The sequence below is a fragment of the Methylobacterium sp. W2 genome (assembly GCF_020662345.1).
In the GTDB taxonomy this organism is placed as follows: domain Bacteria; phylum Pseudomonadota; class Alphaproteobacteria; order Rhizobiales; family Beijerinckiaceae; genus Methylobacterium.
Map to the genome: position 1 here is coordinate 1 of NZ_VMOA01000030.1, position 57,671 is coordinate 57,671.

The window sequence follows — 57,671 nt, forward strand, 5'->3', positions numbered from 1 at the left end:
CCCCCACCCCGGAGGCGACCCGCTTCACCGAGCCCGCGCGGACATCGCCGACGGCGTAGAGACCCGGAACCACCGTGGCGTAGGGCGACAGGGCAGGCGTCCCGTCGCTCCGCAGGCCGGTCGGCACGAACCCCTTCGGATCGAGGCCGAGGCAGTCGGCGAGCCATCCGGTATTCGGCACGGCGCCGATCATGACGAAGACGTTGCCGATCGCCTGCGTTTCGCTGACCCCGCTCGCCCGGTCGGTCCAGGTCACCGATGTCAGGGTGTCGTCGCCCAGCAGCGCCGTGATCTCGGTCTGTGTATGCAGGGTGATGCGCGGCGACGACGCGATCCGCTGCACGAGGTAGTCGGACATCGTCGCGGCGAGGCCGGTGGCCCGCACGAGGAGGTGGACATGCGCCACCGTGCGGGACAGGAACATCGCCGCCTGGCCGGCCGAGTTGCCGCCCCCCACCACGATCACCCCCTCGCCGGCGCAGAGCTGCGCTTCCATGGCGGTGGCGGCGTAATGGATGCCCTGCCCCTCGAAATGCGCGTAGCGCGGCAGGTCGAGGCGACGATAGCGGGCGCCGGTGGCGGCGATCACGGCGCGCGCCGGGACGGCGGTGCCATCCTCGAGGATCACCCGGAACGGCGACCCGCCGCAATCGAGCCCCGTCGCCATGCGGGAGATCGCGAGCCGCGCCCCGAACTTCTGGGCCTGGACCTGCGCGCGGCCGGCCAGGGCCTGGCCGGAGATCCCTGTCGGAAAGCCGAGATAGTTCTCGATCTTCGAGGAGGTGCCGGCCTGGCCGCCGGGCGCGAGCCCTTCGATGACGATGGTGTCGAGCCCCTCCGAGGCGGCATAGACGGCGGCCGCCAGGCCCGCCGGTCCGGCGCCGATCACCACCACGTCGTAGACGCGGCCGGGGTCGATCGCCTCCGTGAGACCAAGGGCGTCCGCCAGCGCCGCGTTGGTGGGATTGCGCATCACCGCCGCGCCCGGTGCGATCACCACCGGCAGGTCGGCCTCGGTCAGGCCGAACCCGTCGAGGGCGTGGCGGGACGCGGGGTCGCTCGCGGTGTCGAGGATGCGGTGCGGGTAGGCGTTGCGGACGAGGAAGCGCTCCAGGCGCAGGGTCTCCCGCTGATGGCCGGGTCCGATCAGGACGACGCCGCCCCGCCCGTGGCGGATCAGGCCGACCCGGCGCAGGATGAAGGCCCGCATGATGACCTCGCCGATATCGGGCTCGGCGGTGACCAGGCGGCGAAAGGCGACGCGGTCGATCCGCACCACCCGCGTCTCCACGACGGTGCGGCCCGAGACCAGGATCTCCCGGTCGTTGAACAGGTCGAGCTCGCCCGTGAACTGCCCCTCGGTGTGGACGACGAAAACCCTGGCGGCCCCGTCATGGTCGGTCTCGAACATCTCGATCCGGCCGGCGAGGACGAGGAAGAAATCCACCCGCCGCTGGCCTCTGGCGAAGATGAGGGTGCCCGCCGGCAGGGTCTCCGCCCTGCCGTAGCCGGCCACGCGGCGCTCCATCTCCGCGCCGAGGCGGGGAAAGGTCTGCGCCGCCCGGTCGTCGCCGTCGGAGTCCACCGGGAGGAGGGTGTCGGTCATCTCGGATCACTCCGTCTCGTCGAATGCGACGTGCCACCCCTGCCCCGGATGGCGTCCCGTCCCGCAACCACCACTGTCACTGCTAAGGATAGGATAGCGCCTGGCTTGTCCGATCACGCGATGTTTTGCACGGTCCGGCGCCAATTCCCGGCCGGTGCTCGATCGGGGTGACGCGCTCGAGAAGAGCGATGCTCCTCCGGTGGACGCGGATCGTTCAAATCATGGATCGTCCGTGCAAGACGGGCGGTCCGGCCTATGATGTTCCATGGCGACCGGAGCGGCTGTGCAGCCCGGTCCCGTCATCATCCCCGCGAACGCCGCGCCCCCACGCCAATAAACGACAGTATAGTTCACAGGCATCCGGCCACGCTTCATGGTTCGCTCGAACGGCCGAGGCATTCATCCGCCGACCAGGCCGCCGGAAATGGGGAGATGGCGATGCGTCAGGCCGTTCATGCACAGGGTCCGGCGGGACGGGCGGAGGCCGGCATGAGCGCCGAGACCGCCTGCGCCGCCATGTCCCGTCTCCTCGCCGTCGCAGGGCACGACCTGAAGCAGCCGCTCCAGGTCGCGGTGATGGCGATCGAACGCGCGCTGCAGCGCAGCTCCGACCCGGAGGTCGCCGCCCGCCTCGGCATCGCCACGGGCGCCCTTCACCGGCTCGGCCACGACCTCGACGACCTCGCGCGCTCCTCGCAGCTCCGCGACGGCCCGGTGATTCATCGCGAGGCCGTCTGCCTGCGCCGCGTATTCCAACAGCTGCAGGCGGAGTGGAGCGGCCATGCCCGCGCCTGCGGGATCACGCTACGCTTCCGGCCATCGGCGAGGAGGGTCGAGACCGATCCAACCATGCTCATGGCGATCCTGCGCAACCTCATCGGCAACGCGATCAAGTATTCCCGCCGCGACGGGACCGTCCTGATCGGATGTCGCCGGCGCGGGCGGAACCTGGAGATCGCGGTCCACGACCGGGGGGACGGCATCCCGGCCTCGCGGTTCGCGACCCTCTTCGATGCTTTCGATCGCGGCGGGCGCGCGCACACCCAGCCGGGCCTCGGTCTCGGTCTGGCGATCGTGCGCCAGACGGCGCAGGCCCTGGATCACAGGATCACGGTCCGGTCGGTGGAGGGCGTCGGCTCCCGGTTCTCCGTCACGGTGCCGTGTGCCGACTGGCCGGACGACGGGGTGCCTCGGCGCCGTGTCGAGGCCAGGGAGGGACGATGGACGCGCCTGTCGTAGCGGCCCCCTCGCCTCTCCGTTCCGGGATCGTCCCGGACACCCGCCGGACGGGCCGGCTCCTGGGTGGCCTCGCCCTCGGCCTCGCCCTGGCGATCTTCCTCGTCGACGGGTTCACGCCCCTCGAAGGCGCGGTCGCCGTGCTCTACGTGGTCGTCGTGCTCATCGCCGCGCGGGCGTTCCGGCGGAACGGGGTGATCCTGACCGCTGCCGGCTGCCTGTTCCTCACGGCCGTGGCCTATTTCCTGTCGCATCGCTTCTTCGACAGCGATTCGGCGCTGCTGCGCGCCCTGGTCAGCCTCGCCGCCATCGCGATCAGCGCGCTCCTGGTGCTGCGCAACCAAGCGGCGGCCCGCATCCTCGCAGAGCAGGCCGAACTGCTCGAACTCACCCACGATCCGATCTTCGTGCGTACGCCCACCGACACGGTGACGTTCTGGAACCGCGCCGCGGAGGATCTCTACGGCTGGCGCCGGGACGAGGTCCGGGGGCGCAACGTGCACGTCCTCCTGCGCACGGCCTTCCCCGATGGCGAGGCGGCGATCCGGGCCGCGCTGATGCGGAACGGGCGGTGGGAGGGCGAACTCGTCCAGACGGTGCGGTCGGGCGCCAGGGTCGTCGTCGAGAGCCGCTGGTCGCTCCAGCGCGACGCCGGCGGCCAGCCCCTCGCAGTCCTCGAGACGAACACCGACATCACCGAGCGCAAGCGCGCCCATGCCGCCCTGGCGGAGAGCGAGCGGCGCTACCGCACCATCTTCGACACGGCGCGCGTCGCGATCCTGCAGCAGGATTGGCGCGGGGTGAAAGCGGTCCTCGACGCGGTCCCGCGCCATGCGGCCACGACCCTTCGTGCCCATCTCCACGCCCATCCGGAGGTCGTCCGCGATCTCCGCCGCAGCGTCACCATCGTCGACGCCAATGCCGAATTGCGGCGGCTGATCGGCGCCGATGCGGGCGCTTCGCCGCCACAATCCCTCGACGCGTTCCTGTTCGAGGACGAGCCGACCTTCATCGAGTCCCTGCTGGCGCTCGCGCGGGGGGAGACCTTCTTCGAGGGCGAGACCACGATCCGCTCGCTCTCGGGCGATCCGGTGCCGATCCTCTTCGGCATCACCTTCCCGTCTCACGCGGACGGGTTCGAGGGCGTGCTGGTCTTTGCCGTCGACATCACCGAGCGCAAGCAGGCGCAGGAGGCGCTGCTGGCGGTCCAGGCCGAGCTCGCCCACACCGCGCGGGTGACGACGCTCGGCGAACTCACCGCCTCCATCGCCCATGAGGTGAACCAGCCCCTCGCGGCCATCGTCACCAATGGCGAGGCGGCCCTTCGCTGGCTGAAGCGGACCCCGCCGGACCTCGGCGAGGTCTCGGCCGCGGTGACCCGGGTGGTGGCGAGCGGCACCCGGGCGGGTGAGATCGTGTCGCGGATCCGGACCTTTCTCGCCAAGACGCCGCCCCCGCGCGACTGGCTCGACCTGCGGGAGATGATCGGCGAATCCGTGCTCCTGGTGGAGCGCGAGATGGTCCGCGGCGGCGTGCGCCTGATTCGCGACGTCGCCTCCGACGTGACCCTGGTCCACGGCGACCGGGTGCAGCTGCAGCAGGTGCTCATCAACCTGATGGTGAATGCGATCCAGGCCATGGCGACGGTCACGGATCGGCCCCGCCTTCTCACCGTCCGCGTCGCGCCGGACGGGGCGGAGCATGTCCGCCTCACCGTCGCCGATAGCGGCGGGGGGATCGCGGCGGAGGCGGTCGAGCGGGTCTTCCAGCCGTTCTTCACCACCAAGGCGGACGGGATGGGCATGGGGCTGGCGATCTGCCGCTCGATCGTCGAGGCGCATGGCGGGCGCCTCTGGATCAGCGGTCATGACGATCCGGGCGCCGCCTTCCACTTCACCATACCGACGACGGCCGAGAGGGCACCATGATCCGAGGCAATGCGGCGGGGCCGGCACGCGCATCGGCCGCGAGGCAGACCGTCTTCGTCGTGGACGACGACCCGGATATCCGGGAGGCCCTGTCCGGCCTGCTCCGCTCCATCGATCTCGCCTGCGCCGCTTTCGCGTCGGTGACGGAGTTTCTGGCCGCGCCGCGCCCCCTGGGCGCCGGCTGCCTCGTGGTCGACGTCCGCCTGCCGGGGGTGAGCGGCCTCGAGTTCCAGGGCCAGCTCAGCGCCCTCGGAATCGACCTGCCGATGATCCTGATGACAGGGCACGGCGATATTCCGATGACGGTGAGGGCGATGAAGGCCGGGGCGGTCGATTTCCTCGCCAAGCCGTTCCGCGAGCAGGACCTCCTCGATGCCATCGGCACCGCCCTGGCGCGCGACGCGATTCAGCGTAGCGCGCATGCGGCCCTCGACGATCTCAGGGCCGATTACGAGACCCTCACCGCGCGGGAGCGCGAGGTGATGGCGCAGGTCACCGCCGGCCTGATGAACAAGCAGGTCGCCGGCAATCTCGGGCTCAGCGAGATCACGGTGAAGATCCACCGGGGCCACGTCATGCGCAAGATGAAGGCGCGCTCCCTGGCCGATCTCGTTCGCAGCGCCGAGGCCCTCGGCATCTCGCATGCCGGCGGCGCGCCGTCGCGGTGACCGATCCGCCGGCCTTCGCCGAAAGGGGGAGGCCGGCAAACCTCCGTATGATTTCAACCCGCGGTGCGAGGGACCATATCTCGGCTTGGGCCAACGCTCCCTGGTCCAAGAATTCCCGGTCCAAGAATTCCCGGTCCAAGAATTCCCGGTCCGACGGACCGGAAGGTGAACCCCGTAGGTCAATCGAATGCCAGCACTGCCTGTGATCGCGATCGTCGACGACGACGAGGACGTGCGCGTGGCGACCGGAAGCCTCGTCCGCTCCCTCGGCTACACGGCCCGTATCTACGCCTCGGCTCGGGATTTCCTGGAGACCTGTCCGGTGGACGCGCCCGACTGCGTCATCACCGACGTGCAGATGCCCGGCATGACCGGCGTGGAGATGCACCAGGGCTTGCTCGCCCTGGGATCGCGGGTGCCGGTGATCTTCGTGACGGCATTCCCCACCGAGGCCCTGCGCAACACCGTCCTGGCGGCGGGCGCCAGCGACTTTCTGGGCAAGCCCTGCGACGGCGCGACGATTATCCGCTCCCTGGAGCACGCTCTGACGGGCGGGTCGGCGAGGGACGCGACCGCGTGACCGCCGTCGCGAAAGAGCCCGCTCAGCCCTTCACGAAGGCCAGGAGGTCGGGGTTGATGACGTCGTGGTGGGTGGTGAGCATCCCGTGCGGAAAGCCCGGATAGGTCTTGAGCGTGCCATTGGCCAAAAGCGTGACCGATTTCAGCGCGGCATCCGCGATCGGGACGATCTGGTCGTCCTCGCCGTGCAGGACCAGGGTCGGCACGGTGATGGCTTTGAGGTCGTCGGTCTGGTCGGTTTCGGAGAACGCTTTGATACCGTCGTAATGGGCCTTCGTGCTGCCCATCATGCCCTGGCGCCACCAATTCCGGATCACGCCCTGCTGCACGGTCGCGCCGTCGCGGTTGAAGCCGTAGAAGGGGCCGCTCGCCACATCGAGGAAGAACTGCGCGCGGTTCGCGGCGGTGGCCGCGCGGAACCCGTCGAACACCGTGATCGGCAGACCCTCGGGATTGGCCTCCGTCTTGAGCATCAGCGGCGGCACCGCCGAGACCAGCACGGCCTTGGCCACGCGGCCGGCCGGCTCTCCGTGCCTCGCCACGTAGCGGGCGACCTCGCCGCCGCCGGTGGAATGACCGATATGCACGGCGTCGCGCAAGTCCAGCGCCTCGCTCACCGCGAAGGCGTCGGCGGCGTAGTGATCCATGTCGTGGCCGCCATCGACCTGGGCCGAGCGGCCATGGCCGCGCCGGTCATGCGCCACGACCCGGTAGCCGTGATGCAGGAAGAACAGCATCTGCGTGTCCCAATCGTCCGACGAGAGCGGCCAGCCGTGGTGGAACACGATCGGCTGGGCGCTCTTGGGACCCCAATCCTTGAAGAAGATCTCGACGCCGTCCTGGGTGGTGACGAAGGGCATGGGAGGATGTCCGATTCGGGAGGGAGCTGGTCCGAGCTTAGGAAGCCCGGCGCCGCGCCGGCTTGACGATTCGCGTCACCGCTTGGACGAATGCGCCATTGCCGCTGCCGCCGGTCGGACGTCCCGGCCCGGCACAGACCGGATACCGGAACGATGCCGCCCTGATCGGCCCCGGCGCGGGGCGGCTTTGCGGGAGGGGCCGCTTCCATTCGATCGGCTTCTGGATGCGATCGGAACTCTACGATGTTCGTTTCTCCGGAATGCGGTCATTGTCGTCGTGAGGCCGCTCGCCTCGGGCGCGGGCCCGCGGGATGGCGAGGGGACCGGCGCGAACCAGACTGGACATCGACGGAACGATGCGCTCTCCCGATCTCGAACTCGACCTGCTGAGGGCCTTCGTCGCCGTGGCCGAGACCGGCAGCTTCACGGCCGCCGCCGACGTGGTGCACCGCTCGCAATCGGCCGTGAGCCAGAAGGTCCTCCGGCTCGAGGAGATCCTGGGACGGCGCGTCTTCGACAGGACGAGCCGCACGCTCGGCCTCACCCTCGACGGCGAGCGGCTGCTCGTGGCGGCGCGCCAGATGCTCGAGCTCAACGATCGGCTCATGCGCACGTGGCGCGATCCGCCCGCCAGCGGCACCCTGCGCCTCGGGGTCGCCGAGGATTTCATTCCCGGCCAGCTGCCCAAGCTCCTCGCCCGGTTCGGGCGCCTCTATCCGGACGTGCATATCGACCTGATGACGGGGCTCAGCTGCAACCTGCTGGCGGCCTACAACGCGGATCAGCTGGACGCGGTCATCGCCAAGCGCAGCGGCGCGCAGGCCAGGGGGCGCGTGATCTGGCGCGAGCCGCTGGTCTGGCTGGCCTCCGTCGACTACAGGCTCGACTTCGACAAGCCGGCCCGCCTGGTGATGCTGTCGCCGCCTTGCACCTACCGCGAGTCGATGATCGCCGCCCTCGATTCCGTGCGCCGGGACTGGATCGCCGCCTGCACGGCGAGCAGCCTCATGGGGGTGCAGGCCGCCGTCGCGGGCGGCCTCGGGGTGACGTTGCTGGGGCGTTCCTTCATGCAGGAGGGCATGCAGATCCTGCGCGCGCCGGACCTGTGGCCGGCCCTGCCGATGACCGACGTCACCGTGCTGGGGGAGGACCGCGCGCCGGACCTCGTCGCCCCGCTGATCACCTTCCTGACCCAGAGCTTGGCCAGCCACGACGCGCTCACCCTCGCGGCCTGACCCGGCTTTCGCGGCCTCTCATGCCCGGCCTCTCACGCCCAGCCCTCCAGGACGATCTTGCCCTTGGCCCGGCCGCTCTCGATCAGGGCATGGGCGCGCCTCAGGTTGGCGGCCGAGATCGGGCCGAAGCTTTCGGCGACAGTGGTCTTCAGCGTGCCCGCATCCACGAGGCGCGAGACCTCGCCGAGGAGACGACCCTGCGCGGCCATGTCGGCGGTCTCGAACATCGAGCGCGTGAACATGAATTCCCAATGCGTCGACACGCTCTTGCGCTTGAACGGCATCACATCGAGGACCGCCGGGTCGTCGATGAGGGCGAAGCGGCCCTGTGGGGCGATCAATTCGGCGATCTCCGCCACGTGCTGGTCGGTGTTGGTGGTCGAGAAGACGAAGGCCGGCGCCCCGAGCCCGAGCGCGGTGAACTCGGCGCCGAGCGGCCTTGTATGGTCGATCACGTGGTGAGCGCCGAGGTCGCGGCTCCAGGCGGCGGTCTCGGGACGGGAGGCGGTGGTGACCACGGTGAGGTCGGTGAGCCGCCGGGCGAGCTGCGTCGCGATGGATCCGACGCCTCCCGCCCCGCCGACGATCAGCACGGCGTTGCCGGCCCCTGGAACGGGCGTCGTCACGTTGAGCCGGTCGAACAGGGCTTCCCAGGCGGTGATCGCGGTGAGCGGCAGGGCCGCGGCTTCGGCGAAGGAGAGCGTGGCCGGCTTGGCGCCGACGATCCGTTCGTCGACGCAATGCAACTCGGCGTTCGTGCCCTGTCTCCCGAGGGCTCCGGCATAGAACACGGCGTCGCCAGGTTTGAACAAGCCGGCCTCCGCACCCACCGCCTCGACGATTCCGGCGGCGTCGTAGCCGAGCACGTGCGGCTGTCCGTCGGCGGGCACGGCCCGGGCGCGGACCTTGGTATCGACCGGGTTGACCGAGACCGCCCTCACCCGGACGAGGAGATCGCGCGGACCCGGTATCGGGGCGGGGAGATCGAGGTCGAGGAGGGCCTTGTCGTCCTCGATGGGCAGAGAGGTGTAGAAACCGACGGCTTTCATCCGGGTGGTCCTCGTGTGCGGAAGGTCAGGAGCGAGAGTTGCGTGACGGGACGGCGCTCGCCGCGACGCCGAGGACGATCGCGAGGGAGCCGAGGATCAGGTCGGGGCCGGGCGCTTCGTGCAGGATGGCGACAGAGGTCAGGAGGCCGGTCACCGGCACCGCCAGCATGGTGGTCGACATCGTGCTCGCCGACAGCCGCGCGCTCGCGGCGTTGACGGCGCAGAAACAGAAGGCGGTGGCGACGGGTCCGACGAAGACGAGGCAGGCCCAGAACGCCCCCGTGCCGTCTCCGCTGAAGGGCCCCTCGACCACGAGCGCCACCGGAGCCAGGACGGAGGCGGCGAGCAGCATCTGCCAGGGGGCGAGCTGGATGGCCGAGGACGGTCCGCGCCCGTAGCGCAGGTGCAGGAGACACGCGGCCCAGGCGGCGGAGGCGGCGAGCAGCATCGCGTTGGCGCCGACCACGTCCCGGTCGTGCCAGTCGATGGCGTAGGGATTGACCAGGATGAGGACACCGATGCCCGCGAGGCCGAGTCCGATCCAGCGCCGCCGCTCGATGCGCTCGCCGAAGACGAGGAGCGCCGCCGGGATGACCCAGATCGGAGTCGTGTAGCTCAGGATCGCCGAGCGGCCGGCGGGAAGCCGCGTCATCGCCAGGGCGCCCAGCGCCGTGAACAGCATCATCTGCAGGAGGCCGATGGAGGCGACGACGGGCAGATCCCCGCGCCGGGGCAGGCGGATCTCGCCACGGGCGGCCTGCCAGGCGAACAGGCAGATCGCGCCGGTGGCAAACCGCAGGGCCGAGAACCAGAGCGGCGAGACGTGGCCCAGGCCGAGTTTCATCACCGGCCAGTTCGCGCCCCAGAGCAGGATCGCGCCGCCGAGAAGAAGGGTGGAGGAGCCCCATGTCTTCGCATCCCACTGCTCCTTGGCATCCCATTGCTCCTTGGCATCCCGCCGCTCCTCGGCGAGACCGACGAGGCGGCGCGCGGGAGCGAGCCCCGTCGGGGTTCGGGGGACCACATGGGCGGGGGCGATCGCTGAGGCGGACATGGCTGGTCTCGTCGGTGTCACGCGCTGAGAGGGTGCCCGTAGTCCGAAGCGGAGCGTCCGTGGAGCGCGCCGTGATCGCCCGAGCCCAGGCAGCATGCTGCGGGGCGAGCGATCCGATAAGCGCATAGTTCTGATCGGAGGGATCGGTTTTTCTTCTGGACGATTCTGATCAGCTCGCGAGCTCACGCAACTCGCCCCGCGCGATGCCGAGGACCGTACGCAGCGCGAGACCGGCGATGGTCACCGTGGCGAGGCCGAGGAGGAGCACGGCCAGGATATCGGCCGCGATGGTCCCGGCATGCCCGGCATAGCGCAAGGCCGCCACCGCCATCGCGGCCATGGGAAAGCTCACGGCCCACCACGAGACCCGGAACGGGCAGCATCGCGGCAGGTCCCGCAGGCGTCCGACCAGGATGGCAAAGACGAAGAGGGCAACGAAGAACAGGGCCTCCGCGAACGCATCGACCCGGCCGACCGTCGCGACGTAGCTGGAGAAGCCGACGGCGAAGGGCGCCACCAGGATCATCAAGGTCGGCCGTTGCGCCGGGGCGAGCGGCTCCTCGAAGACGAGGCGGGCGAAGATCAGGGTGAAGAGCGGGACGGCGAAGAACAGCCCGACGCTGAGGGAGAACATGGCCAGCGCCTGCGTATGGGGCAGACCCAGCGACGGTGCGGCCAGGGGCACGTCGAGGAGTCCGACGACCGGCACGATCCAGGCCGGCGTCGCATGGGCGAGCTGGTGCCGGCTGCCCATCCACCGGCTCACGATGAGAAAGGCGAAGACCAGCATGCCGGCCGCACCGAGGATCCAGGCCGTGGCGGCAAGACGCGGGCTGAGCCCCTGAAGCACGAACGGCAGCAGCAGCAGGCTGATCGGTACCGTGCCGAACAGGTTGCCGGCGATCGGGTGCCGGAACTCGGAGAGCACGGCCGGCCGGGCCGTCACCGCCTTCGCGCCGTAGGCCAGCGCCAGCACGACGAAGGCGGCGAGCGCCGTCCAGCCGATCGTGTCGGCGATCAGGGTGGTGAAGCCATGGCGTGCGCCCGCGAGCCGCCACCCGACGCCGAGCCCCATCAGCCCCATCACCGAGCCGAACAGGCCCACCGGCAGGTAGTCGAACAGCGGTCTGCGCAGGGGGGCAACCTGCGCCGTGCCGTCCGCGACGACCGGTGTCGTCATCGCCAGGGTTTCTCCGTCGGGGGGCATTGAACATCCTCTCCTAACGGCCAGCGGAAAAGGGCCCTATCCGCCCCGGCCATGGGGGCATCGCGGGGATACCGTCGGGCTCAGGCGTCGGAGAGCCGGGTGTTCGCGAGCGGCAGGCTGCGCACGCGACGGCCCGTGAGGGCGGCGACCGCGTTGACCACGGCCGGGGGCACTCCGGGCAGGCCCGGCTCGCCGATGCCGCCCATGGGCGCCCCGCTCTCGACGATGGTCACATGGACCCGCGGCATGCGCTCCCGGTCGAGGATCGGATAGGTGTCGAAGTTCCGCGCCTGCCGCTGCCCGCCCTCGTAGACGACCTGTTCCAGCAGCGTCGAGGACAGGCCGAGGGCGGCCGCGCTCTCCACCTGCCGCTTGACGATGGCCGGGTTGACCACGCTGCCCGGATCGATCGCAATCCAGAGATCGTGCACCCGCGCCTCGCCGTCCTTTAGGGAGACCTCCGCAATGGTTGCCGTCTCCGAGCCGAAGGGCGAGGCCATCGAGACGCCGCGCGCACGGCGCGTGCCGTCGGCCGCCTCGAACGGCCCGCGCTTCCAGCCTCCGGAGAGATCGGCCACCGCCTGCAGCAGCGTCCGATGCCGCGGGCTGTCCTTCAGGAGCGTCATGCGCAGGGCGAACGGGTCCTTCGCTCCGGCCTGAGCGATCTCGTCGAGGAAGCTCTCGTAGAAGAAGTCGTTCATCGAGTGCCCGACCGAGCGCCAGAAGCGATCGTCACCGGATGGGGCACCTTCACGTAGTCGAGCATGCGGTTCGGGATCGCGTAGGGCTTCTTGTCGAGGCCTTCCACCACGGAGGAATCTACAGGCGACTTGAACAGGGCGCCGAACCAGCGTCCGATCGGGCCTTCGCCCACTGCCGTGGTCTGCAGGGCGACCGGCATCCCGTCGCTCCCGAGGGCGGCGCGGAACCGGGCGAAGCTCAGGGGACGCACCGCGTCCATGCCGAACTCCTCCTCGCGCGACCACAGCACCCGCACCGGCCGACCGGTCGCCTTGGCGAGCAGGATCGCCTGCGGGAACGGGTTGGCGGGACCATAGTAGAAGTGCCGCCCGAAGAAGCCGCCGAGCAGCGGCGAGTGGATGCGCACCTGCATCGGCTGGAGCCCGGCGACGCCGGCGGCGACCTGCTGGAACAGCTCCGGCATCTGGTTGGGCAGCCACAGGTCGAGGGTGCCGTCCGCCGCGAACCGAGCCACCGCCGAGGGCGGTTCGAGCTGCGCATGGGCGAGGTAGGGCGCGTCGTATTCCGCCTCCACGATCTTGGCCGCACCCGCGAAGGCGCCCGCGACGTCGCCCTCTTGCTCGGCCGAGAGGCCGGGTTCCGTCGACCCCTTCAGGGCCGCGAGCATCGCCGCCGCCGAGAAGGTTTTGGAGACTGTGGCGACCCCGTCCGCTGCGGGGTTCGTCCAACTCACCTGCAGGGCTTCCGCGCCCTTGCGCGCACGCCACCAGCTGTCCGCGACCACCGCCACGGCGCCCGGCAGCCGATGCACCGAATGGATGCCCGGCATGGCGCGGATGTCGCTCTCATTGGCGACGGCCTGCGGCTCGGTGCCGAGATGCGGCGCATGCAGCACCGCCGCGTGCAGCATGCCGTCGACCGTGATGTCGATGGCGTAGACGGCCCGGCCCGTCGACTTGTCACGCATGTCCAGCCGCGCGACGGGCTTGCCGATCCAGCGGAACGTCTTCGGGTCCTTCAGCGGCACGTCGTCCCGCGGCGGGAGCGCGAGGGCGGCGGCGGCGAGCTCGCCATAGCCGAGGGAGCGACCGGAGGCGGCGTGGATCACCCGGCCGTCATCGGTGGTCAGCTGGTCCTGCGCGACACCGAGCTTGGCGGCGGCGGCGCGCAGCATCATCTCGCGGGCCGTGGCGCCGAGACGCCGCATGGCGGCGTAGCTGGAGCGGGTCGAGAAGCTTCCGCCGGTCATGCGCAGGCCGTTGACCACGGCGTAGTCGGGGCCGGGCGGCGCGCATTCGACGGCGAAACGCGCGGGGTCGAGGTCGAATTCCTCGCCGATGGTCTGGGCGAGGCCGGTATTGATGCCCTGCCCTCCCTCGACGAAGGGGCTGAGCAGCCGCACCGTGCCGTCGGGCCTCATCTCCAGGAAGGCCGCGACGCGGGTTCCGGGCTTGGGCGCAATGGCGGCCGCGCCCTCGGCCCGCTCCTGGGCCCCGGCGGGACCGAGATGGACGCCGAGCACGAGGGCGCCGGTGGCGGCGCCGAGAAAGCCGCGGCGCGACAGGTTGCGGATCGGCTCGCGGCCGCCGGCGAGCGGCAGCGGGGGAGTGAGGTCGTTCATGGCGCCGTTCCCCTCAGGCCGCGGCCTGCCGCACGGCGGCGGCAATGGCGTTGTAGGTACCGCAGCGGCAGAGATTGGTCATCGCGGCGGCGATGTCGTCTTCGGTCGGCTTCGGGGTGTTCTTGAGGAGGCCGGTGGCGGCCATGACCTGGCCCGACTGACAATAGCCGCATTGCGGAACCTCGCTGCCGATCCAGGCGGCCACGACCCTGGCTCCCACCGAATCCCGCTCGATCGCCTCGATGGTGGTGACGGCCTGGGTGCCGACGCTCTCCAGCGGGACCTGACAGGACCGCGTCGCCTGCCCGTCGAGCAGGATGGTACAGGCGCCGCATTGACCGATGCCGCAGCCATACTTGGTGCCGCTCAGGCCCAGCGTATCGCGCAGAACGAACAGGAGCGGAGTATCCGGTTCGGCATCGACAGCATATTGGCGGCTATTGACCGTCAGATCGACCATGACCGTCTCCTCGATACCCTTCGCAAAGCGCAGTATTATGAATAAGGACGATGTCGGCCATCGCAAATGCCATAAACGCAGCGTTTTCGGACATGCCTCCGTTCAGGCGGCGCGCCTGTCACGCAGGGCGCCGTGCCGGATCTCCTGCGGGGTCCGGCCGTAGATCCGCATGAAGGCGCGGCGCATCCGTTCCCTGTCGGTGAAGCCGGATTCGGCGGCGACGATGTCCAGGGAGTGCCGGCTCCGCAGCAGCAGGACGCGAGCGGCATCGGCGCGAAGACGTTCGATCACCTTGGCGGGTGACAGGCCGAACTCCGCCTGGACCGCCCGGCTGAACTGTCTGGGGGACAGGCGGGCGACATCGGCGAGGCGCGCCACGCTCAACGTCTCCCGTAGATTGGCGCGCACGAACTCGAAGGCCCGCTGGATGCGGTCGGATTTCGGCTGCAGGTCGAGCAGGGTCGAGGCCTGCTGCTGTCCGCCGAACCGCCGGCGTTCCAGCAGCATCCGGCGGGCCACATCCCGGGCCACCGTCGGCCCGAGATCGTCCTCCACGAGCGCCAGGGCCATATCGATCGAGGCGGTCATGCCGGCCGAGGTCCAGACCGATCCGTCCCTGACGTAGAGCTGGTCGGTCTCCACGCGCAGGTCGGGAAAGCGGGATCCGAGTTCGGCGTTGTCGCCCCAATGGGCGGTCACCTGACGGCCCGCGAGAAGGCCCGCTTCCGCCAGGACGAAGCTCCCCCTGCAGAAGGAGGCGACCCGCCGGGCCTGTCCCGCCGCCCGGCGCACGAATGCGAGGAGCGCGGGCGAGGCCGCGCTCGCGCCGGTGAAGGCGCTCACGATCAGGGTATCGAACGCCGCCTCGCCGGGCGGCTCGGTCATGACGGAGAAGCCCGCATTCGTCTGAACGAGACCGCCGGATTCCGAGATCAGGCGCAGGTCGTAGACGGGCTCGCCGGCCGCGTTGTTCGCCACCTGGAACACGGCCATGGCCGAGAGCGACATCAGCTTGAGATCGGGAATCGCCAGAACGCCGATCGTCAGCATGGCTTTCTCCCTGCACCCGAAGTCATGGAAGGATGCAGCGAGCTTAGCGCAGAACCGGGAAGTTCGAACTACTCGCCCGTCTCGTGCCTACGCGGCCCGATACCGCTCGGCCGCCACGGCGCTCGACAGATGCGGCAGCATGGTCTGGCGCGCCGTCTCCCAGGCCTCCCATTCGCCGAGATCCATCAGGGACGGGATGGTGGCGAACTCGCCCCGGTCGAGGCCGACCAGGGCGGCATCGACGAGGTCGGCGGCGGACATGACCCATCCCTCCGGCAGGTTGCTCGCGGGCAGGCCGGCAATGTCCCAGAACTCCGTGCCCGTCGCGCCGGGCAGCACGACCTGCACCGACACGCCGGTGCCGGCGAGTTCCTTGGCGAGCGAATGGCTGAACGCCAGGATGAACGACTTCGAGCCGCCATAGACGCCGTTGAGCACCTCCGGCCCGATGGCGACGATGGAGGCGATGTTGATGATCGTGCCCGTGCCGCGCGCCGTGAAGGACGGCACGGCGGCGTAGGTCAGCCGCGTCGGCGCGGTTACGTTGATCGCGATCATCCGTTCCATCTCGTCCACCGAAGCGGAGGCCAGCGGCGCGGCGCTGCCGAACCCGGCATTGTTGACGAGATGCGTGATGCGCGCGTCGGTCTTCAGGATGTCTTCGACCTCGGCGAGGCCCGTGCGGTCGGTCAGATCGGCCTCGACCGCGCGAACCGTGACGCCGTGGCGACGGGCGAGCGTGTCGGCGACCGCATCGAGCCTGTCCTTGGTGCGGGCCACCAGGATGAGATCGTGGCCGCGTTGGGCGAAGCGGTCGGCGTAGACGGCGCCGATGCCCGAGGAGGCCCCTGTGATGAGTACGGTTCCCTTTGCTGCGGTCATGGTCTTCGTCCTTTCGAGAAGCGTGGGCAGCCAGTGCCGATGTCACGACGCTAGCGCTGGACGGCGATGTCCGAAATGACGTAAAAGCGTCAAATCAGGACACCGCCAGGAGAGTGACCATGCGCCATGTCGGTTTCATCCTGGAGGACGGGTTCCAGGTCATGGGATTGGCCGCGTTGTCGGCCTTCGAATTCGCCAATATGGAACTCGGAGCGGAGGCCTACCGTCTCACGGTGATGTCCGAGCACGGGGCGACGATCCGGTCCTCGCTGGGAATCCGGATCGAGACCGTTCCGCTCACCCTCGCGCCGGACACCCTGATGGTCGTGGGGGAATTGGTGCCCCGTCCGCTCACGCCCGCCTTGCGCAGCTACATCGCCGAGGCCGGCCGGACCTCGCGCCGGGTGGCGGGCCTCTGCACGGGGGCCTTCGCCCTGGCCGAGGCCGGTCTGCTCGACGGCCGCACCGCCACCACCCATTGGGCCCATGCCCGCGACCTGCAGGAGCGGTTTCCCCTCATTCGCGTCGACGACGATCGCATCTTCGTCGCCGACGGACATATCTGGACGTCGGCGGGGATGAGCGCGGCCATCGACCTGACGCTGGCCCTGATCGAGGACGATCACGGGGTGGAGCTGTCGCGGAGGATCGCGCGCAAGCTCGTGGTCTATCACCGCCGGCCGGGCGGCCAGTCCCAGTTCTCGGCGCTCCTCGAACTGGAGCCCCGGTCGGACCGCGTCCGCCGCGCCCTGGTCTATGCCAGGGAGCACCTGCGCAATCCCCTCACCGTCGAGGAACTGGCCGATGCCGCGAGCGTGAGCCCGCGCCAGTTCAGCCGGATCTTCCGGGAGGAAACCGGACAATCCCCGGCGAAGGCGGTCGAGCGTCTCCGGCTGGAAGCCGCCCAGCTCATGCTCGAGGACGGCCGCCATTCGATGGATGTGGTCGCCCGCGACACCGGCTTTGCCGATCGCAACCGGATGCGGCGCGCCTTCCATCGCACGTTCGGCCAGGGGCCGCAGAGCCTGCGTCGCGGCTTGCGCCTGGTGGATCAGTCCGCCGCGTAACGTCCGCGGGGCCGCGTCTGCGAAACCGGCTTTGGAGAATCCGCCGCGGAAAGGGCTGCCTAACGCTGAGGCCCGCCGCCATCCTCGTCCTCACCGGCCCCCCCATTCGCGCGGCGCGGTGCGATCAGCTGATCGAAGATCACGCGCTTGCCCGTCTTCCTGTAGCGCACGCCCATCGCCCGGCGGCCGATGTTCCGGGCCTTGCCGGCCTCCACCAGGGCCATCAGCGTCTGCGGCACGGCCGCGGCCGCCGTCATCACCCAGGCCACATCGGCGCCGTCGGGCCGGTCGAGGGGCGGGGGCTTTCCCGTCCGGGCGAAGTCACGGGCCTCCGCGTGGCTGTAGAGATGCCATCCGAGATAGCCGACGACCCGCCTGTCGTCGAAGGCGAAGAGCGCATGGCCGCGGCGGATCTGGTCGTCCACGGTTTGGGTCAGGTCGCCGAACCGGAAACCGGAGAAGGGCGCGCGGCGGGCGAGGAAGTGGAGGGCGATCCCCAGCGTCGTATAGGAAGGGTCCAGGGCACGGATCGTCACAGCCATGAGTGTGCTCCTCGTCTTGCGCGCGCGAACGCGGCGCGGGTCATGCTCTTGCTCGCGGCGCGGGTCATGGGTCCGCCATCCCGGGCGAGTGGGCGCGGAGGAAAGCCGTCACCTCGCCCGGATCGGGCAAGCCGTCGAGGATGCCGGCTCGGGTCACCATGAGGGCGCCGCAGGCCGCCGCCATCCGGCAGCTCGCATCCCAGGGAATGCCCGCCACGAGCCCGGCCGCGAGGCCGGCGGTGAAGGCGTCGCCGGCGCCCATCGTGTCGATGGCGGCCACCGGGTAGGCCGGCTGATCGAGGATCGTCGAACCGCCGAGGACGATCCGCGCCCCGGCCGCGCCGAAGGTGATCGCCAACGCCTCGACGCCGCGCGCGTGCAACGCCCGCCCGAGCCCCTCCGCCGCCGCGCGCAAAGGACCGGTGCCGGCCTGTCCGGGGCACAGCAATCCGAGAAGGGCCTCCGCCTCGGTCTCGTTCACCACGAGGATTGAGGTGGAGGCCAGAATGGTGGCCAAGGTCTCGGACGCCGGCATCCGGAACGGCGAGGGGTTGAGCAGGGTCGGCACGCCGGCGCCGCGGGCGATCGCGAAGGCTTCGGCGATGGGGCCGTCGCCGATCTCGAACTGCGCGAGCACCATCGCGGCGGAGGCGATGCGCGTCGCCGCCGCGCGCACGGTCTCCCGCGACAGGAGCCGGTTGGCGCCGGGATGGACCGCGAGGCAGTTCTCGCCATCGGCCCCGACGAAGCCGACGCCGATGCCGGTGGAGCCGGGATGGACCCGTATCATCGAGGCCGGCAGGCCCATCCGCAAAAGCGCGGGCTCGGCCAGCCCCGCGAGATGGTCGGTGCCGACGGGGATCAGGCCGTCCACTGTCACGCCGAGGCGGCGGAGACCGGCGGCGACGTTGAATCCCTTGCCGCCCGGTTCCCAGGCGACGGCGGAGGCCAGCAGCGATTCGCCGGGACGGGGAAGCCGGTCGACCCGGAACGTGCCCGCCGCGACGAAACTGCCGAGCACAAAGGCGCTTCCCATGTGGCTAGTCCGCCGCGAGGTCATATAAGGGAGGGAGTGTGACGCGCCGCCCCGACGCCCTTCTTACGATGCCGCCGCATTGACCAGAACACCAAACGTTTTCGCGACCCTCCGCATCCAGAACGACACGGCTCTCCCGATGTATCGGCAACTGGAGCACCAGTTCCGGGCCATGATCACGGATGGTCTTCTTCCCCCCGGAGCGACCCTGCCCGCCGAGCGAAAGCTGGCCCTCGACCTCGGCATCAGCCGGAAGACCGTCCAGCAATCCTACGATGCCCTGCGCCAGCAGGGGCTGGTGAGCGCGCATGGCCGCAACGGTTACATCGTCGAGGACGGCTTCCGCCGCATCAAGCCCGGCATGGAGCGCCTCAAGGGCTTCACGCAGGAGATGCACGAATTGGGGCGCGTCCCCTCCTCCCGCATCCTCGAACGGACGGTGGGCGAGGATCGCTCCATCGCCTCGATCTTCGGTCTGTCGTCCACGGCCCGGTTCCTCCGGCTCGTGCGGGTACGCATGGGCGATGGCATCCCCCTGTCGGTGGAGAAGGCCTGGTACGATCTCGGCCTCGCCCCCGGCCTCGCCGATGCCGACCTGTCGGGCTCGATCTATGCCCGCCTCGCCGAGTGCGGCGTCCCCCTGGTGGATTGCGAGCAGACCATCGAGGCGGCCTCTCCCGAGCCGCAGGAATGCGCGATCTTCGGCTTCTCCGAACCGCTTCCCTGCCTGCTGATCAAGCGCCGCTCCTACGGCGCTGATGCCCGTCTGATCGAGTATGTCGAAGGGCTCTTCCGCGGTGACGCCTACGCCTACCGCCTGCGCCTGCGGGCATAGGGACCCGTCCCGGATCATCGGGGCCCTCTCGCGGACAAGATGATGCGCCGCCGACATCTCAACGCATCGCCACAGTTGCGCTGTCCATGAGGATGTCGTGGCGGCGGCGTTTCGACAACGGCCCGCCATTGCGGGAGCCGCACCAGCATTTCCCGATTTTGGTATCATAGAAGGATACCATTTGCTGGAACTTGCCATCGAATACTGTCGCGACCACTATTTTGGTTCTGTTTTGGTAGCATCCATTACTGCTGCATGGTAGCGCTTGAGTCGGTCGGACGAACCGATTCGAGGGCGATGCTTCCAGGGCATCGACGCAAAAGTCTTCCCTCCGCGAGCCGTTGGATCGGTTCGCGAGGCGGGCGACACACGGGGGAAATCGGGCGATGTGCATCCTGTGTAGCGATGGGCCGGGCTTCGTGTCCCGGCATTGGATGTCCGGACCGTCGGCGGGGAGCACCTCCTTCGCGGCGCTGGCGGTCTCCGCCCCTCCCCCCGGCGATCTCGCCAGGGTCATCGACCAGCTCACGACCTCGTGGACCGTCGCCGCCGGACAGCCGGCCGAGAACGACGCCCGGACCTGGGCGGGGACGCAGTTGACCTACGCGATCCCCTCGACTTCGCCGCCGAGCAGCAATGCCAGCGAAGCGACCGGGTTCAGGGCGATGACCACGCTGATGGTCGACCGGGCCCGCGAAGCCTTCGAGCTCTGGGACGACCTGATCGCGATCAACCTCGTCGAGACCACGTCCGCGACCAATCACGACATCAGCTTCGCCTATACCTCCGTCACCCGGGGAGGCGGAACCTATGCCTCGCCCACTCTGACCCAGGGCAATAACGGCGTCGATACGATCACCAAGCAGCGGATCTGGATGAATTCGAGCTGGACGAGCCACGATGCCGATGCCGACATGTTCTATGGCGGCTACGGGGTCGAAACCTACGTCCACGAGATCGGCCACACCCTCGGCCTCTCGCATCCCGGTAAGTACAATGCCGGGTCCGGCGGCGCGATCACGTATGACGGCAACGCCGAATACGCGCAGGACACGCGGAAATACACCGTCATGTCCTATTTCGATGCGGATGAAGACGGGTCGGGTGTCGATCATTTCGGCCGCCGCGACGACAATCGTGACGGGGTTCTGGACCGAACCTACGGCGCGACGCCGCTCCTCGACGACATCTCGGCGATCCAGGCCAAGTACGGGGCCGATCCGAATACGCGGGTGGGCAACACGACCTACGGGTTCAACTCCAATGCGGGCCGTGGCGCCTTCGATTTCACCCAGAACACCGACCCCGTCATCGCGATCTACGATGCCGGGGGATACGACACCCTGGACGTGTCGGGCTTCACGACGAACCAGTTGATCGATCTCGGCGCGGGCACATTCTCCGACATCGGCAGCATGACCGACAACGTCGCCATCGCCCGGAACACGGTGATCGAGGCGGCGGTCGGCGGATCGGGCCACGACACGATCTACGGCAATGCCAGCGGCAATTCCCTGACGGGGAACGGGGGCAACGACCGGATCTACGGCTTCGGCGGCAACGATACCCTCTCCGGGGGCGCCGGCAACGATGTCCTCGATGGCGGGGTCGGGTTCGACTATGCCAGCTATGCCGGTTCGACGGCGGCCGTCACGGTGGACCTGTCGGTCGGCAAGGTGCTCGGCGGCCATGCCCAAGGCGATACGATCACGGGGATCGAGGGCGTCTACGGATCGGCCTATGCCGATACCCTCAGCGGCGCATCCACGGCATCGACCCTGCTGGGCGGCGGCGGCAACGACCGGCTGCGGGGCCTGGGGGCGAACGACGCCCTCTTTGGCGAGGCCGGCGACGATACCCTGGTGGGGGGCGCCGGCGCGGATATCGTGTTCGGCGGCGACGGGTTCGACATCGCGGGGTTCGACGGCAGCGCCGGCGTCACGGTGAACCTGACCACCGGAAACCATGCCGGCGACGCCGCCGGGGACCTGTTCTCCTCGATCGAGCGCTATACCGGCAGCAACTTCGACGACATCTTCGTCGGCGCGGCAGCGGGCGACGATTTCCTTGGCCGCGGCGGCAATGACAGCCTCAGCGGAAACGGCGGCGCGGACAGGCTGGAGGGTGGTGCTGGCGCCGACCGGATCGACGGCGGCGACGGGATCGATACGGCGAGCTATGCGGGGTCGAGCGCCGGCGTCTACATCGACCTGTCCCTCGGCAAGGTGCTCTACGGCGATGCCAACAACGACACCCTCGTCAGCATCGAGAACCTGGAAGGCTCGGGCTACGACGACAATCTCGTCGGCGACGCCGCCGCCAATACGCTGAGTGGCCTCGCCGGAAACGACACCCTGTCCGGCGGCGGAGGGGCCGATTTCCTCGGGGGCGGCGACGGCAACGATATCCTGACGGGCGGCGCCGGGGCCGATTACATGACGGCCGGCGACGGTGTCGACTGGGCCTATTACAGCGACTCGAGTGCGGGTGTGACCGTGGACATCAGCGCCGGCAAGGTCGCCGGCATCGGCGGCAGTGCCGAGGGCGACGCCCTGGTGGATTTCGAAAACATCCTCGGCTCGGCCTTCGACGACAAGCTCTTCGGCAACGGCTTGGCCAACATCCTCAGCGGCGCCGCCGGGAACGACGCGCTCTACGGCTATGACGGCGACGATACCCTGCTCGGCGGCGCGGGCGCGGACAGGCTCGATGGCGGCGCCGGCTTCGACGTCCTGGATTACGGCGCCTCCGCCGCCGGCGTGTCGGTCAACCTCAGCACCGGAGCCGCGAGCGGCGGCGACGCGGCGGGGGATGTCCTCGTCGGCATCGAGCGGGTGGCGGGATCGCGCTTCGCCGATACCCTGGTCGGGACGCTCGGGGTCGATCTCCTCGACGGGCGGGCCGGGGCCGACAGCCTGCAGGGGCTCGGCGGCAACGATGTCTACTTGATCGACGACAGTGGCGATCTCGTCTTCGAGATCGCGGGGGGCGGTGCCGATACGGTGCTCGCCGCCGTGAGCTACGGGCTCGCCGCCGGCCAATCCATCGAGACCCTGCGGACGATCCTCGACACCGGCACCGTCGCCATCGACCTCACCGGCAACGCACTCGCCAACAAGCTCGTGGGCAATGACGGGGCCAACCTCCTCGATGGCGGGGCGGGCGCCGATACCCTCTATGGGCGGGCCGGCAACGACATCTTCGTCGTCTCGGCGGCGACCGACAAGGTGTTCGAGTCCGCCGGCGACGGCGTCGATACGGTGAGGGCCGCCGTCAGCTACGCACTGGCCGCCGGCCAGTCCATCGAGACCCTGCGGACGATCCTCGATACCGGCACCGTCGCCATCGACCTCACCGGCAACGACCTCGTCAACAAGCTGGTGGGCAATGACGGGGCCAACCTCCTCGACGGCGGCGCCGGGGCCGACAGCCTGTACGGGCGGGCCGGCAACGACACGTTCATCGTCTCGGCGGCGACCGACAGGGTCTTCGAGGCGCTCGACGACGGGATCGACACGGTGAGGGCGGCGGTCGATTACGTGCTCGCCGCCGGCCAATCCATCGAGACCTTGCGGACGATCCTCGACACCGCCAAAACCGCCATTGATCTCACCGGCAACGACCTCGTCAACAAGCTGGTGGGCAATGACGGGGCCAATGTCCTCGACGGCGGCGCCGGGGCCGACAGCCTGTACGGGCGGGACGGGGACGACACGTTCATCGTCTCGGCGGCGACCGACAAGGTGTTCGAGGCGCTCAACGACGGTGCCGACACGGTGAGGGCGGCGGTCGATTACGTGCTCGCCGCGGGCCAGTCCATCGAGACCTTGCGGACGGTGCGGGATGCCGGCACCACCGCGATCGACCTGACGGGCAACGAGTTCGCCAACAAGATCCTCGGAAACGACGGTCTCAATACCCTGTCCGGCGGCGATGGCGCCGATCTGCTCTACGGCAGAGGCGGCGCCGACACCTTCGTTTTCGACCGGCTCGGCGACAGCACCGTGTCCGCTGCCGGACGGGATACGCTCAAGGATTTCAGCACGTCCCAGGGGGATCGGATCGACCTTCACTTCATCGATGCGATCGCCGGCGGCGCGGTGAACCAGGCCTTCCGGTTCATCGAGGACGACGCGTTCACGATGAGGGCGGGTGAGCTTCGCTCCATCGTCTCGGGCGGAAATACCCTGGTAAGCGGTGATGTGAATGGCGATGCGAAGGCCGATTTCGCCATTCTCCTGACCGGCACCTTCACCCTCCAGACGGCGGATTTCATCCTTTGATGTCGGCCTGGCGAGCCGTCGAAGATGCACGATGCGTCAAGGTATTATTCCATGGAATCGGTGGATCGGAAGGATGCCGATGAGTGTTTCTCGCCCGTCGTGATGATTCGGAGGTCTGGCATGGCGAACCATTACTGCCTGGATCCTTTGGATCCCCATGGGGAATCGGAGGTGTTCGTGGTTTTCGAAGGCCGATATCCCAATATTCGCCTTCTGTCGGTCATCAACCAGAGTCGCGATGACATTCTCTCCGCTCTGGTGGAGGAGCAGCGGCGCGATCTGATCCGCGAGATCGGGGCCTTCTATCGCCCTCCGCTGACCGCCAGGACGGCGACGGCGTAGCGCCCCGGGCGCTGTCCCGACCCGATGCGTCGGTCGGCAACGGGCTCCCGTTCGCGCCGGAAGGGCCGAGCGTGGGGAAGCATTGGCGTGCCGATGCGAACCCGGTTAGTTTCCTCTCCTGGACCTCGCCGGGTGAGTGGAGACCGAATGCGCGTCATCGACCGTATCGTGGGCAGCAGGCTCGATCCCGAGATCGCACACCGCCTGCATCATCTCGATCACCACCACGCCGTCGACATCCTGGCCATCGACAGCGCCGACATCGCCCGGCGGCGGTTGCGGGCGACCACCGAGGGCGGCGAGGACATCGCCATCGCCCTGCCCCGCGAGGAAACCCTGTTCGACGGCGCCGTCCTGATCCTCGAGACGGACCGCGCCTTGGTGGTGCGGGTCGGGGCGGAGCGCTGGCTTCGGCTGGTGCCCGGGGACAAGGCCGCCGCCCTCGAACTCGGCTACCATGCGGGCAACCTGCATTGGCGCGTGCGCTTCGACGGTGACGACCTGCTCGTGGCCCTCGAAGGCCCGCCGGAGGATTATCTGGCGCGCCTCGGCGATCTGACGGAGTCCGGCCGCGTGGCGCATGGGCTCGACGGGCGGACGGACGCCGCCTGATGCTGCAGCGGCTCATCGCCCTCCAGCAGGCGGATTCGGCCTTCCCCAGCGGGAGCTTTGCCTTCTCGAACGGGATCGAGGGGCTGGCGGCGCTGCCGGACGGCCTCGGCGGGGCGGAACTCGGCCATGCGGTGGAGGTCATCCTGCGTCACCGCTGGGCCGGCAGCGACCGGGTCGCCCTGGTTCTGGCCCATCGCGCGCAAGGGGATCTCGCCCGCCTCGCCCGGATCGACGCCGCCGTGGAAGCGGCCTGCCTGCCCGAGCCCATGCGCACGGGCAGCCGACGCAACGGCGGGGCGCTGCTCGCCGCCCATAGCCGCATCGGGACGCCGGGGGCCGAAGGCTTGCGCTTGGCAGTCCGCGACGGCCCGCTTCTCGGGCATCTGGCGGTGATGCAGGGCGCGCTGTGGCGATCCCTCGGCCTCGACGAGACCACGGTCACCGAGATCGCGGGCTACCAATGTGCCGCCGCCCTCGTCACCGCCGCCGTGAGGCTCGGGCGCGTCGGCGCCATCGAGGCGCAGCGCATCCTCTGCGCCCTGATGCCGGTGCTGGCGGAGATCGCGGCCCGGCCTGTGCAAGGGGCCGAGGAGGACGAAACCGACAACGCCGACATCATGCTCGTCGCCTTCACACCGCTCATCGAGATCGCCACCATGCGTCACGCCCGTGCCGATCTGCGCCTGTTCGCGAATTGAAACCGTCGCCGGACGGTGAAACACGGTTCCGGGAACGGACGAGGCCGTAGGGACCACCAATGCTGCTGACACCGACCGAACTCGAACGGCTGACCATCTTCACGGCGGCGGAACTGGCGCGAAAGCGTCGCGCCCGCGGCCTCAAGCTCAACTACCCGGAGGCCGTCGCCATCATCTCCGACGAGATCCTGGAGGGCGCGCGCGACGGGCGCAGTGTCGCCGACCTGATCGGGTGGGGCTCGACCATCCTCACCACCGGGGACGTCATGCCCGGCATCGCCGCGATGCTGCCGATCCTGCAGGTCGAGGGTGTCTTCCCCGACGGGACCAAGCTCGTCACCGTGCACGAGCCGATCCGGCCCGCCGAGGGGGCGCCGGCCGATACGCTGGAGCCCGGCGCGATCCTGCCCGCCGAGGGTGAGATCGAGCTGTCCGCAGGTCGTCCGCGCACCACCATCGAGGTGGTCAATACCGGCGACCGGCCGGTGCAGATCGGGTCGCATTACCACTTCTTCGAGGTCAACCGCGCCCTCGATTTCGACCGCGAGGCGGCTTTGGGCCTGCGCCTCGACATCCCGGCCGGCACGGCGGTGCGGTTCGAGCCGGGCCAGCGCAAGACCGTCACTCTGGTGGGGTTCGGCGGCGAGCGCCGGCTCACCGGCCTCAACGACCTGACCCAGGGGACGATCGACACGCCGGCGGAGCGCGCCGCTGCCCTGGCCCGGGCTAAAGCCGGCGGCTTCAAGGGTGCATGAGGATATCATCATGGTGACGATCCCCCGCCGCGACTACGCCGCCCTCTACGGACCCACCACCGGAGACGGCGTGCGCCTCGCCGACACCTCCCTCGTCGCCGTCGTGGAGAAAGACTACGCCGTCTACGGCGACGAATGCCTGCATGGCGGCGGCAAGACCCTGCGCGACGGCATCGGCATGGCGCCGGGCATCACCTCGGCCGAGGGCGCCCTCGATTTCCTGCTCTGCAACGTCCTCGTCATCGATCCGGTGCTCGGCATCGTGAAGGGCGATCTCGGCATCCGCCACGGCAAGATCGTCGGCATCGGCAAGGCCGGCAACCCGGCGATCATGGACGGGGTCGATCCACGGCTCATCGTGTCCGCCGGCACCACGGTGCGCGATTGCGAGGGGCTGATCGCGACGCCGGGCGCCATCGACGTCCATGTCCATTTCGATTCCGCGGGCCTGCCCGACCACGCCATCGCGTCGGGCATCACCACGCTTCTCGGCGGCTCATTGGGGCCTATCACCGTGGGCATCGATTCCGGAGGCCCGTTCAACACGGGCAAGATGCTCCAGGCGGCCGAGCATTGGCCGGTGAATTTCGGGTTCCTCGGCCGTGGCAACACCCACAAGCCGGCGGCCCTGAAGGAGCAGCTGGAGACCGGCGTGCTCGGCCTGAAGATCCACGAGGATTGGGGGGCGATGCCCTCGGCCATCGATGCCTGCCTCGGCTTTGCCGACGAGCACGACTTCCAGGTCCAGCTCCACACCGACACGCTCAACGAATCCGGCTTCGTCGAGGACACGCTCGCCGCCATCGGCGGCCGGGTGATCCACATGTATCACACGGAAGGGGCGGGGGGCGGGCACGCGCCGGACATCATCCGCGTCGCCGGCCTGCCCCATTGCCTGCCCTCCTCGACGAACCCGACCAACCCCTACACGGTCAACACGTTCGACGAGCACCTCGACATGACGATGGTGTGCCACCACCTCAACCCGGCCTTGCCGGAGGACGTGGCCTTTGCCGAGAGCCGCATCCGCGCCCAGACCATCGCCGCCGAGGACGTGCTGCACGATATCGGCGCGATCTCGATGCTCGGCTCAGACAGCCAGGGCATGGGCCGCATCCACGAGGTGATCTGCCGGACCTGGCAGCTCGCCTCCAAGATGAAGGACCAGCGCGGCAGCCTGCCCGAGGACCGGGCCGGCTTCGGTGACAATGCCCGGATCAAGCGCTACATCGCCAAATACACCATCAACGCGGCACGCACCTTCGGCATCGCCGAGCACATCGGCTCCCTCGAAGAGGGCAAGATGGCCGATATCGTTCTCTGGCGCCCCGCCTTCTTCGGCATCAAGCCCGAACTCGTCATCAAGGGCGGCTTCATCGCCTGGGGCGCCATGGGCGATTCCGCCGCATCGCTGATGACCTGCGAACCGATGCTGCTGCGCCCGCAATGGGGCGCGTTCGGCCTCGCCAAGCAGGGGCTCTCGGCCTGTTTCGTCCATCCGCTGGCGATCGAGCGCGGCCTGCGCGACGAGCTCGGCCTGCGCAAGGCGCTGCTGCCGGCCCACGGCACCCGGACGCTCAGCAAGGCCGACATGCTCTGGAACGACGCCTGCCCCGATATCCGCGTCGACCCGCAGACCTTCGACGTCTTCGTCGACGGGGCCATCGCCACCTGCGAACCGGCCAAGGTCCTCCCCCTCGCCCAACGCTACATGCTGCGCTGATGTCCGACACCGCGATGATCCTCACCCCCTCCCCGGCCCGCGCCAGCGCCGCGCGGATCGGCATCGGCGGACCCGTCGGGTCGGGGAAGACGGCGCTGATCGAGCGTCTGATCCCGGTCCTGGCGGGGCGCGGCGTCGATCTCGCCATCGTCACCAACGACCTCGTCACCAAGGAGGACGCGGAGCGCCTGCGCCGGTCCGGGCTGATCGATCCGGCCCGGGTCTCGGCGGTGGAGGCCGGCGCCTGCCCGCATACCGTGATCCGCGAGGATCCGACCCTCAACATCGCCGCCGGCGACGCCCTGGAGGCGGCGTTTCCCGGCCTCGATCTCCTGATCTTCGAATCCGGCGGCGACAACCTCGCCTCCACCTTCTCCCTCGATCTGGTGGATTGGTGGATCTTCGTCATCGACGTGGCGGGGGGCGACGACATCCCCAGGAAGCGCGGCCCCGGCGTGCTGCGCTGCGACCTTCTCGTGGTGAACAAGACCGACCTCGCCCCCCATGTGGGGATCGACCTCCCCGCCATGCTCGCCGAGGCCACCGCCGTGCGCGGCGGCAAGGCGATGATCGCCACCAATGCCCGCGCGGGCGACGGGATCGACGCCGTGGCAGATGCGATCTGCCGCGCCGTGCTCTTCGCGCCTTGAGTGACGTGGAAGAGGAGGTCCGGGGCGCCCCGCCGGAGGGAGCGGGCCGCTCGCGGCATCGCCAAGCCCGCCTCGTTTTCGTGCGCGGCGGCGGGACCACGGTGCTGTCGCGGCAGGTCGTGCCCTATCCGTTCCACATCACCCGGCCGTTCCGGATGTATCCGGAGCGTCCCGACATCGCGACGCTGTATCTCCAATCCGCCTCCGGCGGGCTCTACCGGGCCGACCGCCTGGGCCTCGACATCACCGCGAAGGCCGGAAGCCGGGCTCATGTCACCACGCAATCGGCCACCGTCGTTCATGACACCGGCGCCTACGCCGCGCGCCAGGACACGCGTCTCGCCATCGCCAGTGACGCCAGCCTGGCGCTGCATCCCGATCCGATGATCCTGTTTCCCGGCGCCGCGCTCGATCTCGACACCCGCATCGTGGTCGGCCGTGATGCGCGCGCCATCGTCAGCGAAGGCTTCGCCAGTCACGATCCGAGCGGCATGGGCCGGCCGTTCTCCCGGATCGCCCTGTCGCTGCGGGTCGAGACCGAGGAGGGACGCATCCTCGTCAACGAGCGCTCGACGCTCGATGGCGCGAGGCTGAAAGGCCCCGCCTCCCCCCTCGGCGCCTACGCGGCCTATGGCTCGATGGCGATCCTCGGGGACGCCGATGGCCATCCCGATATCGCCGCGCTGCAGGGCGCCGCCGATGCGATGGGGTGCCTGTGCGGAGCGAGCCCGCTGCCAAACGCCGCCGGATTGGCCGTGCGGGTTCTCGCGCCCAGCGGCGGCGCCCTGTCGGCGGGGATGGATGCGGTCTTCGCGATCGCCTTCGCGGCGCTGTTCGGTGTCGCCCCCGCGCGCCGCCGCAAGTGAGGACGGACTTTGGGCCTGCCCAGCAATGAGGCAGCATGCAGCCAATTTGCCCTTTAAGAAACGAAGTTTCTTCCCGACAGTGTTCCTCGGTCGAGCTGGAGTGATCCTGCTCGAGGAGAACAACCGTGGATGGACAGGGGTGTGTCCTCCACCATGACGAGTGGGGAATGAAACGATGGCGTCGAAAGACGAAGACACCGCTTATCGTCAACTCCGTCGCCGGTTGCTGCTCGGCCTGGCCGCCGCACCCTTCCTCGCCGCCACGCGGAGCGCACCCGTCCTCGCGGCCGATGCCGTGAACACCACGGGCCTCGCCGTCACCGACAGCGAGGTGACCGTTGGCATCCTCCACTCCGTCACCGGCACCATGGCGATTTCCGAGACCGGCGCCACGCAGGCCGAGAAGCTCGCCTTCGAGCAGATCAACGCCGCCGGCGGCATCCTCGGCCGCAAGATCAAGGTGATCCAGGAGGACGGCGCCTCCGACTGGCCGACCTTCGCGGAAAAGGCCAAGAAGCTCCTCGTCAACGACCATTGCGCGGCGATCTTCGGCTGCTTCACCTCGGCCTCGCGCAAGGCGGCGCTGCCGGTGATCGAGCAGTATAACGGCCTCCTGTACTATCCGACCTTCTACGAGGGCCTGGAGCAGTCCAAGAACGTCATCTATACCGGGCAGGAGGCGACGCAGCAGATCCTTGCCAGCCTCGATTGGGTTAACAAGGAGAAGGGCGGCGACACGTTCTTCTTCATCGGCTCGGACTACATCTGGCCGCGCACCTCGAACAAGATCGCCCGCAAGCATATCGAGAGCGTGCTCAAGGGCAAGGTCGTCGGCGAAGAGTATTTCCCGTTCGGCCACACCCAGTTCAACTCGGTGATCAACAAGATCAAGCTCACCAAGCCGAAGGTGATTTTCGTCACCGTCGTCGGCGGCTCGAACGTGGCGTTCTACAAGCAGCTCAAGGCCTCCGGCATCGACCTGTCGAAACAGACCCTGCTCACCCTCTCCGTCACGGAGGACGAGGTCGAGGGCATCGGCGGCGACAACATCGCCGGAGCCTATTCCTGCATGAAGTACTTCCAGTCCATCGAGAACGACAACAACAAGGCCTTCGTCGCCGCCTTCCACAAGATGTGGGGCGAGAAGACGGTGATCGGCGACGTGACCCAGGCCGCCTATCTCGGGCCCTTCCTGTGGAAGATGGCCTGCGAGAAGGCCGGCTCGTTCGATGTGGACAAGGTCGTCGCCGCCTCGCCGGGCCTGGAATTCAAGGCCGCGCCGGAAGGCTACGTGCGCGTCGATCCCAACCACCACCTCTGGTCCAAGACCCGCGTCGGCAAGGCCAAGGCCGATGGCCAGTTCGAGATCGTCTATACGAGCCCGGAGCTGATCAAGCCGGACCCCTTCCCCAAAGGGTACCAGTAGGACACGTCACCTCAAGGCCGAAGCTCCTGCAGCGCGTTGCGGGGCCTCCCGAGATCCGCCCGCTCTGCGGCATTTCCGGAAGGCCCCGCCGCGCTCTTCGCTCAAGCGGGGATGCCGGCCGTTGCCACATTCTCCGGCGAGGGCTCGGTGAGGCCGGCCTGTCCCTGATCGCCGCGTTTAGGCGCTTCCGCCCGGACGCGGGTCTTCTTGGGATCGAAATGGGGAAACGCCACGATCGTGGCGGAAAGCCGCTTCTGATGGCCGTCGAGCTTGCCGATCTCCACGGACCGACCGAGGGCCGCCGCGGAGACGTCCAGGCGCGCCAGGGCGATGGTCTTGCCGAGGATCGGCGATTTCGTGGCGCTGGTGACGATCCCGACCTGGGTCCGGCCGTCATAGACGGGATCGCCGTGCCCGACGGGCTCGTTGCCGGTGACGTCGAGGCCGACCATCCGCTTGTGCGGGTTGTCCCGCCGCCGCGCCACGGCCTCCGATCCGATGGAGGCGTCGGGCTTGTCCTTGGGCACGGTGAAGCCGATGCCCGCCTCGAACGGGTCGGTCTGGTCGCAGAAATCGTATCCGGCGAAGACGAGGCCGGCCTCGATCCGCAGCATGTCGAGGGCGGCGAGCCCCATCGGCGTGAGGCCCTGCGGCGCGCCCGCCGTCATGATCGAGTCCCAGATCGCCGTCGCCTGGCTCGGGTGGCACCAGACCTCGTAGCCGAGTTCGCCGGTATAGCCGGTCCGCGACACCAGGATCGGCACGCCGTCGATGCGCCCGACCGTGAAGCGAAACCATTTCAGCTCGTCGACGGTCGGTTCCTGGGGCGGGCTGACCACGAGGCCGGACAGGATCTCCCGCGATCTCGGCCCCTGGACGGAGACGTTGTGGAGCTGGTCGGTGGAGCTCTTCACCCAGACCTTCAGCTTGTGGTCTTCGGCGAGCTTGCGCAGCCAGATACCGGAATACTCGTCGCCGCAGATCCAGCGGAAGTTGTTCTGGCCGAGACGGAACAGCGTGCCGTCGTCGATCATCCCGCCATGCGGGTTGCACATCGCGGTGTAGACGATCTGGTTGACGGCGAGCTTGCGCACGTTGCGCGTCACCGCGAGCTGCATCAGGTCCTCGGCATCGGGCCCGATCACCTCGAACTTGCGCAGCACCGAGAGGTCCATGATCGTGGCCCTCTCGCGGCAGGCCCAGTATTCCTCCAGCGGGCCGGCCGCGTTGAAGCAGGTCGGCACCCAGAACCCGCGATAATCCTCCATCTTCCGGGTCAGGGCGGCGGTACGCGGGTGAAACCCGGATTCGCGGGTGAGGCGCGGTTCGGCATCGGGGGTCATGCGGTGGCTCATACCCTTGGAGAAGGCGCTGTCGGACTCATAGACCCGGACGTGGATGTCAGTGGGGCACCAGCCATTGGCGGGATCGATGTCGTCGGCGCAGGACGAGGTGGCGCAGACGAGGTCGGTCAGCGCCCGCAGGAGAACGTAATCGCCGGGGCGTGACCAGGGCTCGTCCATGGTGATCCGATCGTCCGGCCCCGCGACGGTGTTGTAGAAGAAGTTGATCGCCGGCCAGCCTTTCTTGGGCTGGACTCCATGCGGGCTGAGCACCGCGTTGAAGTTGTCGGTGCAGTTCGAATGACCGGGATATCCCATATCCTCGTAATACTTGGCCGAGCAGGCGAGCATGAACGTGTCGTGGCGACCCACCGTATCCTGGACGATCTCCACCAGGGGGACCATGCGCGCGTCGAAATACTTCGACAGCAGGCCGGGTTTCGGCGCCGTCGATCCCATCAAAGTATGCGTGGTGGTGGCGTCGAGGCCGTATTCGTCACCCGCTTGAAGGGCGACGGCATCGAAGGCGAGGAAATCCGCGCATTGGCGCCCGTCCACGTCGATGATCTGGATGTACTGGCCGGCCTTGACGGAAAAAGCCTCGGCGGTGGCGGCCTTCACGCGCAGGTCGAGGAGCGGCGGAGCCAGCGGCGGCGGGGCCCTCCCCTCCAGGGATCTGGCGGGTTCGATCTCCACCCGCAGATCGGTCGGGGGATCCTGCGCGTCCGGCGCCATCGGGCCGCCGGGAATGACGAGAACGCAGACGGAGCTCGTCGCCGCCGTGGCGCGGAACGTCGATCCCGGCGGGGAGCTCGCGTGGAACAGCGCATGAGCTTCGAGATCCGACGGCGCGATGCCGCGCGCCGCGAGGGCGGCCTCCACCGAGCGGCCGCCGGCCCCGTCTCCTCCCGTCCGCAGGGTTTCCAAGAGGGGCGGCGCGCCCGGTGCCGCCTCTCCGAACGCGCCGGGGCCGGCATAGAGGAAGGCGGGCTGGCGCCCCTCCGGATCGACGATGCGCAAGCGATCCCCGGCCTCGACCTCGAAAAAGGCAGAAGCCCCTCCCCGTGCCGAGAACGAGAGCGTGCGCGGCGACGTCGTAGCCCACGCGCCCTCGGGCTGCATCCAGATCTGGTTCATTTGTCTATCCAGGGTGAACGGGTCGCAACGGATGCGGGCCGACGCGCCCCGCTTGGGGCCGTCATCGCCATCGGAGGCCGCTGCCCGGTGATGGAGCTATGATAATCAGACATCTCGCGGGATGCGCAGGTCCCCTCTCCTGGAAGGAGAGGGACAGGGTGAGGTGTGCGACTTCTCCGGAGAGTCCACACCCCTCACCCCAACCCTCTCCCACACGGGAGAGGGAGCCCGTCGCGCCTCATGCGAACCCTCTTCGATCGAGGGAACGGCTGTCGAGCAGAGGGGTGAATCCAGTAGGGCGATGGAGGCTGGGGAATGGCATGATCCCAAAACAGCGACGCGCTCATTCCGCCGCCTGGGGCAGGCCCATGAAGGCCTGGAGCGAGTCGTCCATGGCCTTCATCCAGGTGGTGTGGTGCGGGGGCGAGACCGTTCCGGTGATGGTCGAGCGGTAGGACCGGTCGCGGTAGGTGAGGATGCCCTCCATCTTGTGGTGCTCCCACTCCTTGAACAGGTCGGCGACCTTGTCGACGTCGAGGGGCGGATAGTCCGTCGCCGCCAGGAGTTCGCGGACGTATTCCGTCTGGAAGTCGATCGCCTCGAACGGGTTGGTGAGCGTGTCCTGATAGGCCAGCCATTTGGCGATGTCGGCTTCCTGCTCCTCCGGACCCGGCAAGGCGAGCTTGCCCATCATGTAGTCGCGGGCATACCAGGCCTGGGCGTCGAACATGTTGAAGGTATAATACTGGTCCTGCATTCCAATATAGATCAGCTTCGGGTTAGATTGCCAGAAGATACCCTTGTAGATCCCCGCCGGGTAGAGGCAGTTATGGGATTTCAGCCGCATGTCGTCCGGCAGGAACGGATAGGTGTGCTTGTAGCCCGTGCAGAAGATGATCGCGTCGACCTCGGTGTCGCTGCCGTCCTTGAAATAGGCCGTGTTGCCGACGAGCTTCTCCAGGAGCGGCCTCTCCTCGAAACCCGCCGGCCAGTCGAAGCCCATCGGCTTGGTGCGGTAGCTGAAGGTGATCGATGTGGCGCCGTACTTGATGCATTGCGTGCCGATATCCTCCGCCGAGTAGCTCGCACCGATCATCAGCAGGCGCTTGCCGGCAAATTCGTCGGCGACGCGGAAATCATGCGCATGCATCACGCGGCCGGGGAAGAATTCCAGCCCCTCGAAGCTCGGGACGTTGGGGACCGAGAAGTGGCCGTTGGCCACCACGACGTAATCGAAGTCCTCGACCTGATGCTCGTCCTTGATCAGGTCCTTCGCCGTCACGGTGAACCGGCCGGTCTCCTCGGAATAGCTCACCCAGCGGACGGGGGTGCAGAAACGGATGTACTTGCGCACGTCGCTGCGCGCGACCCGGCCGGCGATGTAATCATGCAGCACGGCGCGCGGCGGATAGGACGGAATTGGCCGGCCGAAATGCTCCTCGAAGGAGTAATCCGCGAATTCGAGGCACTCCTTCGGGCCGTTCGACCAGAGGTAGCGATACATGCTGCTGTGGACCGGCTCGCCGTTCTCGTCGAGGCCGGTGCGCCACGAGTAGTTCCACTGGCCGCCCCAATCGGATTGCTTCTCGAAACAGACGAGCTCGGGAATCTCCTCGCCCGCGCGCCGCGCCGCCTCGAAGGCGCGCAACTGGGCGAGGCCGCTCGGTCCCGCGCCGATGATCGCAACCCGCTTCTTCATGATCAGATTCCCGTTCTATGTCGCGTGAGCCGGGCGGACCGGGCCTCCCGATGGCGGGTTCCCGATCGGTGCCGGACGTCCGCCAAAGACCATTCTCCCCCGAGGATAGATCCGGCGAGGGCGAAACCTCGTCGAAACATTCCTGTCGAGAAAATTTATACGCGTGGGAGAAAGCGCGGTGCAATAGTGACTGTTGGCACTACTGTCGTCGTCCAGTTGTGCATTGCAAACGCAAGGGGGGATACTGTTAAGCGAGAACCGTGCCATGTAGCATCCCAGTCGAACTGGGCGGCACTTCTCGGACGTCCGGCGCGGGCCTATCCCTTTCCCGGCGGGGCTACGGTATTCACACATCTCGCGGGATGCGCGGGTCCCCTCTCCTTCCAGGAGAGGGAGTCCGTCGCGCTTCACGCCGAACCCGCTTTGATAGAGCGCACAGCCGTTAAGCCGAGGGGGGATCCAGTCGCTTGCGGGGCCGGGGATCGTCCTCGTCCGGCGTAAAGGAGCTTGGGGCGGGGCGCGGGTCGACTTAACGTGCGGGGCCGCGAGGCTGGACGCCTCGACGACGCGCCTGCTTCATAGGGAATGGCACCGTTTCAGGATGAAGGACGAACCGATCCGGAGCGGACCCGATCCGCTGGCCACCGCCGAATGGTACGGTCGCTTCGGCGACGTCGCCGCCTCCATCGGAACCGAGCGCTTTCACCGGAACCTGCTGTCCCTGTTCGCCCTCTGCGTGAAAAGCGATTCGGGATGGATCATCCGGTATTCGCGCGTGGCCCCGCCCGACGTGCTGTACACGACCGGGGTGCCGAGCGAGATCGTGGATTTCTACAACAGGAAATGTCTGACCATCGATCCCTTCTCCCTCTACTGGAAGAACGGCGGCAAACCGGGCATCCTGACCCTGTCGGAGATCGGGAGCACCAGCCCGGAATCGATCCTCTACGGCAAGATATTCAGGCCGGCCGCGAACATTTCCGACGAGCTCGGCATGTTCTTCTCGACGGTGGGGCATTGCTGCTTCGGGCTGTTCCTCGAACGGGAGCGCGGCGTCTTCTCGGAAAGTGATATCCGGCGGGCCAAGCTGGTCTTTCCCGCTCTTGAAGGATGCCACAGGAGCCATCTCGGCCATCTGTTCAGCAATCTGCGCTACACCGACGGGACGCAGGCGGACGGGTTGGTCAACCGGCCGACCCTGATCCGCGACCGCCACGACGTGGAGGTGTTCGCCAACGAATCCTGGAAGCGGGCCGTCCAGTCGGATGTCTCGATCCTGCCGATGCTCGAGACCCTGGCGCATTCGGACGCCATCCGGACGGTCCATGCGCGAGATCACGTGATCACATCGGAGGTCTTCGACCGCGACTTCGCCCTGGCGCCGGGCGGCCGGATCTTCATGCTCGGGCCGAAACCCGCCATGCCGGACGAGTCGGTGGGCTATCGGGCGGCGGCGGAGGTGCTGGTGGCGTTGACCCCACGGGAGCGGGACATCCTGACCCTCACGATGAAAGGCCAGGCCACGGGCCAGATCGCGCAGAGTCTGGCGATCAGCAAGGGCACCATCAAGAACTGCAAGATCCGCATCTACCGGAAGGCGGAGGTCACGTCCGAGCGCGATCTGATCAAGAAGTTCAGCCCGTTCTTCCCCTCGGCCTGAGGGCTTACGGCATTCACATCATTCGTAGGATGCGCGGCTCTCCTATCCCTTATGGGGGAGGAACTGGTGGAGGTGGTGGCCCCGTCAGCCTCGGCCGAGTGAGGGTCGCCCAACCACCCCCGCTCCTAACCTCTCCCCACAAGGGGGCTGTCGGATTCACACATCTCCTCGACGGCTATTTTATCCAGCCGATGACATCGACATGAGGCGCGACAGACTCCCTCTCCTGGAAGGAGAGGGGACCCCCGCATCCCGCGAGATGTGTGAACAACGTCGTCACGAGGGGGAGAGGGACGCCGCTTGCTCACTCAACCGCACGGCGGCGGGAAGTCGTCGCTCCGCTCAGGCGGTCCGTTCGTCGGCCGGATGGGTGCGCAGGCGCATCGGGTCGTAGAACGGCGTCCGCACCACGTTGGCCACCAGCGTTCCGGTCTCGGTTTGGATCTCGACCTCCGTGCCGAGGGCCGAGAGCTCCGGCGGCAGGTGGGCAAGGCCGAGGGACTTCATCAGGTGGCGGCTGTAGGTGGTGCTGTTGACCGTGCCGACCTCGCGTCCGTCCTTGACGATCTTGGCACCCGGCGTCACCGCCTCATGGTGCAGGATCTCGAGGCCGACCTGGCTGAAACGCTCGGTGCCCTTCCGCGCCACCAGGGCGGCCTTGCCGCGAAAATCCGGCTTGTCGAGGTCGACGGTCCAGGCCAGACCCATTTCCCACGGCGTGGTGTCGGATTTCGGCATGTCGAACGGGAAGAACAGCAGGCCGCCTTCCACGCGCACGATGTCGAGGCAGTCCCAGGAGGCCGCCACGATGCCGAAGGGCTCGCCCGCCTGCATGATCGCGTCCCAGATGGCGACGGCGTCCTTGGCGGCGCAGAACACCTCGTAGCCGCGCTCGGCCGAGTAGCCGCCCCGCGCCAGGGACACGTCGCGGCCGAACAGCGTCGTGCGGACATGCTCGAAATACTTCAGCGTCGGTAGGTCGAACGGGGTGTGCGGCGCGAGGATAGCGAGGGCCAGCGGTCCCTGCAGCGACAGGATGTGGACGTCGTCATCGCGGGCCGCCTCCACGGCGCGGCCTTCGGTGAATTCGGGAAGGACGTCTTCGAGGCTGCCGCCGCCATGCGAGACGCGGAAGGCCTGCGGCCCGTCGCGGTAGACCAGCACGTCGTCGATCAGGGAGCCGTTCGCGTCGACGATGTTGCTGATGGCCGATTTGCCTTGAGCGATCTTGCCGACGTCGCTGGTGAGCATCGCGTTCAGCATCGCTTCCGCGTCCGGGCCGGAGACGTTGACGATGCGAAGGCCCGAGACGTCGAACAGGCCCGCCCGCGAGCGGACGATGGTGGTCTCCTCGTAGCGGTCGGTGCTGTAGGATTGCGGGATGGGCATCCCGTTCCACTCGGCATCGAGGGTCGAGCCCAGGGCCAGGTGGCGCTCGTTGAGGGCCGACTGGCGGGGAAGGTCTGTGTAGCTCATGGCGGCTGTCCCTTAGCGTTCCGTTTTTTGATTGGGCGGGATCGGGGCTCGTCCCGCGGGCGGGCTGCCGGGGCGAACCGCCCGGCAGCCCGGTTCGATCAGAGCTGGAAGAACCAGTTCGAGAGGAGGAGCACCACGACGCCGGCGGCGAGCGTCAGGTAGGGCAGGATTCCCGCCCGCCGGCGGCTCACCATTCCCTCGGGGCCGACATGCAGGTCCTCGTACATCTCGGCCGGGAACTTGCCGCCGTCCTGGACATAGTGGCGGTAGCAGAAGACCGGGATGATCAGGGCGGCGGTGACGAGGCCGGCCCAGAGGGCGATCGGGTTCCAGACCTTCGCGCCCGCCCCCATGAAGATCACGTTGACGAAGGCGAAGACGCCGCCGAGCACCAGGATGACGGTCGGTGCGCGGTAGGGGCGCGGGATATGCGCCGAGTCGATGCGGTGGATCCAGGCCGAGTTGAGGTTGAGGAAGTTGAAGATGATGTAGCCGCAATTCGACACGGCCAGGATGAAGAAGAAGCTCGTCGCATCGGCACAGGCGATCGCCAGGATCGCGAGGTTGAAGACGAGATCGGTCCACATTGCCCGCGTCGGCGCGCCGTGCTCGTTCACATGGCTGAGGTAGCGCGGCAGCCAGCCATCGGCCGAGCCCTGATAGAGGGTGCGCGAGGACCCCGCCATGGCCGTCATGATGCAGAGCACGAGGGCCAGGATCATCAGCATGACGAGGAAGTTCTCGACGATGGGACCGCCGCCGACCATGTGCGCCAGTGCGGCCGCCACACCCGACCCGTCGACGATGGAGGCCTCCAGCATCCCCTCGACCCCGAGCATGCTCTGGAAGGTGAAGGGCACGAGGGTGAACAGCAGGAGGCAGAGCACGCCCGAATAGAAGATCGCCTTGAACGTATCCTTGGCGGGATCACGGAACTCGCTGGTGTAGCAGATCGCCGTCTCGAACCCGTAGGTCGACCAGGCCGCGATGAACATGCTGCCGAGGACGAGCGTCCAGCCCGTGATGTTCCAGGCGCCCGGCGCGGGAGCGGCCGGTGCCGCCAGGGGGACGAGCGGAGAGAAGTTCTCCCAGTTCACGCCGTGGATCAGCAGCGGGACCACGCCGACGATGAACATCGGGATGATGACGAGGAGGCCGATATACTTCTGGACGTTCGCCGTTCCGAGAATACCGCGGTGCTGCACGGCGAAGACCGCGAGCATCAGGGCGGCGCCGATGAAGAAGGCCAGGTTGAGGGAGAGCGAGACCGGGCCGAGGGTGGTGGTGAACAGGGTCCAGGTGCGGATGCCGGGCGCCACGGCCGCGATGGCCGCCGTCACCTTGTCGGCATCGGCCATCTGCAGGGCGGCGCCGTTGGAGGCGAGCCATTGCACCACGGCCGGCGACGTGGCCGTCGGCTGCGGCGCCACCGCGTTGATGATGTAGGAGGCCGCGATGGAACAGCCGAGGGACAGGACCGGCGACCAGGCGAACCAGTTGCACCAGACCGAGAGGGGCGCCACCAGCTTGGTGTAGCGGACCCAGGCCGCGGCCCCGTAGACCGACGCGCCCCCCGACTTGTTCGGGAACAGGCCGGCGATCTCCGCATAGGTGAAGGACTGGATGAAGCCCATGATCATGGAGAGCGTCCAGATCAGGAAGGCGAGCTTGCCCGTATTGCCGGCAATGCCGCCGACCGAGAACAGGACCAGGGCGGGAACGCCGCTCGCGACCCAGAACGCCCCCGTCCAGTTGATGCTGCGATGCAGCTTGCCGTCTTCGGCCGTTCCGGTGGCGGGGGACGTGAAGCCCGCCACGGGCTTTGCCGAGGATGCCAGTCCGGTGCTCATGATTCAGCTCTCCATTGGTCGTATTGAGGGTTCGGTCCGGATCGACCCGTGCCCTCGTCGAGGTCGTGATCCCGGGGCGATGTGGTCCCGCGCGGTCCCGGCAGGGTCGAGTCGCACCCGGAGCGTCGTCCGTGTCGGGGCGCCGTTCCCGCAGGTGAGTCGCCGCTGCAGAAGGTTGTCAGAATGGCGTTCTAAGTGTCTCTCACGAACATTCCGCCGTACCGTCTTGTCAGGGGCGAGAACCGGTGCTGGTGAAAAGTTCCACGAGGGACACTAAGCTATGATCATGCTTGTCGAGGCGTCGCCGACAACATGGAAAACTCCCATCGTTGCGGAGACGGTCATACGAAGTCTATCCGGATAACCAGGGTGCCGGGACCGCCGGGGCGCACCTTTCATGGGAGTCGGACGCACCACGTGAGCGGAAGGCTGCCGATCGCGCTCCTCAAATTCTCTATAGGAATAATCATTTCTCTTCGGTTGAGCCGCTGTCAAGCGCTATTGCGGCTCCCCCCTGAGCGAACAGTGGAATTGCATCGAAATTTTCCAGGGGATTTGATTTTCGAGCAGATATGACCAGTAAATAGGCATGGATGTTTGTCGATCGCGGGCATGACAAGAGATTGGGCCGAGCCGAGCCTTCCCGATTCGATGGGGTCGCCGGCGGCCTCGTGCTCGATCGCGCGCGTTCCGCAACCATGGACATCTCGCACGGAATGTGCGGCCCATGACGGCAGCGGGTGCTAAAACAATCGTCCGGCGCCCATCGAAGCGGCATCCGACCGATCGGCCGGGACTTCAGTCGAAAACGGCGATTGACATTGTTGTTCTCTTGGAGAAAATGAAATTCTCTTAAAGAACAGACCTGTTGTGCAAGTGGTAGACAGGTCAGGCTCTAGAGGCTTGGCCGAGGTCGTTCCCCCGGTTCGGCGCGGTCCGCTGCCGGCATGGATCGGGCCATAACTGGTCTTTGAGCTGGTTTTTGGGCCGGCCGCCGCACCGCCCATTGTCGAGACGAGGTCGATGTCAGATCAGTCCATCAAGAGCCGACCGGTCTATCAATCGCTGGCGATGGATCTGTCCGGCTTGCGCCACCTGTTGGTGTCGGATTCGCCCGCCTATCGTTTCGAGGCCCCGCCCGACAGGGAGGTGGAGGTCTGGTTCGTGGTCGCCCCCGACCAGGAGGGCCGGATCCCACCTTCCGAGACTATGCACGAACGAGGGTTCCGTTCGCCGCGACACCTCATCGATCGCCTCGACCATCGCCTCGCGCAGGAGCGCATGGGTCTGCGGCTCTACGTGAGCGGAACCGAGGACTTCCTGTGGGATGTCTTCAACACGGCGCAGCGCGCGGGAATGACCAAGCAGGAGATCTTTCAGTGCCAGTCCGGTACACGGGCGCGGCGCGTGGCCTGCGTCCATTGCAGGACCTTCAACCACGGCGTGACCACCACCATCGTCCGATGTGACGGCTGCGGTGCCAACCTGTTCGTGCGGGATCATTTCTCGCGGCGCCTGTCGGCCTTCATGGGGGTCAAGATCGATGCCGAGGTCGCCGGCGAAGTCCCTCCGGCAGAGCAGGCCTATTCATGATCCTCGACGGCAAGCTGGCGGCGCGCGTCGCCGAGATCGAACTCCTGAACCCGACGCTGAAGCGGTTCCGCTTCGTTCCCGAGAGCGGCGGGGCGTTTCCCACATCGCCCCCGGGGGCCCATGTTCTCGTCACCCTGCGGGGGCCGGACCGGGTCTGGCAGAACGCCTATTCCCTGGTGACGCCCCCCGATCAGCGCGATCACTACGCGATCATCGTCCGCCGTGTTCCGGACTCGCGTGGCGGCTCCCACTTCCTGCACGATTGGCTGACGATCGGTGACGCCGTCGAGCTGAGCGCGCCGGCCAGCCTGTTCCCGATCGCGTCGCTCGCCCGCAAGCACATCCTGATCGCCGGCGGCATCGGGCTGACGCCGTTCCTGTCCTACCGGCCGGTCCTGGCATTGCGCGGCTCGGCCTACGAACTGCATCAGTTCTGCGCCCCCGACGAGGTCGAGACCTTCCGCGCCCTGCTCGGCTCCGAATCCACGGGCGTCCACGTCCATGGCGTCGGACGGGGGGAGCGGCCGGATCTCGCCGCCATCCTCGCCGACCAGCCTCTGGGAACCCATGTCTATACCTGCGGGCCGCAGGGCCTGATGGACGCAGTCGAGGAGACGGCGCGCGGCCTCGGCTGGACGCCGCATGCGATCCACCGCGAGAGTTTCGGCGGGGACAAGGGCGGCGAGCCGTTCACCGTCACCCTGGCGCGGTCCGGCCGGTCGATCGCGGTCGGGGCGTCGCAGACCCTGCTCGAAGCGCTGGAGGGCGAAGGCATCGAGGCTCCCTGCCTCTGCCGGGGGGGCGCCTGCGGCGTCTGCCTCCTGCCCCTCGTGGACGGCATCCCCGATCATCGGGATCACGTCCTGTCCGATGCCGAGAAGGCGGAGGGGCGCCTCATCGCGACCTGCGTCTCGCGGGCCAGATCCGGGACCCTCGTGCTCGATTTTTAAGACCGGACGACCGCGTGGCGGCGGGACTCCGCCGAACGCGCCGATGCCGGCCATCGCTCGGGATCGGTGCGACTTGGTAAAGGGAAGCTGAGATGGGTATTCAGTTCAAGACCGACGAAACCTTCCGGGACGACTTCTCCTACCGGAACAGCGACACGGCGGTGCTTCGCTTCCCGTTTCCCTTCGGCGAAGACCGATACATGTACTCGGTCAATATCGAGCCGCATGTGAAAGCGGGCACGTCGCCGGTCTTCGATCACGCGTTCGACGTGGACGAACATTACGTCGCCGAATGCCGGGAGCGCGCGATCGTCCTCGATCACGACCCGAAGCGATGCCAGGTGCTGCCGCACATGATGCCGGCGCAATGGGACACGCTCGAACTCCTGATGGAGAGCCTGTCGACGGATTACCCCGAGCATTTCAGCCTGACGCGGGACGGCACCGCGTGGCACTGGATCAACCGCCCCCTGAACCTCGACCAGCGTTTCGTCTTCGGCGACGCGTCCACCCTCCCCTGCGCGCCGTTCGAGTACATCACCCGGCAGGCCCAAGGGGACTTCACCCTGCAGGATCAGCGGGACGACAACCTCTACGTCGATGGCGGCATGGTCACCACGCAGGCGGATTGGTCGCTGGAATTCGATATCGGGATGAGCTTCCACGAGTGGCACGGGCCGGTGCCGCTGGCGCATGAGATCGGGGTGTTCGACCGGGCGCTGCAATACCTCCTGCGCTTGCAATACGGGCATCCCGTCCGTCGGCTGAACTGGACGATGACGATCAACCCGCGCCTCGACACGTCGCCCGAGAATTATCCCGATTGGGGGCCCGACCGCACCACCGTGACGGCGGAGAACATCGCGGGCAAGCTCCACCTGCGCGTGGAGCTGCAGACCCTGTTCCGCCTGCCGCGCTCCAACGCGATCCTGTTCGGGATCCGCTGCTACCTGATCAGCCTGCAGGATATCGAGCGTGTGGAGAAGTGGCGCAAGCGCCTCCACCGCGTCCTGGCGAGCCTCCCGCCCGAACTCGTCGAGTACAAGGGCCTGACCCGGTTCCACGGACTGGCGCTGTCCCGCCTGGCCGCCCTGGACGACGGGGCGCCCCTGTCCCTCGGCATCCAGCCGGACCAGGCCCACCTGCCGGCCTGAGGCGGCCCCGCGCGCTTCGGGGGCACACCGTTCGGGAGCCGTCCGGCGACGTGAGGGAGAATGGGCGATCGGGTTCTCGCCGAGGCCGAAGCGCGCCGGCACGCCCCGGCCGAGCGCGACACTCAGATCGATATCCCGGCCTTGGCGTCGATTACGCACAGGCTGCGGTGAGGTCGTCCCAGAGCCGATCGGCCGCATCGTTGCGGCAGTCGAGGGAGCGGAACAGCCTGATGTCGATGGGGATGTCGAACTGTTCCGGGCCGGCGCGCACGAGGCGACCGCGCGCCTGATCGTCGGCCGCCAGGGTCTGCGGCAGCCAGGCGATGCCGTGTCCGTTCCGCGCCATCGTCATGAGCGTCGCCGCGAGGTGCGAGGTGAGTGCCGTCGCCGAATGGGTCGGCTCGCGATCCGGGCAGGCCGCGATGATACGCCCGAGCCCGGAGGCCTGGCTGTATCTGAGATAGGGCAAAGGAGCGTCGGGCGTTCCCGGCAGTGACCATGTCGCCCGGCCGTCCGACCTGGGCGCGCAGAGGGGAACGAGCAGGTCGTCGCCCAGGGACAGGCTGGGGAAACGCTCCGCTTCGAACCGCGTCCGTGCCTCCGGGTGATGGTGGCACAGGAGGAAGTGGACCTCGCCGGCGAGCATGATGGCTTCGCAGGCCTCCATGCTGTCGGAGATCAGGTTGAGGGTGCCGAGCGTCTGATGATGCATCAGGCCGCGGACCCAGTTCGGAAAGAACGTGAACGACAGGGCGTGGGTCGCCGCGATGGAGAGCGTCGCCGTATCCTCGGCGCCCACCGCCCGCGCATCGCGTCGTGCCCGCTCAAGGCCGCGCGTCAGCTCCTGGGCGGCCGGCTGGAAGGTCAGACCGGCCGGCGTGAGCGCCGCCCCCTGCGCGCCACGGGCGAACAGGGGCGTGCCGACCCAATCCTCGAGGGCACGGATGCGCCGGCTGAAGGCCGGCTGCGTCACGCTCCTCGCCTCGGCCGCGCGGGAGAACGTCTTCTGCTCCGCCAGGGCGAGAAAGTCCTTCAGCCAGTCCAGGTCCATCGATCAGCCAGTGTCGAGCCCGATGCCATCCGCGCATAGCGCGCACCGAACATGGCATTGGCCGAGCGACGGTGTCCAGGCGTACGGACGGCATCAGTCCCCGCAAGAGGGAACACACATCAAACCGCCCGCTAAGCGGCCGATCAGGAGGAAACAGATCATGAAGTCATGGCTTAGCCGACTCTATGTTCAAGTCTTCATCGCGATCGTCATCGGCGGGTTCGTCGGGTATGTCCTGCCCGACGTCGCCGTGACGCTGCAGCCCCTGGCGGACGGCTTCATCAAGCTGATCAAGATGCTGCTCGCGCCGGTCATCTTCGGCACCATCGTCGTCGGCATCGCCAAGATGGGCAACCTGAAGGAGGTCGGCCGCATCGGTGTGCGCGCGCTGATCTACTTCGAGGTGGTCTCGACGCTGGCCCTCGTCATCGGCCTCGTCGTGGTCAACGTCATGCAGCCCGGCGTCGGCATGAACATCGACGCCACGCAGATCGACGGCAGCGCCATCGCCGCTTACGCCAAGCGGGCGGAAGCGCAGCCCGGCATCGTCGGCTTCTTCATGGACATCATCCCCTCGACGATGGTGGATGCCTTCGCCAAGGGCGCCATGCTGCAGATCATCCTGATCTCGCTGCTCTTCGGCCTCGCCCTGGTTCAGGCGGGCGACCGCGGCAAGCCGGTGGTCGTCGTCATCGACAGCCTGCTGGACGCGCTGTTCCGCATCGTCGCCATGGTGATGCGGCTCGCCCCCATCGGTGCGGGTGCCGGTGTCGCCTTCACCATCGGCAAGTACGGGTTCGGCACCGTCTGGTCCCTCGCCTACCTCATGCTCGGTGTCTACGCCACGTCGATCCTGTTCGTCGTGCTGGTGCTCGGCTCCGTCTGCGCCTGGACCGGGTTCTCGCTCGTCAAGGTTCTCGGCTTCTTCAAGGACGAGATCCTCATCACCTTCGGCACCTGCTCCACCGAGGCCGTGATGCCGCGGATGATGGCCAAGCTGGAACGGGTGGGCTGCGAGAAGTCGGTGGTCGGCCTCGTGCTGCCGACGGGCTACACCTTCAACGCCGACGGCACCTGCATCTACCTGACCATGGCGGCGATCTTCGTCGCCCAGGCCACCAACACGCCGCTCGGCATCGGCGACCAGCTCGTCGTCCTGGGCGTGCTGCTCCTAACCTCGAAAGGGTCGGCCGGTGTCGCCGGGGCCGGGTTCGTCACCCTCGCCGCCACCCTGTCGAGCATCCACACCGTCCCGGTTGCCGGCCTCGTCCTTCTGCTGGGCGTCGATCGCTTCATGAACGAGGCGCGGGCGGTCACGAACCTGATCGGCAACGCGGTCGCCACCATCGCCGTCGCCAAATGGGAAGGCGCCTTCGACCTCGCCAAGGCGGAGGAGGCCTACCGCAACCGGGCCGCCGTCGCCTCCGAGGACGTCGTTCCCGACACGGAGCCCGGGCATGCCCTGCCCCGCCCCGTGGCGATCGCCCACTGAATCCGGCGACCGCTTCCGTCCCCTGCCATCCCCGTCCCCTCACGCGAAAACCTTCGCGTCTCAAGGAGAGCCACCATGCGTATCGTCGACGTCTGCGAGGTCACCAAGCCGATCTCCTCGCCCATCCGCAACGCCTATATCGACTTCTCGAAGATGACCGCCAGCCTCGTCGCCGTCGTCACCGACGTGGAGCGCGACGGCCGCCGGGTGGTGGGCTACGGCTTCAACTCCAACGGCCGCTACGGCCAGGGCGGCCTGATCCGCGAGCGCTTCCGGAACCGCATCCTCGAAGCGGATCCCGCGAGCGTCCTGAACGAGGTTGGTGACAATCTCGACCCGCACAAGCTCTGGGCGGCGATGATGACCAACGAGAAGCCCGGCGGCCACGGCGAGCGCTCGGTGGCGGTGGGCACCCTCGACATGGCGATCTGGGACGCTACCGCCAAGATCGCCGGCAAGCCGCTGTTCCGGCTCCTCGCTGAGCAGAAGGGCGTCGAGGCCAACCCCCGCGTCTTCGTCTACGCGGCCGGCGGCTACTACTATCCCGGCAAGGACGACACCCAGCTGCGCGCCGAGATGCGCGGTTACCTCGACCGTGGCTACAATGTCGTGAAGATGAAGATCGGCGGCGTGCCGATCGCGGAGGATCAGCGCCGCATCGAGGCCGTGCTGCAGGAGATCGGCTCCCAGGCGCAGCTCGCCGTGGACGTGAACGGCCGCTTCGACCTCGAACAGGGCATCGCCTACGCCAAGATGCTGCGCCAGTACCCGCTGTTCTGGTACGAGGAGATCGGCGATCCCCTCGACTACGCCCTGCAGGCCGCGATCTCCGAGTTCTATCCCGGCCCGATGGCGAGCGGCGAGAACCTGTTCTCGCACCAGGATGCCCGCAACCTCCTGCGCTACGGCGGCATGCGGCCCGACCGCGACTACCTGCAGTTCGACTGCGCCCTCTCCTACGGCCTCGTCGAGTATCTCCGCACCCTCGACGTGCTGGAGCAGTTCGGCTGGTCGCCCAAGCGCTGCATCCCGCATGGCGGGCACCAGATGTCGCTCAACATCGCGGCCGGGCTGGGGCTCGGCGGCAACGAGAGCTACCCGGACCTGTTCCAGCCCTATGGCGGCTTCCCGGACGGGGTGACGGTCGAGGACGGGCACATCGTCATGCCGGAGCTTCCCGGCATCGGCTTCGAGGGCAAGTCGGACCTGATCAGGGTCATGCGCGACCTCGCCGAGTAGGCCGCGACCGATCCGTACGGGGCTCGACCCGGCCCCAGGCGGGTCGGCTCCGGGTTGCGGTCCCCCCTCCGGTGGCGGAAACCACAAGGCGGCTTCGCCCCAGAGCGGGAGCGCCACCGCCACGCAACGCGCAACTGCGAAGAGGCCCCATGACCGTGCATGCGAAGGCGGAGATCCTGCTGCCGCATGTGGGCTCGGCCGCCCATCACATCCGCCGCGCCGTGGGCAACCTCCTCGTGGACAATCTCGTTTCCTGGTTCGAGGCTCGGGGGCCGCTGACCCCCGTCGCCGAGACGCCGTGGCCGCCGAACGCCGCCTGATCCCCGAACCCATCCGCGGAGAGCCGATCCCATGACATCACGCCACTATCGCATCGCCGTCATTCCGGGCGACGGGGTCGGCAAGGAGGTTGTGCCGGAGGGCGTGCGCGTCCTCGAAAAGGCCGCCAAGCGCCACGGCTTCACCCTCGCCCTCGACTGGTTCGACTTCGCCAGCTGCGATTATTACGAGCGGCACGGCCGCATGATGCCGGAGGACTGGAAGGCGCAGATCGGCGGCCACGACGCGATCTTCTTCGGGGCCGTCGGCATGCCGGACCGGGTGCCCGATCACGTCTCGCTCTGGGGTTCGCTGATCCTGTTCCGGCGCGAATTCGACCAATACGCCAACCTGCGCCCCGTGCGCCTGATGCCGGGGGTGAAGAGCCCGCTCGCCGACCGCAAGCCCGGCGACATCGATTTCTGGGTGGTCCGCGAGAACACGGAGGGCGAATACTCGAATGCGGGCGGGCGCATGTTCGCCGGCACGGAGCGCGAATTCGCCCTGCAGGAGACGATCATGACGCGCCACGGCGTCGACCGCATCCTGAAATTCGCCTTCGACCTGGCCCAGAGCCGCCCGAAGAAGCACCTGACCTCGGCCACCAAATCCAACGGCATCTCGATCACGATGCCCTATTGGGACGAGCGGGTGAAGGAGATGGCCAAGGCCTATCCGGACGTGGCCTGGGACCAGTACCATATCGACATCCTGACCGCGCATTTCGTCCTCAACCCCGACCGGTTCGACGTGGTCGTGGCCTCGAACCTGTTCGGCGACATCCTCTCCGATCTCGGCCCCGCCTGCACCGGCACGATCGGCATCGCGCCGTCGGGCAACATCAACCCGGAGCGGCTCTTCCCCTCGGTGTTCGAACCGGTACACGGCTCGGCCCCCGACATCGCCGGCCAGGGCATCGCCAATCCCATCGGCCAGATCTGGTCCGGCTCGATGATGCTGGAGCACCTCGGCGAGCACGAGGCCGCCCGGGAGATCGTCACCGGGATCGAGCGCGTCCTCTCCGAGCGCACCCTGCGCACCCGCGACCTCGGCGGCAACGCCGATACCGAAGCCTGCGGCAGGGCGGTGGAAGAGGCCCTCGGATAAGGGCGACCGACGTTCTGGTGAGGGTGATCTTTTCAATGGTGGTCTCTGGCAGTTTGATCATGCGCAACCTGCGAATACAGGGTGCCATGATGTCTGCGCGGTTCGGCGATGCGTGGACCGCAGCGCCATGATCGTCTGCAACCAGGGATAGTCTCGTGAAACCGCAGATCACCGGTGGCGGCACGTCCGCCGGAACCGCCCTCGCTTTCGTCGCCGGCTTCGTCGATGCGGCGGCCTTCATCGCATTGACCGGCCTGTTCACGGCTCACGTCACCGGAAACTTCGTCCTGATCGGCGCCGAACTGATCGCCAGTTCGACCGGCGTCCTGGCAAAGCTCCTGGCGCTGCCCGTCTTCATGGGGGCGGTGGCGGGGGCCCGCATCCTCGGGCTGCTCCTGGAGCGACGGGATGCCGATCCCCTGCCCTGGCTGCTCGCCGTCGAGGCGGCCCTCCTCGCGGGCTTTGGCCTGTGTGGGACCGTGTTGTCGCCCCTCGATGCGCCGGACGGCGCCCCGGCCCTGGCCGTCGGCATGCTCGCCGTTGCGGCCATGGGCGTGCAGAACGCGATCGGCCGTCTCTCCCTCGGTCATCTCGCCCCGACGACGGTGATGACCGTGAGTGTGAGCCAGGCCGTCATCGACGCGACGGATCTCGCTCTCGGAACGGCCGGGAACCGCGCTCAGACGCGCGCACGGTTGCTGCGCGTGCTGCCGGCCATCGTGGCCTTCGCCGCGGGCGCCTTGTGCGGAGCCTTCGGGATCGCCCATCTCGCTTTCGGCTGCATCGCGCTGCCGTTCCTCGTGCTCGTCGTCTTGACTGTCCTGGCGATGGCGCCGGCCGATGGGACCACCGCGCCGTGAGACAGTGAGGCCGGCCCGAACGTCTCCCCTCCGCCACGACGCGAGCGACATCCCGAATCGATGGACGGCCCCGATGTGTGCAGAGCCGTACGTCGGCTGCTGGGCGATGAAACGACCTCCGCTTGCGACCCGTTGCCGACCCTCGAAAAGTCGGCTTTCCGGCCGCTGAGAGGAGGATCGTGGCCAGTGCGGTAAGCTTCTGCATGAGAGGCGGTATGGCCCGGATTTCCGCTGGAACTTACCCTGACCGATTCGTGGTGGCCGCCAGCTTTCACGGCGGCAATCTTGCGACTGACGCGCCCACGAGTCCTCACCTGTTCGCGCCAAAGTCGACGGCCGAGATCAACCTCGCAGCGGCCGAGAACGACGGCAGCTACCCGCCCGCAATGGCCGCGCGGTTGGAGAGCGCCCTCATGCAGGTCAACGTGCGGTAGACGACGCAGCTCTATCCGGCCGCGTAGGGTTGGATGATGCCGGACACTCCCGTCTACGATCACGCCGCCGCCGTGCGCGGTTGGGGCGAAATGCTCGCGCTCCTCACCCGGTCCATACTTCGACTCAATCAATCCAATGTGCCCCTGCGAGGGTTGGCGAAATTGCAGCGCAAGACATTCCCGGGTCTCAATGATCTATCTTTAGTGCAAATTCGGTAAATCATCGCAAATTACGCCGTAATCAACTGTGGTCCGCTGCCGCTATGGCAGACTGATCGAAGCATAATGAGATGCACAACTTAATAAATAACATTGATTAAAATCATCGTCGTCTATTTTAGTTGCATTTATCGATAAGCACTTGCTGCTGATAGTCAAAAAATTTGCAGCTCGCATTAAAGTTGTTTCAGTTTTGCTTAACTAAAGGCTGTCAACGAGAAGGGGAATGCGAACAACGCATCGTGGGGACAGCTACGTGCCGTTTTTTAATACTGATCTGCGTGCGCTTATGACCGCGGTCGACAAGTCTACAGCCCGGATCGAGTTTGCTCCTGACGGCACGGTGCTCACTGCCAACACTCTATTTCTCGACCTGATGGGCTATAGCCTTTCCGACCTGAAGGGGCAGAACCACGTTCGTTTCGTTTCTGCCGCGGAGCAAGGCAGCGAGGCTTATCGCGCGTTCTGGGAGGCGTTGCGCCATGGGGAGCCGCAGACGCGCGAGTTCAAGCGTTTCGCGAGGGATGGTCGCGAGGTCTGGATCCAGGCCACATATAATCCCGTCCTCGATCGTGCCGGACGTGTGATCCGAGTGGTCAAATTCGCGACAGATGTCACCAAGCAGGTATTACGCAACATCGACCATGACGGACAGCTCGGAGCTCTGCAGCGCTCACAGGCCGTCATCGAGTTCGCGCTCGATGGCACGATCCTGGATGCCAACGCCAACTTCCTTTCGGCCGTGGGCTACGCGCTCGACGAGGTCCGAGGTCGTCATCACAGCATGTTCGTGGAACCGGCCGAGCGCGAGGGTGAGGCCTATCGTGAGTTCTGGTCCGCTCTGGGCAAAGGCGAGTTCAGCTCAGGGGAGTTCCGGCGGATTGCCAAGGGCGGTCGCGAGGTCTGGATCCAGGCAACCTACAATCCGATCCGTGATCGGGATGGTGTTCCGATCAAGGTCGTGAAGTTCGCCACCGACATTACCGGGCAGAAACTGCAGGTAGCGGATGCAATGGCTCAGCTGGCGGCCGTCAATCGCTCACAGGCCGTCATCGAGTTCGCCCCCGACGCGACGGTCCTCGATGCCAATACGAATTTCCTGAAGGCGCTCGGCTACGGAATCGAGGAGATCAGGGGGCGACCGCACGCCATGTTCGTGGAGCCAGGCTACGCGCAGACAACGGACTACGCCGCGTTCTGGGACCGCCTGAGAGGCGGCAGCTTCTCATCGGGCATGTTCCAGCGCTTCGGCAAGGGCGGCCGTGCCGTGTGGATCCAGGCCAGCTACAACCCGATCTTCGACCCGAGTGGCCGATTGATCAAGATCGTCAAATACGCTTCCGACGTCACCGCCAACATGGAGGCGCGGTCGGTCGCCGTAGAGGCAGCCGAGCGCACACTCGATCACGTTCAGGCGGTCACGGATGCGGCGGACGCCATGAATGCGTCGGCGCTTTCGATCTCTCGCAGCATGATTCAGTCCAAGACCGTCGTGGACGACATCCATGGTCGAGCCGGCGAGGCGGATGCCGCAACCGAGCGGCTACGTGCGGCAGCGCATTCGATGAGCGGCGTCGCTACGATGATCACGGACATTGCGCAACAGATCAATCTGTTGGCGTTGAACGCGACGATTGAGGCGGCACGGGCCGGCGAGGCAGGGCGCGGCTTTGCGGTGGTCGCGACAGAAGTGAAGAACCTAGCTGGTCAGGCCGCAGCGGCCACGAACCGGATCAGCAACGAAATTACTGGCATGCAGGCTGTCTCGAGCGAGGTCGCGACCACCTTGGCCTCGATCACTGCGGCGATCGGTACGATCAGCCAGCATGTCGATGGCGTCACTGCCTCGATGGATGAGCAGGCGCACGCCACGGGTGAGATCCTGGCCAGCATGCAGCAGGCTGCCGACGGTGTGTCGAGCATCAGCACGGGCTTGGACAATTGGACCATCGGGATGGAGGAACGGCGCGCTAATCGCCGAACGCGTATCCTGCTGCCTGCTCACATTCATGTCTCGGACGGCGGCCGCATCGCCTGCTCGATCCGCGACCTGTCGGACGGCGGCGCACGGTTGCATGTGCGCCTGCATACCACGGTGCCGGAACGGTTCGTCCTCATCGTCGATGTCGACGGACGCCGGTTCGACTGCCTCGTACGGCATCGCCTCGGCGCAAGCATGAACGTGCAGTTCCTTCAATCTTCGGATGCCAAACCTGCGCGTGCCGTCGGCTTTTAGAGCTTGCGTCCCTGGCGACCTAAAGTGCCTCACGAAACTCCCACTGCGCCGTCATGCTCGGAGCGGGAACCGACCGTGATCGGAAGTTCGTGAGGCACTCCTACAGCAGCGCGTGCTGCACGCATTCACCCGGTGTCGCGTCCCGGCCGCGCGTTCGGCAAGGCCGTTCGGCGCGATCACCGATCTCTTCGTCCGGTGGCGCCGCAAGCTCGCACCGGGCGCAGAGGCCGACGGGCCTGTGACCACGGCCCGCTCCGGGGGGAGGCTCCTTGAAAGCCCGCCCCCGATGCCCGCGTCAGACCACCAGCAGGTCCGAGGCGGTGAGCGCCGGCTTGCCGAGGAGGGTCGCGAGCAGGATCGCATCGTGGGCGCTGCCGGAGCCGTCCGCGTCGTAGAAGAGATGGCCCTTGGCCGCGTCGTAGACGATGCGGTGGTCTTCCGTGGTCGCGGAGCCGAGGGCGAAGGCCTCGTCCGGCAGCTGGCCGGCGGTCAGGGCCGTGAAGACGTCCGCATCGAGGGCGAGCCTGTCCTCGCCGTGGCTGAAATCGACGATCCGGTCCTTCTCGCCGGGCGCGGCGAGGACATCGAACACGAAGGTGTCGGCCCCGGCATCGCCGCGCAGGACATCCGTCCCCGCGCCGCCGGTCAGGATGTCGGCCCCGTCGCCGCCGAACAGGCGGTCGTCGCCCGCGCCGCCGAGGAACTGGTTGGCCCCGGCATCGCCCCGCAGGGAATCGGCGAAGGCCGAGCCTGTCACGATCTCGAAGCCGGAGACGCCGCCGGTGCCCGTGGCCCGGCCGCTGTCGATCACCACGCGTGCCGACGCGCCGAACTCCGAATAATCGAGCGTATCGGTGCCGTCGCCGCCCAGGCTCAGGCCGCGGATGGCCGAGCCCGTCTCGATGGCGAGCGTATTGTCGCCGGAGCCGAACTGGATCGCGGTGCCGCCGGCGCTGAGGATGCGGCCCGCATTGACGATCACGTCGTCGAGCGCGCTGACGATCTTGATGGCGATGCCCGATCCGCCCTGGATGAGCCCCGCATTGTCGATGCTGGTCACGAACGGCGCGTCCCCCTGCGACGAGTCGTCGATCAGGATGCCGAGGCCGGCGCCGTAGATCCGCGCGCCGGCGAGGTTGACGATGTCGCCGCCGCCCGCCGCGATGCCCTCCGCCGTGTTGGGCAGGCCGTCGGACCCGGTGCCGCCGGCGCCGAGGCCGCGGATGGTGCCGTGATTCTCGATTGTCGCCCGGAAATCGATGTCGATCCCGTCGCCGTCGCCGTCATTGATCCCGTCCGGGCCGCCGCCGTCCTCGGCACCGGGCGTCGCGCCGTTGACGTCGGAGCCGGCCGCATCGGCGAAGGAGCCCGTGATCATGCCGTGATTGATCACGGTGGCCGTGCCGTCGGAGCCGATGCCTGAGCCGTTGCCGCCGAGGATGCGGGCTCCGGCCGCGTTCGTCACCGTGACGAGGCTGTCCTCGCCCATATTGATGCCGTGGCGGTCGCCGAGGATGGCGCCGCCGGCCGCATTGCGGATCGTCCCGCTCGCCCCGTCCTCGAACTGGATGCCGTCGGCGCCCTGGATGTAGCCGGCGGCCGAGCCGCCATTGATGGTACCTCTGTTGACGAGATCGACGGTCGCGCCGATCTTTACGCCGTCGGCTGCCAGAGCCAGCAGCGATCCCGCATTGTCGATCTCGGCGAGGAACGCGCCCGTGGTCGCGGCGAGGTCGAGGGCCTGGCCTGTGCTGGAGACGATGGTCGAGCCGGTCTCCGTGGTGATCGTGAGCGTGCCGGCGGCGACGGAGCCTGCCGAGATCTGCACGGCGTCGTCGACGCTGAGAATGTCGCCGCCATTGTCGATCGTCGCGGTCAGGGTCGCGCCGACGCCGCTCTCGAAGCGGATCGCCCGGCCGCCGCTGGCGGTGTTCTCGATCAGGCCGTCGTTGCGGATTTCGGCGCCGTCGGGGGCGGCCGTAAAACGCACGGACTGTTTGTCTGCGAAGACCGAGAGGCTTCCGTCCACCTGCAGGGTGTCGCCGCCCGCGAGGTCGAGGCGAGCGGTCTGCGTCGTGCCGGTCGCGACGGAATAGGCGGTCATGCGGTCTCATCCTCGGCCGGACGCGCCCGGTTGAGGGCGGACGTCGAAATCATCGGGCGTGGCGGACATTAGGGGGGTCGGATGACGCTCGAACGACGGTGCGCGTGGCGGTGGATGTTTCCGGATTCCGGGGGCGCTCGACCCCTACACCACCGGCACGCCGCGTCCCTTGGCATGCTCGGCCGGCTCCACGTGGATGACGACGACGGCCCCCTCGATGGCGCCCTCGATGGCACTCTCCAGGCGGTCGCAGATGTCGTGCGAGTCCTTCACGGTCATCTCGCCGGGCACCACGAGGTGGAAATCGATGAAGGTCGCCTGCCCGGCATGGCGCGTGCGCACGTCGTGCGCCTCCAGCGCCCCCTCCCCGTGATCCGAGATCAGGGTGCGGATCTGGGTCACCATCTCGGCGGGTGCCGCCTTGTCGAGGAGACCGCTCACGGAATCGCGCACCATGGTCCAGCCCGACCACAGGATGTTCAGGGCGACGAGGCCGGCGATGAGCGGGTCGAGGATCAGGGTTCCGGTGACGGCCACCAGGGCGACGCCGATCAGGACCCCGCCCGAAGTGACCACGTCCGACATCACATGGCGCGCATCGGCAACGAGGGCGGGCGACCGCCACGCCTTGCCGCGACTGAGCAGCGCCACGGCCCAAACCCCATTGACCGCCGTGCCGACCGCGCTGACGGCCAGCCCCAGAATCGGCGCATCGAGGGGCTTCGGGTCGAGGAGGCCGTAGTAGGATTCACGCAGGATCAGGATCGCGGCCACGATGATGAGGGCGCCCTCGATCACGGCCGAAAAATACTCGGCCTTGTGATGGCCGTAGGGGTGGTCGTCGTCGGCCGGTGCCGCGGCCACCCGGAGGGCGACGAAGGCGAAGGCCGCCGCCGCCACGTTGATGATGCTCTCCAGCGCGTCTGAATAGAGCGCGAGACTGCCGGTGAGCCAATAGGCGGCGAATTTGAGCGTCATCACGAAAGCGCCGATTCCGGCGCTCGCGAGAGCGGCTTTCTGGGTGCGGTCCATTTCCGGTGCCGATCCGTGACGGGCCCGCCGGGTGAAGGAGCAGGGCGTGGTGCTAGGCGGCCCCGCCCATACGATCATCCCCGGCGAGAAGGCCACGGCAAAGGTTGAACCCACCGGTGAAGGGTTTAGTCGCGGCTATGTCCGGGGCTCGCCCTCCTGCGATCCGGGCACTGCGCTCGCCTGCCGCTCCGCCTCGCGAGTGGCGCTGCGTGCCCCCTGGGCTCGTGCCCGCTCGGCCTTGCGCGCATAGGTCCGGGCCATCCACCCCCAACGGGCATTGGCCGCCATCACGTCGAGACGCCGGGCTTCGCGCTCCCAATAGGACACCAACTGCGAATCCAACGTGACCCGGCGGCGCTGAACCTTGATGTTTTCAGTCATTATACGATCCGGATGTGAGCAAGATTGTTTGGATACCACGCCGATTTGCTTCGGAGGGGTCAAGGTTGTTTTCAACGTAGATCTGTAACAAGGCGACGCGTGTGAAGGTTGTGGGCCCGCGAAGAACTGCGAGCCACGCAGGCTACGCATTGTCAGCCTTCATCCGTCGCGCCGCCTCCGCCTGCGCTACGACGTCCCCTCGAACCGGCACCGAACCGGAAGGCCGTCATCGGCCATTGATCCCGGGCCAGGAACCGTGCTGTTGGCGCGCGATGCGCGTCGACCTCTTCGATTTCGATCTGCCCGAAGCGAGCATCGCCCTCAGGCCGCCCCAGCCCCGCGACGCCGGGCGGCTGCTCGTGGTCCGGCCTGGCGAGGCACTGGAGGACCGCGCCGTGCGTGATCTCGCCGATCTGCTGAGACCGGGCGATGCCCTCGTCTTCAACGACACCCGCGTGATCCCGGCCCGGCTTCGCGGCGTCCGGCATCGCGTTGGCTCGCCGGGCCTGCGCATGGAGGCGATGCTCCACCTGCGCGAGTCGCCCGAAAGCTGGCGTGCCTTCGCCCGGCCGGGCAAGCGCCTCGCCGTCGGCGACAGGGTCCGTTTCGGACGGGATGGCGAAGGCGAAGCCTGCGCCCTCGGCATCCTCGACGCCACCATCGCGGAGAAGGGGGCGGGGGGCGAGATCGTGCTGCGCTTCGACCTCTCCGGTCCCGCCCTCGACGAGGCCATCGCGCTCGCCGGTGAATTGCCGCTGCCGCCCTATATCGCCGGCAAGCGCAGCACCGATGAGCGCGATGTGGTGGATTACCAGACAGTCTACGCCCGCAAGGCCGGAGCCGTGGCCGCCCCCACCGCGGGCCTGCACTTTTCCGACGACCTCCTCGCCCGCATCGATGCCGCCGGGATCGCACGCCACAGCGTGACCCTGCATGTGGGCGCGGGCACCTTCCTCCCCGTCAAGGCCGACGACACCGACGACCACCGCATGCATGCCGAGATCGGCCATCTCGATCAGGCGACGGCTGAGGCGCTCAATGCCGTGCGCGCCGCGGGCGGCCGCATCGTCGCGGTCGGAACCACGGCCCTGCGCCTGCTCGAGAGTGCTGCGGATGAAGACGGCCGGCTCCACGCTTTCGCCGGCCCTACCGACATCTTCATTACGCCGGGCACCCGGATTCGTGCGGTGGATGCGCTGATGACCAACTTCCACCTGCCGCGCTCGACCCTGTTCATGCTGGTTTCGGCGTTCTCGGGCCTGGAGACGATGCGGGCGGCCTACGCGCATGCCGTCGAGGGCGGCTATCGGTTCTACTCGTATGGGGATTCGAGCCTGCTGTTTCCCGCGCCATCCGAGTGAACG

45 protein-coding genes and 2 pseudogenes are annotated in these 57,671 nt (G+C 67.7%); 28 read left to right on the top strand and 19 right to left on the bottom strand.

What is annotated here, in order from left to right; genetic code table 11:
- The coding region (locus FPV16_RS16515) for an FAD-dependent oxidoreductase (protein ID WP_227439479.1) at positions 1–1,606 on the bottom strand (1,606 nt) is incomplete at its 3' end.
- Between the two features lie 438 nt (positions 1,607–2,044).
- Here FPV16_RS16515 and FPV16_RS16520 point away from each other — a divergent pair.
- From FPV16_RS16520 to FPV16_RS16535, 4 genes are all read left to right on the top strand, one after another.
- Positions 2,045–2,845, top strand: coding sequence for a sensor histidine kinase (locus tag FPV16_RS16520; RefSeq protein WP_227439480.1), 801 nt, complete (start codon positions 2,045–2,047; stop codon positions 2,843–2,845).
- On the top strand, positions 2,827–4,770 hold the full coding sequence (locus FPV16_RS16525; protein ID WP_227439481.1) for an ATP-binding protein: 1,944 nt from the start codon (positions 2,827–2,829) through the stop codon (positions 4,768–4,770). The genes FPV16_RS16520 and FPV16_RS16525 overlap by 19 nt, the downstream gene beginning before the upstream one ends.
- A complete protein-coding gene (locus FPV16_RS16530) occupies positions 4,767–5,438 on the top strand; it encodes a response regulator transcription factor (protein WP_227439482.1) in 672 nt (223 codons plus the stop codon). The genes FPV16_RS16525 and FPV16_RS16530 overlap by 4 nt, the downstream gene beginning before the upstream one ends.
- 187 nt (positions 5,439–5,625) lie before the next feature.
- Complete coding sequence (locus FPV16_RS16535; RefSeq protein WP_227439483.1) at positions 5,626–6,018, top strand: response regulator transcription factor; 393 nt, start codon at positions 5,626–5,628, stop codon at positions 6,016–6,018.
- Between the two features lie 22 nt (positions 6,019–6,040).
- On the opposite strand, the gene FPV16_RS16540 is transcribed toward FPV16_RS16535, so the two are convergent.
- Complete coding sequence (locus FPV16_RS16540) at positions 6,041–6,877, bottom strand: alpha/beta fold hydrolase (protein WP_227439484.1); 837 nt, start codon at positions 6,875–6,877, stop codon at positions 6,041–6,043.
- 356 nt (positions 6,878–7,233) lie between these two features.
- On the opposite strand from FPV16_RS16540, the gene FPV16_RS16545 reads away from it, so the two are divergent.
- Positions 7,234–8,112 (top strand): LysR substrate-binding domain-containing protein, encoded by an 879-nt coding sequence (locus FPV16_RS16545; protein ID WP_027173208.1) that lies wholly within the window; start codon positions 7,234–7,236, stop codon positions 8,110–8,112.
- A gap of 32 nt (positions 8,113–8,144) precedes the next feature.
- Here the strand turns inward: FPV16_RS16545 and FPV16_RS16550 are convergent, their stop codons facing one another.
- From FPV16_RS16550 to FPV16_RS16580, 7 genes and pseudogenes are all read right to left on the bottom strand, one after another.
- A complete protein-coding gene (locus tag FPV16_RS16550; RefSeq protein ID WP_227439485.1) occupies positions 8,145–9,161 on the bottom strand; it encodes a zinc-binding alcohol dehydrogenase family protein in 1,017 nt (338 codons plus the stop codon).
- Between the two features lie 25 nt (positions 9,162–9,186).
- Positions 9,187–10,005 carry a DMT family transporter gene (locus tag FPV16_RS16555; RefSeq protein WP_413629313.1) on the bottom strand — a complete coding sequence of 273 codons (819 nt, stop codon included), beginning with the start codon at positions 10,003–10,005 and terminating at the stop codon, positions 9,187–9,189.
- Between the two features lie 379 nt (positions 10,006–10,384).
- The gene (locus FPV16_RS16560) at positions 10,385–11,395 is read right to left on the bottom strand and encodes an SLAC1 anion channel family protein (protein WP_227439525.1); all 1,011 of its coding nucleotides are present in this window, start codon (positions 11,393–11,395) and stop codon (positions 10,385–10,387) included.
- A 107-nt stretch (positions 11,396–11,502) separates the two neighbouring features.
- Positions 11,503–13,745: pseudogene (locus FPV16_RS16565) on the bottom strand (molybdopterin cofactor-binding domain-containing protein).
- Positions 13,746–13,758: 13 nt separating this feature from the next.
- Positions 13,759–14,205 carry a (2Fe-2S)-binding protein gene (locus FPV16_RS16570; protein WP_227439487.1) on the bottom strand — a complete coding sequence of 149 codons (447 nt, stop codon included), beginning with the start codon at positions 14,203–14,205 and terminating at the stop codon, positions 13,759–13,761.
- A 102-nt stretch (positions 14,206–14,307) separates the two neighbouring features.
- Positions 14,308–15,255, bottom strand: coding sequence for a GlxA family transcriptional regulator (locus tag FPV16_RS16575; protein WP_227439488.1), 948 nt, complete (start codon positions 15,253–15,255; stop codon positions 14,308–14,310).
- 87 nt (positions 15,256–15,342) lie between these two features.
- A complete protein-coding gene (locus tag FPV16_RS16580) occupies positions 15,343–16,137 on the bottom strand; it encodes an SDR family NAD(P)-dependent oxidoreductase (RefSeq protein ID WP_227439489.1) in 795 nt (264 codons plus the stop codon).
- A gap of 119 nt (positions 16,138–16,256) precedes the next feature.
- On the opposite strand from FPV16_RS16580, the gene FPV16_RS16585 reads away from it, so the two are divergent.
- A complete protein-coding gene (locus FPV16_RS16585; RefSeq protein ID WP_227439490.1) occupies positions 16,257–17,204 on the top strand; it encodes a GlxA family transcriptional regulator in 948 nt (315 codons plus the stop codon).
- Positions 17,205–17,263: 59 nt separating this feature from the next.
- Here the strand turns inward: FPV16_RS16585 and FPV16_RS16590 are convergent, their stop codons facing one another.
- Positions 17,264–17,746 carry a hypothetical protein gene (locus FPV16_RS16590; RefSeq protein WP_227439491.1) on the bottom strand — a complete coding sequence of 161 codons (483 nt, stop codon included), beginning with the start codon at positions 17,744–17,746 and terminating at the stop codon, positions 17,264–17,266.
- Positions 17,747–17,810: 64 nt separating this feature from the next.
- A complete protein-coding gene (locus tag FPV16_RS16595; protein ID WP_227439492.1) occupies positions 17,811–18,782 on the bottom strand; it encodes a PfkB family carbohydrate kinase in 972 nt (323 codons plus the stop codon).
- 139 nt (positions 18,783–18,921) lie between these two features.
- Between FPV16_RS16595 and FPV16_RS16600 the strand changes: the two genes are divergently transcribed.
- The 10 genes from FPV16_RS16600 to urtA all read left to right on the top strand — a co-directional run bounded on the left by FPV16_RS16600 (position 18,922) and on the right by urtA (position 30,972).
- Complete coding sequence (locus tag FPV16_RS16600; protein ID WP_227439526.1) at positions 18,922–19,617, top strand: GntR family transcriptional regulator; 696 nt, start codon at positions 18,922–18,924, stop codon at positions 19,615–19,617.
- Between the two features lie 386 nt (positions 19,618–20,003).
- The gene (locus FPV16_RS26310) at positions 20,004–23,900 is read left to right on the top strand and encodes a M10 family metallopeptidase C-terminal domain-containing protein (RefSeq protein WP_319802247.1); all 3,897 of its coding nucleotides are present in this window, start codon (positions 20,004–20,006) and stop codon (positions 23,898–23,900) included.
- 120 nt (positions 23,901–24,020) lie between these two features.
- Complete coding sequence (locus FPV16_RS16620) at positions 24,021–24,242, top strand: hypothetical protein (RefSeq protein ID WP_027173195.1); 222 nt, start codon at positions 24,021–24,023, stop codon at positions 24,240–24,242.
- 147 nt (positions 24,243–24,389) lie between these two features.
- The gene (gene ureE / locus FPV16_RS16625; RefSeq protein WP_227439493.1) at positions 24,390–24,854 is read left to right on the top strand and encodes an urease accessory protein UreE; all 465 of its coding nucleotides are present in this window, start codon (positions 24,390–24,392) and stop codon (positions 24,852–24,854) included.
- Entirely contained in the window at positions 24,854–25,552 is a 699-nt protein-coding gene (locus FPV16_RS16630) for an urease accessory protein UreF (RefSeq protein ID WP_227439494.1), read from the top strand. Before ureE ends, FPV16_RS16630 begins: the two co-directional genes overlap by 1 nt.
- 59 nt (positions 25,553–25,611) lie before the next feature.
- A complete protein-coding gene (locus FPV16_RS16635; protein WP_227439495.1) occupies positions 25,612–26,307 on the top strand; it encodes an urease subunit beta in 696 nt (231 codons plus the stop codon).
- A gap of 10 nt (positions 26,308–26,317) precedes the next feature.
- Positions 26,318–28,030 (top strand): urease subunit alpha, encoded by a 1,713-nt coding sequence (ureC, locus tag FPV16_RS16640; RefSeq protein ID WP_227439496.1) that lies wholly within the window; start codon positions 26,318–26,320, stop codon positions 28,028–28,030.
- 14 nt (positions 28,031–28,044) lie between these two features.
- Positions 28,045–28,680: an urease accessory protein UreG gene (gene ureG / locus FPV16_RS16645; protein WP_413629314.1), complete on the top strand. Its 636-nt coding sequence runs from the start codon at positions 28,045–28,047 to the stop codon at positions 28,678–28,680.
- A 5-nt stretch (positions 28,681–28,685) separates the two neighbouring features.
- A complete protein-coding gene (locus FPV16_RS16650) occupies positions 28,686–29,546 on the top strand; it encodes an urease accessory protein UreD (protein ID WP_227439528.1) in 861 nt (286 codons plus the stop codon).
- 175 nt (positions 29,547–29,721) lie between these two features.
- Positions 29,722–30,972: an urea ABC transporter substrate-binding protein gene (urtA, locus tag FPV16_RS16655; protein WP_227439498.1), complete on the top strand. Its 1,251-nt coding sequence runs from the start codon at positions 29,722–29,724 to the stop codon at positions 30,970–30,972.
- A 101-nt stretch (positions 30,973–31,073) separates the two neighbouring features.
- On the opposite strand, the gene FPV16_RS16660 is transcribed toward urtA, so the two are convergent.
- Together FPV16_RS16660 and FPV16_RS16665 are read right to left on the bottom strand one after the other, a co-directional pair.
- The gene (locus FPV16_RS16660) at positions 31,074–33,452 is read right to left on the bottom strand and encodes a DUF1989 domain-containing protein (protein ID WP_227439499.1); all 2,379 of its coding nucleotides are present in this window, start codon (positions 33,450–33,452) and stop codon (positions 31,074–31,076) included.
- Positions 33,453–33,795: 343 nt separating this feature from the next.
- Entirely contained in the window at positions 33,796–35,151 is a 1,356-nt protein-coding gene (locus FPV16_RS16665; protein WP_227439500.1) for an NAD(P)-binding domain-containing protein, read from the bottom strand.
- A gap of 601 nt (positions 35,152–35,752) precedes the next feature.
- Between FPV16_RS16665 and FPV16_RS16670 the strand changes: the two genes are divergently transcribed.
- Entirely contained in the window at positions 35,753–36,811 is a 1,059-nt protein-coding gene (locus FPV16_RS16670; protein ID WP_227439501.1) for a helix-turn-helix transcriptional regulator, read from the top strand.
- A gap of 342 nt (positions 36,812–37,153) precedes the next feature.
- On the opposite strand, the gene FPV16_RS16675 is transcribed toward FPV16_RS16670, so the two are convergent.
- The gene (locus FPV16_RS16675; protein WP_227439502.1) at positions 37,154–38,287 is read right to left on the bottom strand and encodes an aminomethyltransferase family protein; all 1,134 of its coding nucleotides are present in this window, start codon (positions 38,285–38,287) and stop codon (positions 37,154–37,156) included.
- Positions 38,288–38,385: 98 nt separating this feature from the next.
- Positions 38,386–40,137: an APC family permease gene (locus tag FPV16_RS16680; protein ID WP_227439503.1), complete on the bottom strand. Its 1,752-nt coding sequence runs from the start codon at positions 40,135–40,137 to the stop codon at positions 38,386–38,388.
- A gap of 1,023 nt (positions 40,138–41,160) precedes the next feature.
- On the opposite strand from FPV16_RS16680, the gene FPV16_RS16685 reads away from it, so the two are divergent.
- From FPV16_RS16685 to FPV16_RS16695, 3 genes are all read left to right on the top strand, one after another.
- Positions 41,161–41,730, top strand: a complete 570-nt coding sequence (locus tag FPV16_RS16685; protein WP_227439504.1) for a dimethylamine monooxygenase subunit DmmA family protein — start codon at positions 41,161–41,163, stop codon at positions 41,728–41,730.
- Entirely contained in the window at positions 41,727–42,680 is a 954-nt protein-coding gene (locus FPV16_RS16690) for a PDR/VanB family oxidoreductase (protein ID WP_227439505.1), read from the top strand. The genes FPV16_RS16685 and FPV16_RS16690 overlap by 4 nt, the downstream gene beginning before the upstream one ends.
- Before the next feature lie 92 nt (positions 42,681–42,772).
- On the top strand, positions 42,773–43,834 hold the full coding sequence (locus FPV16_RS16695; RefSeq protein WP_227439506.1) for a heme-dependent oxidative N-demethylase family protein: 1,062 nt from the start codon (positions 42,773–42,775) through the stop codon (positions 43,832–43,834).
- Between the two features lie 151 nt (positions 43,835–43,985).
- Here FPV16_RS16695 and FPV16_RS16700 read toward each other — a convergent pair whose 3' ends face one another.
- Positions 43,986–44,885, bottom strand: coding sequence for a LysR family transcriptional regulator (locus tag FPV16_RS16700; protein ID WP_227439507.1), 900 nt, complete (start codon positions 44,883–44,885; stop codon positions 43,986–43,988).
- Between the two features lie 160 nt (positions 44,886–45,045).
- On the opposite strand from FPV16_RS16700, the gene dctA reads away from it, so the two are divergent.
- The 7 genes and pseudogenes from dctA to FPV16_RS16735 all read left to right on the top strand — a co-directional run bounded on the left by dctA (position 45,046) and on the right by FPV16_RS16735 (position 52,790).
- Positions 45,046–46,377 carry a C4-dicarboxylate transporter DctA gene (gene dctA / locus FPV16_RS16705; protein WP_227439508.1) on the top strand — a complete coding sequence of 444 codons (1,332 nt, stop codon included), beginning with the start codon at positions 45,046–45,048 and terminating at the stop codon, positions 46,375–46,377.
- A 75-nt stretch (positions 46,378–46,452) separates the two neighbouring features.
- A complete protein-coding gene (locus FPV16_RS16710; protein WP_227439509.1) occupies positions 46,453–47,616 on the top strand; it encodes a mandelate racemase/muconate lactonizing enzyme family protein in 1,164 nt (387 codons plus the stop codon).
- Positions 47,617–47,789: 173 nt separating this feature from the next.
- A pseudogene (locus tag FPV16_RS16715) lies at positions 47,790–47,936 on the top strand (2-hydroxyacid dehydrogenase); the annotation flags it as partial.
- 31 nt (positions 47,937–47,967) lie between these two features.
- Positions 47,968–49,041, top strand: coding sequence for a tartrate dehydrogenase (locus tag FPV16_RS16720; RefSeq protein WP_227439510.1), 1,074 nt, complete (start codon positions 47,968–47,970; stop codon positions 49,039–49,041).
- 155 nt (positions 49,042–49,196) lie between these two features.
- A complete protein-coding gene (locus tag FPV16_RS16725; protein WP_227439511.1) occupies positions 49,197–49,901 on the top strand; it encodes a YoaK family protein in 705 nt (234 codons plus the stop codon).
- Positions 49,902–50,080: 179 nt separating this feature from the next.
- Complete coding sequence (locus tag FPV16_RS16730; RefSeq protein WP_319802248.1) at positions 50,081–50,335, top strand: dienelactone hydrolase family protein; 255 nt, start codon at positions 50,081–50,083, stop codon at positions 50,333–50,335.
- Positions 50,336–50,843: 508 nt separating this feature from the next.
- A complete protein-coding gene (locus FPV16_RS16735; protein WP_227439512.1) occupies positions 50,844–52,790 on the top strand; it encodes a PAS domain-containing protein in 1,947 nt (648 codons plus the stop codon).
- A gap of 295 nt (positions 52,791–53,085) precedes the next feature.
- Here FPV16_RS16735 and FPV16_RS16740 read toward each other — a convergent pair whose 3' ends face one another.
- The 3 genes from FPV16_RS16740 to FPV16_RS16750 form a co-directional block, all read right to left on the bottom strand.
- Positions 53,086–54,894, bottom strand: coding sequence for a calcium-binding protein (locus tag FPV16_RS16740; protein ID WP_227439513.1), 1,809 nt, complete (start codon positions 54,892–54,894; stop codon positions 53,086–53,088).
- A 144-nt stretch (positions 54,895–55,038) separates the two neighbouring features.
- On the bottom strand, positions 55,039–55,926 hold the full coding sequence (locus FPV16_RS16745) for a cation diffusion facilitator family transporter (RefSeq protein ID WP_227439514.1): 888 nt from the start codon (positions 55,924–55,926) through the stop codon (positions 55,039–55,041).
- Between the two features lie 135 nt (positions 55,927–56,061).
- On the bottom strand, positions 56,062–56,307 hold the full coding sequence (locus tag FPV16_RS16750) for a hypothetical protein (protein WP_227439515.1): 246 nt from the start codon (positions 56,305–56,307) through the stop codon (positions 56,062–56,064).
- 272 nt (positions 56,308–56,579) lie between these two features.
- Here FPV16_RS16750 and queA point away from each other — a divergent pair, with 272 nt between their 5' ends.
- The gene (gene queA / locus FPV16_RS16755; RefSeq protein WP_227439516.1) at positions 56,580–57,668 is read left to right on the top strand and encodes a tRNA preQ1(34) S-adenosylmethionine ribosyltransferase-isomerase QueA; all 1,089 of its coding nucleotides are present in this window, start codon (positions 56,580–56,582) and stop codon (positions 57,666–57,668) included.
- Positions 57,669–57,671: the final 3 nt, after the last annotated feature.

Excerpts from the sequence above, each read along its gene's own strand:
- FPV16_RS16520 (WP_227439480.1), top strand. The coding sequence starts at position 2,045 with ATGCGTCAGGCCGTTCATGCACAGGGTCCGGCGGGACGGGCGGAGGCC.
- FPV16_RS16550 (WP_227439485.1), bottom strand. The coding sequence starts at position 9,161 with ATGAAAGCCGTCGGTTTCTACACCTCTCTGCCCATCGAGGACGACAAG.
- FPV16_RS16545 (WP_027173208.1), top strand. The coding sequence starts at position 7,234 with ATGCGCTCTCCCGATCTCGAACTCGACCTGCTGAGGGCCTTCGTCGCC.
- FPV16_RS16675 (WP_227439502.1), bottom strand. The coding sequence starts at position 38,287 with ATGAGCTACACAGACCTTCCCCGCCAGTCGGCCCTCAACGAGCGCCAC.
- FPV16_RS16635 (WP_227439495.1), top strand. The coding sequence starts at position 25,612 with ATGCTGCTGACACCGACCGAACTCGAACGGCTGACCATCTTCACGGCG.
- FPV16_RS16560 (WP_227439525.1), bottom strand. The coding sequence starts at position 11,395 with ATGACGACACCGGTCGTCGCGGACGGCACGGCGCAGGTTGCCCCCCTG.
- FPV16_RS16740 (WP_227439513.1), bottom strand. The coding sequence starts at position 54,894 with ATGACCGCCTATTCCGTCGCGACCGGCACGACGCAGACCGCTCGCCTC.
- FPV16_RS16525 (WP_227439481.1), top strand. The coding sequence starts at position 2,827 with ATGGACGCGCCTGTCGTAGCGGCCCCCTCGCCTCTCCGTTCCGGGATC.
- FPV16_RS16695 (WP_227439506.1), top strand. The coding sequence starts at position 42,773 with ATGGGTATTCAGTTCAAGACCGACGAAACCTTCCGGGACGACTTCTCC.
- FPV16_RS16595 (WP_227439492.1), bottom strand. The coding sequence starts at position 18,782 with ATGGGAAGCGCCTTTGTGCTCGGCAGTTTCGTCGCGGCGGGCACGTTC.
- queA (WP_227439516.1), top strand. The coding sequence starts at position 56,580 with ATGCGCGTCGACCTCTTCGATTTCGATCTGCCCGAAGCGAGCATCGCC.
- FPV16_RS16555 (WP_413629313.1), bottom strand. The coding sequence starts at position 10,005 with ATGAAACTCGGCCTGGGCCACGTCTCGCCGCTCTGGTTCTCGGCCCTG.
- FPV16_RS16700 (WP_227439507.1), bottom strand. The coding sequence starts at position 44,885 with ATGGACCTGGACTGGCTGAAGGACTTTCTCGCCCTGGCGGAGCAGAAG.
- FPV16_RS16600 (WP_227439526.1), top strand. The coding sequence starts at position 18,922 with ATGTATCGGCAACTGGAGCACCAGTTCCGGGCCATGATCACGGATGGT.
- FPV16_RS16680 (WP_227439503.1), bottom strand. The coding sequence starts at position 40,137 with ATGAGCACCGGACTGGCATCCTCGGCAAAGCCCGTGGCGGGCTTCACG.
- FPV16_RS16535 (WP_227439483.1), top strand. The coding sequence starts at position 5,626 with ATGCCAGCACTGCCTGTGATCGCGATCGTCGACGACGACGAGGACGTG.
- FPV16_RS16620 (WP_027173195.1), top strand. The coding sequence starts at position 24,021 with ATGGCGAACCATTACTGCCTGGATCCTTTGGATCCCCATGGGGAATCG.
- FPV16_RS16710 (WP_227439509.1), top strand. The coding sequence starts at position 46,453 with ATGCGTATCGTCGACGTCTGCGAGGTCACCAAGCCGATCTCCTCGCCC.
- FPV16_RS16670 (WP_227439501.1), top strand. The coding sequence starts at position 35,753 with ATGAAGGACGAACCGATCCGGAGCGGACCCGATCCGCTGGCCACCGCC.
- FPV16_RS16735 (WP_227439512.1), top strand. The coding sequence starts at position 50,844 with ATGACCGCGGTCGACAAGTCTACAGCCCGGATCGAGTTTGCTCCTGAC.
- FPV16_RS26310 (WP_319802247.1), top strand. The coding sequence starts at position 20,004 with ATGTGCATCCTGTGTAGCGATGGGCCGGGCTTCGTGTCCCGGCATTGG.
- FPV16_RS16750 (WP_227439515.1), bottom strand. The coding sequence starts at position 56,307 with ATGACTGAAAACATCAAGGTTCAGCGCCGCCGGGTCACGTTGGATTCG.
- FPV16_RS16585 (WP_227439490.1), top strand. The coding sequence starts at position 16,257 with ATGCGCCATGTCGGTTTCATCCTGGAGGACGGGTTCCAGGTCATGGGA.
- FPV16_RS16540 (WP_227439484.1), bottom strand. The coding sequence starts at position 6,877 with ATGCCCTTCGTCACCACCCAGGACGGCGTCGAGATCTTCTTCAAGGAT.
- FPV16_RS16590 (WP_227439491.1), bottom strand. The coding sequence starts at position 17,746 with ATGGCTGTGACGATCCGTGCCCTGGACCCTTCCTATACGACGCTGGGG.
- FPV16_RS16575 (WP_227439488.1), bottom strand. The coding sequence starts at position 15,255 with ATGCTGACGATCGGCGTTCTGGCGATTCCCGATCTCAAGCTGATGTCG.
- ureG (WP_413629314.1), top strand. The coding sequence starts at position 28,045 with ATGATCCTCACCCCCTCCCCGGCCCGCGCCAGCGCCGCGCGGATCGGC.
- FPV16_RS16580 (WP_227439489.1), bottom strand. The coding sequence starts at position 16,137 with ATGACCGCAGCAAAGGGAACCGTACTCATCACAGGGGCCTCCTCGGGC.
- FPV16_RS16720 (WP_227439510.1), top strand. The coding sequence starts at position 47,968 with ATGACATCACGCCACTATCGCATCGCCGTCATTCCGGGCGACGGGGTC.
- urtA (WP_227439498.1), top strand. The coding sequence starts at position 29,722 with ATGGCGTCGAAAGACGAAGACACCGCTTATCGTCAACTCCGTCGCCGG.
- FPV16_RS16665 (WP_227439500.1), bottom strand. The coding sequence starts at position 35,151 with ATGAAGAAGCGGGTTGCGATCATCGGCGCGGGACCGAGCGGCCTCGCC.
- FPV16_RS16530 (WP_227439482.1), top strand. The coding sequence starts at position 4,767 with ATGATCCGAGGCAATGCGGCGGGGCCGGCACGCGCATCGGCCGCGAGG.
- dctA (WP_227439508.1), top strand. The coding sequence starts at position 45,046 with ATGAAGTCATGGCTTAGCCGACTCTATGTTCAAGTCTTCATCGCGATC.
- FPV16_RS16685 (WP_227439504.1), top strand. The coding sequence starts at position 41,161 with ATGTCAGATCAGTCCATCAAGAGCCGACCGGTCTATCAATCGCTGGCG.
- ureE (WP_227439493.1), top strand. The coding sequence starts at position 24,390 with ATGCGCGTCATCGACCGTATCGTGGGCAGCAGGCTCGATCCCGAGATC.
- FPV16_RS16690 (WP_227439505.1), top strand. The coding sequence starts at position 41,727 with ATGATCCTCGACGGCAAGCTGGCGGCGCGCGTCGCCGAGATCGAACTC.
- FPV16_RS16570 (WP_227439487.1), bottom strand. The coding sequence starts at position 14,205 with ATGGTCGATCTGACGGTCAATAGCCGCCAATATGCTGTCGATGCCGAA.
- FPV16_RS16660 (WP_227439499.1), bottom strand. The coding sequence starts at position 33,452 with ATGAACCAGATCTGGATGCAGCCCGAGGGCGCGTGGGCTACGACGTCG.
- FPV16_RS16630 (WP_227439494.1), top strand. The coding sequence starts at position 24,854 with ATGCTGCAGCGGCTCATCGCCCTCCAGCAGGCGGATTCGGCCTTCCCC.
- ureC (WP_227439496.1), top strand. The coding sequence starts at position 26,318 with ATGGTGACGATCCCCCGCCGCGACTACGCCGCCCTCTACGGACCCACC.
- FPV16_RS16745 (WP_227439514.1), bottom strand. The coding sequence starts at position 55,926 with ATGGACCGCACCCAGAAAGCCGCTCTCGCGAGCGCCGGAATCGGCGCT.